This is a genomic window from Pseudomonas sp. 05L36 (assembly GCF_056398125.1).
In genome coordinates, this window is record NZ_JBFTOU010000003.1 from 338,342 (window position 1) to 380,080 (window position 41,739).

At 61.5% G+C, this 41,739-nt stretch carries 37 protein-coding genes, 1 tRNA gene and 1 pseudogene (1 of these 39 running past the window's edge); 24 read left to right on the forward strand and 15 right to left on the reverse strand.

The window, feature by feature from the left end:
• Window positions 1–363, reverse strand: the beginning of a protein-coding gene (locus AC1DKH_RS05355; protein WP_477797653.1) for an ArsR/SmtB family transcription factor. Its footprint begins 408 nt before the window's first position; only the first 363 of its 771 coding nucleotides appear in the window; its start codon is at window positions 361–363; its stop codon lies beyond the left edge, outside the window.
• A gap of 79 nt (window positions 364–442) precedes the next feature.
• Here AC1DKH_RS05355 and AC1DKH_RS05360 point away from each other — a divergent pair, with 79 nt between their 5' ends.
• A complete protein-coding gene (locus AC1DKH_RS05360; protein ID WP_477797654.1) occupies window positions 443–1,594 on the forward strand; it encodes a cytochrome P450 in 1,152 nt (383 codons plus the stop codon).
• A gap of 51 nt (window positions 1,595–1,645) precedes the next feature.
• On the opposite strand, the gene AC1DKH_RS05365 is transcribed toward AC1DKH_RS05360, so the two are convergent.
• Complete coding sequence (locus AC1DKH_RS05365; protein ID WP_477754568.1) at window positions 1,646–1,984, reverse strand: FKBP-type peptidyl-prolyl cis-trans isomerase; 339 nt, start codon at window positions 1,982–1,984, stop codon at window positions 1,646–1,648.
• Between the two features lie 173 nt (window positions 1,985–2,157).
• Here AC1DKH_RS05365 and AC1DKH_RS05370 point away from each other — a divergent pair, with 173 nt between their 5' ends.
• The 3 genes from AC1DKH_RS05370 (at window position 2,158) to AC1DKH_RS05380 (ending at window position 5,518) form a co-directional block, all read left to right on the forward strand.
• Window positions 2,158–3,231, forward strand: coding sequence for a diguanylate cyclase domain-containing protein (locus AC1DKH_RS05370; RefSeq protein WP_477797655.1), 1,074 nt, complete (start codon window positions 2,158–2,160; stop codon window positions 3,229–3,231).
• Between the two features lie 191 nt (window positions 3,232–3,422).
• On the forward strand, window positions 3,423–4,715 hold the full coding sequence (gene tcuC, locus AC1DKH_RS05375; RefSeq protein ID WP_477764083.1) for a tricarballylate/proton symporter TcuC: 1,293 nt from the start codon (window positions 3,423–3,425) through the stop codon (window positions 4,713–4,715).
• 26 nt (window positions 4,716–4,741) lie between these two features.
• Complete coding sequence (locus AC1DKH_RS05380; RefSeq protein WP_477797656.1) at window positions 4,742–5,518, forward strand: substrate-binding domain-containing protein; 777 nt, start codon at window positions 4,742–4,744, stop codon at window positions 5,516–5,518.
• Here the strand turns inward: AC1DKH_RS05380 and AC1DKH_RS05385 are convergent.
• Window positions 5,508–6,422, reverse strand: coding sequence for a LysR family transcriptional regulator (locus tag AC1DKH_RS05385; RefSeq protein ID WP_056727844.1), 915 nt, complete (start codon window positions 6,420–6,422; stop codon window positions 5,508–5,510). The two genes, AC1DKH_RS05380 and AC1DKH_RS05385, sit on opposite strands and share 11 nt — an antisense overlap.
• A gap of 159 nt (window positions 6,423–6,581) precedes the next feature.
• On the opposite strand from AC1DKH_RS05385, the gene AC1DKH_RS05390 reads away from it, so the two are divergent.
• Together AC1DKH_RS05390 and AC1DKH_RS05395 are read left to right on the forward strand one after the other, a co-directional pair.
• Complete coding sequence (locus tag AC1DKH_RS05390) at window positions 6,582–8,390, forward strand: monovalent cation:proton antiporter-2 (CPA2) family protein (protein WP_477797657.1); 1,809 nt, start codon at window positions 6,582–6,584, stop codon at window positions 8,388–8,390.
• 120 nt (window positions 8,391–8,510) lie between these two features.
• Window positions 8,511–9,609: pseudogene (locus AC1DKH_RS05395) on the forward strand (DNA alkylation repair protein).
• A 106-nt stretch (window positions 9,610–9,715) separates the two neighbouring features.
• Here the strand turns inward: AC1DKH_RS05395 and AC1DKH_RS05400 are convergent.
• Entirely contained in the window at window positions 9,716–10,609 is an 894-nt protein-coding gene (locus tag AC1DKH_RS05400) for a LysR family transcriptional regulator (protein WP_477797658.1), read from the reverse strand.
• Between the two features lie 132 nt (window positions 10,610–10,741).
• On the opposite strand from AC1DKH_RS05400, the gene AC1DKH_RS05405 reads away from it, so the two are divergent.
• Together AC1DKH_RS05405 and AC1DKH_RS05410 are read left to right on the forward strand one after the other, a co-directional pair.
• Window positions 10,742–12,388, forward strand: coding sequence for a GMC family oxidoreductase (locus AC1DKH_RS05405; RefSeq protein ID WP_477797659.1), 1,647 nt, complete (start codon window positions 10,742–10,744; stop codon window positions 12,386–12,388).
• Window positions 12,389–12,601: 213 nt separating this feature from the next.
• Complete coding sequence (locus AC1DKH_RS05410; RefSeq protein ID WP_477754560.1) at window positions 12,602–14,224, forward strand: MFS transporter; 1,623 nt, start codon at window positions 12,602–12,604, stop codon at window positions 14,222–14,224.
• 53 nt (window positions 14,225–14,277) lie between these two features.
• On the opposite strand, the gene AC1DKH_RS05415 is transcribed toward AC1DKH_RS05410, so the two are convergent.
• Window positions 14,278–14,646 carry a DUF427 domain-containing protein gene (locus tag AC1DKH_RS05415; protein WP_477764077.1) on the reverse strand — a complete coding sequence of 123 codons (369 nt, stop codon included), beginning with the start codon at window positions 14,644–14,646 and terminating at the stop codon, window positions 14,278–14,280.
• Window positions 14,647–14,901: 255 nt separating this feature from the next.
• Here AC1DKH_RS05415 and AC1DKH_RS05420 point away from each other — a divergent pair, with 255 nt between their 5' ends.
• The 3 genes from AC1DKH_RS05420 to AC1DKH_RS05430 all read left to right on the forward strand — a co-directional run bounded on the left by AC1DKH_RS05420 (window position 14,902) and on the right by AC1DKH_RS05430 (window position 18,274).
• A complete protein-coding gene (locus AC1DKH_RS05420; protein ID WP_477797660.1) occupies window positions 14,902–16,848 on the forward strand; it encodes a DNA topoisomerase III in 1,947 nt (648 codons plus the stop codon).
• 69 nt (window positions 16,849–16,917) lie between these two features.
• Window positions 16,918–17,421, forward strand: a complete 504-nt coding sequence (locus tag AC1DKH_RS05425) for a GNAT family N-acetyltransferase (protein ID WP_477797661.1) — start codon at window positions 16,918–16,920, stop codon at window positions 17,419–17,421.
• Between the two features lie 523 nt (window positions 17,422–17,944).
• On the forward strand, window positions 17,945–18,274 hold the full coding sequence (locus AC1DKH_RS05430) for a hypothetical protein (protein WP_032829393.1): 330 nt from the start codon (window positions 17,945–17,947) through the stop codon (window positions 18,272–18,274).
• A gap of 232 nt (window positions 18,275–18,506) precedes the next feature.
• On the opposite strand, the gene cynR is transcribed toward AC1DKH_RS05430, so the two are convergent.
• Window positions 18,507–19,388 carry a transcriptional regulator CynR gene (gene cynR / locus AC1DKH_RS05435; protein WP_477797662.1) on the reverse strand — a complete coding sequence of 294 codons (882 nt, stop codon included), beginning with the start codon at window positions 19,386–19,388 and terminating at the stop codon, window positions 18,507–18,509.
• Between the two features lie 123 nt (window positions 19,389–19,511).
• On the opposite strand from cynR, the gene cynS reads away from it, so the two are divergent.
• Together cynS and AC1DKH_RS05445 are read left to right on the forward strand one after the other, a co-directional pair.
• Complete coding sequence (gene cynS / locus AC1DKH_RS05440; RefSeq protein ID WP_111287114.1) at window positions 19,512–19,979, forward strand: cyanase; 468 nt, start codon at window positions 19,512–19,514, stop codon at window positions 19,977–19,979.
• Between the two features lie 61 nt (window positions 19,980–20,040).
• Window positions 20,041–20,700 (forward strand): carbonic anhydrase, encoded by a 660-nt coding sequence (locus AC1DKH_RS05445; RefSeq protein WP_477797663.1) that lies wholly within the window; start codon window positions 20,041–20,043, stop codon window positions 20,698–20,700.
• Window positions 20,701–20,761: 61 nt separating this feature from the next.
• Here the strand turns inward: AC1DKH_RS05445 and AC1DKH_RS05450 are convergent, their stop codons facing one another.
• On the reverse strand, window positions 20,762–22,264 hold the full coding sequence (locus AC1DKH_RS05450; protein ID WP_477797664.1) for an aldehyde dehydrogenase family protein: 1,503 nt from the start codon (window positions 22,262–22,264) through the stop codon (window positions 20,762–20,764).
• Window positions 22,265–22,619: 355 nt separating this feature from the next.
• Between AC1DKH_RS05450 and AC1DKH_RS05455 the strand changes: the two genes are divergently transcribed.
• Window positions 22,620–23,126, forward strand: coding sequence for an HvfX family Cu-binding RiPP maturation protein (locus tag AC1DKH_RS05455; protein ID WP_477764072.1), 507 nt, complete (start codon window positions 22,620–22,622; stop codon window positions 23,124–23,126).
• Window positions 23,127–23,194: 68 nt separating this feature from the next.
• On the opposite strand, the gene AC1DKH_RS05460 is transcribed toward AC1DKH_RS05455, so the two are convergent.
• Together AC1DKH_RS05460 and AC1DKH_RS05465 are read right to left on the reverse strand one after the other, a co-directional pair.
• Complete coding sequence (locus tag AC1DKH_RS05460) at window positions 23,195–24,169, reverse strand: nitrilase-related carbon-nitrogen hydrolase (RefSeq protein ID WP_477753968.1); 975 nt, start codon at window positions 24,167–24,169, stop codon at window positions 23,195–23,197.
• 101 nt (window positions 24,170–24,270) lie between these two features.
• Window positions 24,271–25,203 carry a GlxA family transcriptional regulator gene (locus AC1DKH_RS05465; RefSeq protein ID WP_477797665.1) on the reverse strand — a complete coding sequence of 311 codons (933 nt, stop codon included), beginning with the start codon at window positions 25,201–25,203 and terminating at the stop codon, window positions 24,271–24,273.
• A 156-nt stretch (window positions 25,204–25,359) separates the two neighbouring features.
• On the opposite strand from AC1DKH_RS05465, the gene AC1DKH_RS05470 reads away from it, so the two are divergent.
• Window positions 25,360–26,022, forward strand: coding sequence for a glutathione S-transferase family protein (locus AC1DKH_RS05470; RefSeq protein ID WP_477797666.1), 663 nt, complete (start codon window positions 25,360–25,362; stop codon window positions 26,020–26,022).
• Window positions 26,023–26,106: 84 nt separating this feature from the next.
• Here AC1DKH_RS05470 and AC1DKH_RS05475 read toward each other — a convergent pair.
• Window positions 26,107–26,181: transfer RNA gene (locus AC1DKH_RS05475), tRNA-Gln, on the reverse strand.
• Between the two features lie 321 nt (window positions 26,182–26,502).
• Between AC1DKH_RS05475 and AC1DKH_RS05480 the strand changes: the two genes are divergently transcribed.
• Window positions 26,503–26,931, forward strand: coding sequence for a hypothetical protein (locus AC1DKH_RS05480; RefSeq protein WP_477753971.1), 429 nt, complete (start codon window positions 26,503–26,505; stop codon window positions 26,929–26,931).
• Window positions 26,932–27,150: 219 nt separating this feature from the next.
• A complete protein-coding gene (locus tag AC1DKH_RS05485; protein WP_477760690.1) occupies window positions 27,151–27,627 on the forward strand; it encodes a hypothetical protein in 477 nt (158 codons plus the stop codon).
• A 41-nt stretch (window positions 27,628–27,668) separates the two neighbouring features.
• Here the strand turns inward: AC1DKH_RS05485 and AC1DKH_RS05490 are convergent, their stop codons facing one another.
• The 3 genes from AC1DKH_RS05490 to AC1DKH_RS05500 all read right to left on the reverse strand — a co-directional run bounded on the left by AC1DKH_RS05490 (window position 27,669) and on the right by AC1DKH_RS05500 (window position 31,147).
• The gene (locus tag AC1DKH_RS05490) at window positions 27,669–29,657 is read right to left on the reverse strand and encodes a peptidase U32 family protein (RefSeq protein ID WP_477797667.1); all 1,989 of its coding nucleotides are present in this window, start codon (window positions 29,655–29,657) and stop codon (window positions 27,669–27,671) included.
• Between the two features lie 237 nt (window positions 29,658–29,894).
• Entirely contained in the window at window positions 29,895–30,275 is a 381-nt protein-coding gene (locus AC1DKH_RS05495; protein WP_477753974.1) for a RidA family protein, read from the reverse strand.
• 77 nt (window positions 30,276–30,352) lie between these two features.
• Window positions 30,353–31,147, reverse strand: a complete 795-nt coding sequence (locus AC1DKH_RS05500) for a PAS domain-containing protein (protein WP_477797668.1) — start codon at window positions 31,145–31,147, stop codon at window positions 30,353–30,355.
• Between the two features lie 187 nt (window positions 31,148–31,334).
• Between AC1DKH_RS05500 and AC1DKH_RS05505 the strand changes: the two genes are divergently transcribed.
• The 5 genes from AC1DKH_RS05505 to AC1DKH_RS05525 all read left to right on the forward strand — a co-directional run bounded on the left by AC1DKH_RS05505 (window position 31,335) and on the right by AC1DKH_RS05525 (window position 37,915).
• Window positions 31,335–32,969 (forward strand): APC family permease, encoded by a 1,635-nt coding sequence (locus AC1DKH_RS05505; RefSeq protein WP_477797669.1) that lies wholly within the window; start codon window positions 31,335–31,337, stop codon window positions 32,967–32,969.
• Window positions 32,970–33,014: 45 nt separating this feature from the next.
• A complete protein-coding gene (locus tag AC1DKH_RS05510) occupies window positions 33,015–33,941 on the forward strand; it encodes a 4-hydroxyproline epimerase (RefSeq protein ID WP_477797670.1) in 927 nt (308 codons plus the stop codon).
• Between the two features lie 58 nt (window positions 33,942–33,999).
• Window positions 34,000–34,947, forward strand: a complete 948-nt coding sequence (locus tag AC1DKH_RS05515) for a dihydrodipicolinate synthase family protein (protein ID WP_477753978.1) — start codon at window positions 34,000–34,002, stop codon at window positions 34,945–34,947.
• A gap of 106 nt (window positions 34,948–35,053) precedes the next feature.
• Entirely contained in the window at window positions 35,054–36,625 is a 1,572-nt protein-coding gene (locus AC1DKH_RS05520) for an aldehyde dehydrogenase (NADP(+)) (RefSeq protein ID WP_477797671.1), read from the forward strand.
• A 3-nt stretch (window positions 36,626–36,628) separates the two neighbouring features.
• Complete coding sequence (locus AC1DKH_RS05525; RefSeq protein WP_477797672.1) at window positions 36,629–37,915, forward strand: NAD(P)/FAD-dependent oxidoreductase; 1,287 nt, start codon at window positions 36,629–36,631, stop codon at window positions 37,913–37,915.
• 3 nt (window positions 37,916–37,918) lie between these two features.
• Here the strand turns inward: AC1DKH_RS05525 and AC1DKH_RS05530 are convergent, their stop codons facing one another.
• Complete coding sequence (locus AC1DKH_RS05530; RefSeq protein ID WP_477797673.1) at window positions 37,919–38,692, reverse strand: AraC family transcriptional regulator; 774 nt, start codon at window positions 38,690–38,692, stop codon at window positions 37,919–37,921.
• Between the two features lie 134 nt (window positions 38,693–38,826).
• Between AC1DKH_RS05530 and AC1DKH_RS05535 the strand changes: the two genes are divergently transcribed.
• Window positions 38,827–40,047 (forward strand): MFS transporter, encoded by a 1,221-nt coding sequence (locus AC1DKH_RS05535; protein ID WP_477797674.1) that lies wholly within the window; start codon window positions 38,827–38,829, stop codon window positions 40,045–40,047.
• A 171-nt stretch (window positions 40,048–40,218) separates the two neighbouring features.
• Window positions 40,219–41,043 carry a helix-turn-helix transcriptional regulator gene (locus tag AC1DKH_RS05540; RefSeq protein ID WP_477753983.1) on the forward strand — a complete coding sequence of 275 codons (825 nt, stop codon included), beginning with the start codon at window positions 40,219–40,221 and terminating at the stop codon, window positions 41,041–41,043.
• Between the two features lie 140 nt (window positions 41,044–41,183).
• Here the strand turns inward: AC1DKH_RS05540 and AC1DKH_RS05545 are convergent, their stop codons facing one another.
• Window positions 41,184–41,498: a DUF6124 family protein gene (locus AC1DKH_RS05545; RefSeq protein ID WP_477797675.1), complete on the reverse strand. Its 315-nt coding sequence runs from the start codon at window positions 41,496–41,498 to the stop codon at window positions 41,184–41,186.
• Window positions 41,499–41,739: the final 241 nt, after the last annotated feature.

The window sequence follows — 41,739 nt, forward strand, 5'->3', positions numbered from 1 at the left end:
GGTGCCCGCCATGTGGTCGTAGCAGGTGCGGGCAAACTGCAGGCGATCCGGGGTCCGCGACTGGAAGCTCGGCGCAGTGTTCTGGCCGATCACCATCAGCGCTTCCAGGGCCTGGGCCACGCGTTTGTCCGCCAGGCTGTAATAGCGGTGACGTCCCTGAACGTGCAGCCGCACCAGCGCCAGCTCCTTGAGTTTGGCCAAGTGGGCACTGGCGGTCGACGCGCTGACTTCGGCCACCGTCGCCAGTTCGGTGCTGGTGCGGGCGTGGCCGTCCATCAGCGAACAGAGGATTTTCGTCCGTGCAGGCTCGGCGATGGCTGCCGCTACCTGCGAGACACCGATGTCGTGTTGTTCTGCGCTCATATTTCGCTCCCGGACGAATCAACGCCCTTTCGGACTGGAGATAGTAGCAACACTTTCCAACAACAAAAGGCTGCGCCCCATGGACCCGATCATCGCTGCGACCCATACCGATCCCTATCCCTACTACGCACGACTGCGTGCCGAAGGTGGGCTGGCTTTTCATCCAGGGCTGAACCTGTGGGTGGCCAGCAGCGCCCGGGCGGTGGCCGCCGTCCTGGCGCATCCCGATTGCCATGTTCGACCGGCGCAGGAGCCAGTCCCCAAGGCGATCGCCGACGGCATGGCCGGCCAGGTGTTCGGCCAATTGATGCGCATGAATGAGGGTGAACGCCAGCGTTGCCCACGGTCGGCGATTGAGCCGGGGCTGAAGTTGATCGATACGCGGGAAGTCGAGGCCCTGGTCAGCGCCCGATTGATGACCGCGGATGCCGCTGGCCTGTACAACGCCATGTTTCGCGGACCGGTGTGCGTGGTGGCGGCGTTGTTGGGATTCACCCCGGCTCAGGGCCGCGCCATCAGCGAGTTGACGGCGGATTTCGTCGCCTGCCTGTCGCCCTTGAGTGACGCGGCGCAATTGACCGCCGCCCACGCTGCCGCCGAACAAATGAGCAGTTACTGTGTCGAGCTTCTGGCCGACCCGGACAACCACAGCCTTCTGCTTGCAGGCATCCGCCAGCGCTTCGCGTCCGGCGCACCGCAAACGCTGATCGCCAACCTGATCGGCCTGTTCTCCCAGACCTTCGAGGCCACTGCCGGACTGATCGGCAACACCGTGCTGGCATTGATTCAACACCCGTCGTTGCGCAGCGAATCAACCCCTGTCGAAGACCTGCTGGCCGAAGTGCAGCGTTTCGACCCGCCGGTACAGAACACCCGCCGCTTCGTCGCCGCCCCCTGCGAGATTGACGGGGTGCAGCTGAAAGCCGCAGACGTGATCCTGGTGCTGCTGGCCTCGGCCAATCGCGACCCGCAGCTCAACGACAACCCCGACACCTTCCTGCTCGACCACCCGAACTGGCGCAGCTTCACCTTTGGTGCGGGGTGCCATCAATGTCCGGGGCAACGACTGGCGTTATGCATTGCTGGCGCTACCGTCCGGCAAATTCTGGCGATGAAACCGGCACTGGATCGCCTGACCTGGCATTACCGCCCGTCCGTGAATGGACGGATCGCGCTGTTCAGTGAACGACCGAAAACCGCTCAAGCAGTGCGGTATTCGACGGTCAGGTGAGACGACTCATGGACCGGCGCCAGGCGTTCGCGTTGGCTAGCCAGCTTCAAGTCAATCATCCCGCGTCAGCACTTCCAGCAATTCAATTTCGAAGATCAGGTTCGAATTCGGCGTGATCTTGCCCATGGTGCGTTCGCCATAGGCCAGGTGCGCCGGCACCAGCAACTTGCGCTTGCCGCCGACCTGCATGCCCATGATGCCCAAATCCCAGCCCTTGATGACCCGCCCGGTGCCTATCACGCACTGGAAGGGTTTGCCACGGCTGTAGGAAGAGTCGAATTCGCTCCCGTCCTCCAGCCAGCCACGGTACTGGGTGGTGATCAGCGCGCCTTTGATGGCGGCTTTTCCGTCACCCACTTGCAGATCGATTACCTGAAGCTCGTCATTCATTGAATTCACTCGTATGCTCACTCGCCCTCAAGGGCCTGACGGGCGCCGTTTTCCCAGATTTGCTCTCGATTGGCAACCATTGCCGTCTCCGCGCGCGGCGTTTAAAGCTGTTTACTGAACTAAAATAATCAACAATTACCCGTACGGTTCACCGCCCTGAAGGCCACCCCCGAATGATCCTGCTCTGGACCAGCGTCATCCTTGGTTCAATGACGCTTACCCTGATCGTCGCGCTGGTCTGGCGCGAACGCTCGCTGCACAAGCAGCTGGCGGAGTATCGCGCGATCATCAACAGCCTGTCCGAAGGCCAAAGCATCCACCAGGATGACGACGCCGAGCGCTTCAAACGCAGCCAGTATTTCGCTCGTATCGGCACCTGGGATTGGGATGTCGACACCGACCGGTTGTACTGGTCAGATGCAATTTTCGGCATGTTCGGCTTCAAGATCGGCGAAGTGATGCCCTCTTACGCCCTGTTCTGCTCCTGCGTGCATCCGGACGACCGGCACAGGGTTCGGGCCGGCGAACTGCGTTGCCTGGAAACCGGCGAAAACCATGACGAAGAGTACCGCGTGGTCTGGCTCGACGGAACGATCCGCTGGCTGCGGGAAACCGGCAACGTGGTCAAGAATGACCACAACGAAACGATCAAGATGATGGGCGTGGTACGCGACATCACCGAAGAAAAGGCCTCGGCCAACTACCTCAAGCACCTGGCCCATTACGACCGGCTGACCGGCCTGCCCAATCGCCTGGTGCTCGAAGAGCGCCTGTCCGAAGCGCTGGAACAGGCACGCGCCGGTGCCACGCGGGTGGCGCTGGTGTTTGTCGACCTCAATGGTTTCAAGGCCATCAACGACCGCTATGGTCATGCGGCGGGCGACCGGGTGCTGGTCACGACCGCCACACGGCTCAAGCGCATTCTGCGTGGCACCGACACCGTCGCCCGGATCGGCGGCGACGAATTCGTGGTCATCCTCCAGGACCTGCCCCAAGGTAAAAGCCTGCAAGACGAAGCGCGCACCATCTGCCAGAAAATCTTCGTCGAACTCTCCCCGCCCGTCACCATCGGCAACGACCAGCGCCACATCGGCACCAGCCTCGGCGTCGCCGTGTTCCCCGATCATGCGCCGAGCATCGACCGCTTGCTGCACATTGCCGACCTGGCGATGTATGAGGCCAAGCGCAGCGGGAACAATCAGTATCGGCTGGGCACCGAGAGCGTAGTGCGGGTACATAGCGAATAGCGTTTCGTCGACGGGTGCCTGTACCGGTAACTGCACGAGCACGTCCACGAATGCATTGATCCACTTCACACATCAATGCATGCCAACTATGCAATTAACATATCGATCCCCCTGCTCCACTATCCGCCCCAATAAGAACCGTGCGCCGCGTCCAGGCAGCGCACGTCATAAAAGCGGTGGAGTATTTATCGATGACAGCCTCAATCCCGCGCGGACGCTCTCGCGCCAGTGCCATTTTCCGGGTCACCTCGGGCAACTTCCTCGAACAGTTCGACTTCTTCCTTTTTGGTTTCTATGCCACGCAAATCGCTGCCGTATTCTTTCCGGCCAGCAGCGAATTCGCCTCGCTGATGATGACCTTCGCCGTGTTCGGCGCAGGCTTTCTGATGCGTCCGTTGGGCGCGGTGGTGCTGGGTGCCTATATCGATGATGTGGGCCGACGCAAAGGGTTGATCGTGACTCTGTCGATCATGGCCAGCGGCACCATCCTGATTGTGCTGGTGCCCGGCTACGAAACCATCGGCTTGTTCGCCCCGGCCCTGGTGCTGATCGGGCGGCTGCTGCAGGGCTTTTCCGCCGGTGCGGAATTGGGCGGCGTGTCGGTGTATCTCGCCGAGATCGCCACACCCGGCCACAAGGGCTTTTTCACCAGTTGGCAGTCGGGCAGCCAGCAAGTGGCGATCATCGTCGCCGCCGCGCTGGGTTACGCCTTGAACCAGTGGATGGCGCCGAACGTGATTGCCGATTGGGGCTGGCGGATTCCGTTCTTCGTCGGCTGCATGATCGTGCCGTTCATCTTCCTGCTGCGCCGCAACCTGGAAGAAACCGAAGAGTTCGCCACCCGTAAACACCGCCCGAGCATGGGTGAAGTGTTCCGCACCCTGGGGCAAAACTGGCTGACCGTGTTCGCTGGCATGATGATGGTCGCCCTGACCACCACCGCGTTCTACCTGATCACGGTGTACGCGCCGACCTTCGGTAAAACCGTGCTGCACCTGAGCACGTCCGATGCGCTGCTGGTGACATTGCTGGTCGGCGTCTCGAACTTCATCTGGCTGCCGATTGGCGGAGCCCTGTCCGACCGAATCGGTCGCCGCCCGGTGTTGATTGTCATGGCTGTGCTGGCCATCGCCACCACCTATCCGATGCTGACCTTTCTGGTCAACGCGCCCAGCTTCATCCACATGCTGCTGGTGTTGCTGTGGCTGTCGTTCATCTACGGCCTGTACAACGGCGCAATGATCCCGGCGCTGACGGAGATCATGCCAGTGGAAGTCCGGGTGGCCGGTTTCTCCCTCGCCTATAGCCTGGCCACGGCCGTGTTCGGCGGGTTCACCCCGGCGATGTCGACCTTGCTGATCCAGTACACCGGCGACAAGGCGGCGCCAGGTTACTGGATGAGCTTTGCAGCCCTGTGCGCGCTGTGCGCGACGCTCATGCTCTATCGACGCGCCTCGAACCATCTGCAACCGGTGGCCTCGTGAACCGGCCCTTTATCGAGAACTTGACCATGAAAAAAACCTTCAGTTTTGCCGCCCTTGCGTTGGTGGCCAGTCTGGGCTTGAGCGGCATTGCCCAGGCTGAAGAGATCCGTGTGATGACCTCCGGCGGCTTCACGGCGGCCTACAAGATCCTCGGCCCGAAGTTCGCCGCCTCCACTGGCAACACCCTCGACACCGCACTCGGCCCCTCCATGGGCAAGGCCCCGGAAGCGATCCCCAATCGCCTGGCCCGGGGTGAGCAAGCCGACGTGGTGATCATGGTCGGCTACGCACTGGACGATCTGATCAAACAAGGCAAAGTCGATCCCGCTTCAAGAGTCGAACTGGCGGATTCACGCATTGGCCTGGTGGTGCGCGAAGGTGCGCCGAAACCGGATATCAGCAACGTCGAGGGCCTGAAAAAGACCCTGCTCGACGCCAAATCAGTGGCCTACTCAGACAGCGCCAGCGGCGTGTACATCGAGCAGCAGCTGTTCAAGCGCCTGGGGATCGAGGACCAGCTCAAGCCAAAGTCGACCATGGTGCCGAAAATCCCCGTGGGCTCGGTGGTTGCCACCGGTGACTATCAACTGGGTTTCCAGCAGGTCAGCGAACTGTTGCCGGTTCCGGGGGTCAGTTTCGTGGCGAAGATTCCGGAGTCGGTGCAGTCGGTCACCCGGTTTGCCGCCGGTATCCCGGTAGGTGCCCGGCACCCGGCCGAAGCCAAGGTCTTGCTGGAATACATGGCCTCGGCCCAGGCTCAACCGGACGTGAAAGCGACCGGACTGGACTCGGTCAGTCGCTGACCGACGGCTGCAGGACTTTCATCTCCACCACCAGCCGTTCCAGCTCCAATGCCGCCGGGGTCAGGGTTCGACCCCGGCGCTTGATCAGACCGACGCTGCGCATCACCTGCGGATCGGTCAATGGCACCCGCGTCAGGATCGGGTGATCCGCTGCCGGCATCGCCATCAGCGGCACTGCCGCCACGCCCAATCCGGCCTCCACCAGCCCGATCATGGTGGTCACGTGACGGGTTTCGCAGATGCTCGGCCGCTGCGGCACCACGCCGGTCAGCGCCTGGTCCAGCAGAAAACGGTTGCCCGAGGTTTTATCCAGCGAGATGTAATCCTGCTGATAGAACTCGTCCCAGGTGACACTGCTTCGCCCCGCCAGCGGATGATCGCGCCGGCACGCCACGACATACCCCTCTTGCACCAAGGGCTCGAAATCCACTTCGGCTTCCAGGGTGCCCATGAAACTCAGGCCGAAATCCGCTTCGCCATTGACCACCGCGCTCAATACGTCGTGGGCGCTGGAGTCCAGCACCTTGACCTTGATCCGCGGAAACTGCCGGTGATAGTGCGCGATCACTCGCGGCATGAAGTAATACGCCGCCGAGGGTACACAGGCGACCGTGACATGGCCGAGCCGGGTCGAAGCGACTTCGCTGATGCCCAGCAACGCCACGTCCAGATCGTCCAGCAGGCGTTCGACGCTGGGCATGAAACCGCGGCCGGCCTGGGTCAGGCTGACCTTGCGCGTGGTGCGCTCGAACAGCCGCACGCCGAGGGCGTCTTCGAGTTTTTCGATGCGCCGGCTCAAGGCTGGCTGGGAAATACGCACCGTATCGGCGGCCTTGCGAAAGCTGCCCTGCTCGACCACGGCACGGAAGGCTTGCAGATCGTTGAGGTCGAAGTTGATCGCCATGGGGGCTACTCGAGAGGGACAGTTGGATTGATCAGCTAATTCTATAAATGTAACTAATTAATGCAAACTGTAACATCCGGGCCCGAGCGTTTTGCTGACGCCGAAGGGCCCAGCCTTTATTCTTGTCACCCCCGCTGTACCGAGTCCTGGAGTTTTCTCATGCCCCATGAAGGCAACCTGCTACAAGCTGCTGTCGTATTTCTGATGGCGGTCGTGCTCATCGTTCCATTGGCCAAGCGCCTGCAACTGGGGGCGGTGCTGGGCTACCTGTTCGCCGGAGTGATCATCGGCCCGTCGGTGCTGGGCCTGATCGACAACCCGCAAAGCGTGGCGAACATTTCCGAACTCGGCGTGGTGTTGCTGTTGTTCATCATCGGCCTGGAGCTGTCGCCGCGACGCTTGTGGGTGATGCGCAAATCAGTGTTCGGCGTGGGTCTGGCGCAAGTGCTGATGACCGGCTCGGTGATTGGCGTGGTGGCGCTGTGGGGCTTTGGCCAGCCGCTGAACACCGCAATCGTCCTGGGCCTGGGCCTGGCGCTGTCGTCCACGGCCTTCGGCCTGCAAAGCCTGGCTGAACGCAAGGAACTGACCAGCCCCCACGGGCGACTGGCGTTCGCGATTCTGTTATTTCAGGACATCGCCGCAATCCCCTTGATCGCCATGGTGCCGTTGCTGGCCGGCGGCGATCACAGCACCACCCCCAGTGAAGACCTGAACCATGGCCTGCAAGTCTTGGGCAGCATTGCGGTGGTGGTGATCGGCGGGCGCTATCTGCTGCGACCGGTGTTTCGCGTGGTGACCAAAACCGCGTTGCCAGAGGTCTCCACCGCCACGGCGTTGCTGGTGGTGATCGGCACGGCATGGTTGATGGAGCTGGCCGGTATTTCCATGGCCCTGGGTGCATTCCTCGCCGGCCTGCTGCTGGCGGACTCCGAGTATCGCCATGAACTGGAAGCCCAGATCGAACCGTTCAAGGGCCTGTTGCTCGGGCTGTTTTTCATCAGCGTCGGCATGGGTGCGAACCTGAGCCTGTTGCTGAGCACACCGGTCGCAGTGCTGGGCCTGACTCTGCTGCTGATCGCGATCAAACTGCCGCTGCTGTTTATTGTCGGGCGCCTGGCCGGCGGCTTGAACAAGGTCAGCGCGATCCGCCTGGGTATCGTGTTGGCGGCCGGTGGTGAATTTGCCTTTGTGGTGTTCAAGATCGGTCGCGATCACGGGCTGTTCGCGGCGCAACTGTATGACTTGCTGGTGCTGACCATCACCCTGTCCATGGCCGTGACGCCGCTGTTGCTGCTGCTTTGCGCACGCTTGGTCAGCCCGAAAGTGCAACCGGTGGAAGTACCGGAGAAGTTCCGCGAAATCGACACCGACGCGCCACGGGTGGTGATCGCCGGCATGGGCCGCATGGGCCAGATCGTTGCGCGAATTTTGCGCGCACAGAACATCAAATTCGTGGCCCTCGACACCTCGGTGGAAACCATCGAGCTGTCCCGCAGCTTTGGTGGCGTGCCGGTGTTCTACGGCGACCCGATGCGCCCGGAAATCCTCAGCGCGGCCAAGGTCGGGGAAGCCGAGTATTTCGTGATCGCCACCGACGACCCGGACACCAACATCAAGACCGCCGAACTGGTGCGCAAGCTCTACCCGCAGATGAAAATCATCGCCCGTGCCCGTAACCGTCAGCATGTGCACCGGCTGATGGACGTCGGCGCTCACGCCGTGCGCGAAACCTTCCATTCGAGCCTGGAAATGAGCCGGCGAACCCTGATCGGGCTGGGTCTGACCCAGGCCCAGGCGGATGCGCGAATCAAACGCTTCAAGCAGCATGACGAAGAGGTGCTTGAAGCCCAGCACGCGGTGTATGACGACGCAGTGAAAGTGATGCAGACCGCGCAGGAAGCGCGGGTCGAACTGGCCAGGTTATTCGAGTCGGATCAACTGCAAGAGCAAGCGGGCACAAAATGAGGTGAATTTGAGGGCCCCTTCGCGAGCAGGCTGCTCACACGCTCTTCTGTAGGAGCGAGCCTGCTCGCGATGAACGATGACGCGGTGTGATGGATCAACAACAATTGCCAGGGAACCACCATGACTGACCAACCTGCCCCCGCCCTGAAGGAAATCTTCAACACCGAGCGCCTCCAGCACATCGCCAGCGAAATGACCGCGGTCTATCCGCCATTCGAGGCCAGGCGCTTCCTGAAGCTGGCCCAGTCCGGCCTGGCAGACCTCAGCGTCATGCAGCGCATGGCCCGGGTCAGCGAATGCCTGCACGCGGTGTTGCCGCTGGACTATGAAGCGTCGCTGCAAGTGCTGCGCGCCCTCGCCCCGCGCCTGAACAGCGGCTTCGTCAGCATGTGCCTGCCGCACTATGTCGCCAGCTACGGCGCCCATGCGTTCGATCAGTCGATGGACGCGCTGAAGTATTTCACCGCTTTTGGCTCTTCGGAATTCGCGATCCGTCACTTTCTGCGCAGTGACCTCAAGCGCTCGCTCAAGCTGATGCATGCCTGGTCGCTGGACGACAACGAGCATGTGCGGCGCCTGGCCAGCGAAGGATGCCGGCCGCGCCTGCCCTGGTCATTCCGGCTGGAGCCCATCCAGGCCGATCCGACACTCGCCGCGAACATCCTCGACAACCTCAAGGCCGACACCAGCCTGTATGTACGCAAATCCGTGGCCAACCACCTCAACGACATCACCAAGGATCACCCCCGATTGGGTGCTGGACCTGATCGAAGGCTGGGCGCTGGACAACAGGCACACCGCATGGATCGCCAGGCACGCCCTGCGCAGCCTGATCAAACAGGGCAACCCGCGGGCACTGGCGATCATCGGCGCGGGCGGCAAGCCTGAAGTCGAGATCGTCGATGTGAAAGTCGAACCGCCGGTGATTAGCCTGGGAGAAAAAATCACCCTGTCGTTTGCCATCAGATCCACGGTAGAAAGCAGTCAGCGTCTGGTGATCGACTATGCCATTGATTACGTCAAGGCCAACGGCAGCACCTCGGCGAAGGTGTTCAAGCTCAAGGCGCTGACGCTGCCCGGCAAAGCCAGCGAAGCCGTCAGCCGTGGTCAGCAGATCAAGGAACTCACCACCCGCCGGCATTATGCGGGGCGCCATGCGGTGCACATCATGGTTAATGGTGAGCGGCTGGCCAGTACCGCGTTCGAGATTGTGGGTTAAACCGCAAGATCAATTCTGAATGGGCCGCCGCCTTCGCTGGCAAGCCAGCTCCTACATAGGTATGCGTTGCCCCTGTAGGAGCTGGCTTGCCAGCGAAGGCGTCCGTTCAGGCACCGCCCAACAACAACAACCCCTGCTCCCGCTCACACAACTGCACCACATAATCCCACAACACCCGCAACCGCACCGATTTGTGCAGCTCGCGACGCGTGCTGATCCAGTAGCTGCGCTGGATGCTTTCGTCCGGCAACAATGGCACCAGACCGGGATCAGCACAGGCCATGTAGCACGGCAGCACGGCAATCCCCAGGCCTGAGCGCGCCGCCTGTTGCTGGGCGATCACGCTGGTGCTGTGAAACACCACCTGCGGGTTGCGGCAGAAGCTGTTGAGGAACATCAGTTCCTGGCTGAACAGCAGATCGTCGACGTAGCCGATCCACGCATGACGCCCCAGGTCCTCACGACTGCGCAATGGCGGCGAACGATCGAGGTAGTCCTGGCTGGCATACAACGCCAGGCGATAGTCGGTGAGTTTGCGGGTGACCAGCATGTCAGCCGCCGGGCGCTCAAGGTGGATGCTGATTTCCGCCTCGCGGTTGAGGATGCTGACAAAACGTGGCACCGCCACCAGCTCCACTTCCAGCCCCGGATAGCGTTCGAACAAGCCGTTCATGCGACTGGCGAGGAACATGATGCCCAGCCCTTCGGTCACCCCGACGCGGATCTTGCCCAGCGGCGCGGTGGACTGGGTGATTTCCTCCTGGGCCAGCAACGCCACGTTCTCCATCGCCTCGGCGTGTTTAAGCAACGCCTCGCCCGCCGGGGTCATCTCATATCCCTGGGCATGTTGAACGAACAACGCCGTGCCGAGGCTCTTTTCGATGGCCTCGATGTGCCGCGCCACGGTGGCATGGGTGGTGTTCAGGCGGCGGGCGGCCGTGAGCAAACGCCCGCTGCGCTGCAACTCGAGAAAAAACCGCAGGTCATTCCAGTCGAACATGAATCGTCCTTGTTCTTTGCTGTTCGGGATGCTGTTTAAAAACGCACAGCGGCTGCGCAAAAACTAACATTCTTTTGACGAAAGCTAACAACTAGGATGACAGACAACAAGAACAACAAAACGAGGTCAGGGATGCAGACTCCCCTGGATGAATACGATTACATCGTGGTCGGGGCCGGGCCGGCCGGGTGTCTGCTGGCCAATCGACTGTCGGCCAACCCGCAACATCGTGTGTTGTTGCTCGAAGCCGGTGGCCGCGACAACTACGCGTGGATTCACATCCCCGTGGGCTACCTGTTCTGCATCGGCAACCCGCGCACCGACTGGTGCTTCAAGACCGAAGCGCAACCGGGCCTGCAAGGCCGCGCCCTGAGCTACCCGCGCGGCAAGGTGCTGGGTGGCTGCTCATCGATCAACGGCATGATCTACATGCGTGGCCAGGCCGCTGACTACGACCGCTGGGCCGCCGACGGCAACCCTGGCTGGAGCTGGCAGGACGTGTTGCCGCTGTTCAAGCAGAGTGAAAACCACTTTGCCGGCGCCGCCGAATTTCACGGTGCCGCGGGCGAATGGCGAGTCGAGCGCCAGCGCCTGTCGTGGCCGATTCTCGACGCCTTCCGCAGCGCCGCCGAACAAAGCGGCATCGCCAGCATCGATGACTTCAACCAGGGCGACAACGAAGGTTGCGGCTATTTCCAGGTCAATCAGAAGGCCGGCATCCGCTGGAACGCGTCCAAGGCCTTTCTAAAACCCATTCGCCAGCGTCCGAATCTCACCGTACTGACCGGTGTCGAAGTCGATCGCGTGCTGCTGGACAATGGCCGCGCCTCGGCGGTCAGCGCCCGCTGGCAAGGCCAGTCGAAGACCTTCAAGGCGCGCAAGGAAATCGTCCTGTGTGCCGGCTCGGTCGGTTCGCCGAGCATCCTGCAACGCTCCGGCATCGGCCCGCGTCCGCTGCTGGAACGGCTGGGCATCGGTGTCGCCCATGAACTGCCCGGTGTCGGCGGTAACTTGCAGGATCACCTGCAACTGCGGCTGATCTACAAGCTGGAAAATGCCCGCACCCTGAACCAGATTGCCGGCAGCCTGTGGGGCAAGATGGGCATGGGCCTGCACTACCTGTATGACCGCAGCGGTCCGCTATCCATGGCGCCGAGCCAGTTGGGCGCCTTTGCCCGCTCGGGGCCGGAGCAGACTTCAGCCAACCTCGAATATCACGTACAACCGCTGTCGCTGGAGCGCTTTGGCGAACCGCTGCATGCGTTCCCGGCGTTCACCGCTTCGGTCTGCGATTTGCGTCCGCAAAGCCGTGGCCGAGTCGATATCCGCTCGGCCAACCCGCAAGAAGCACCGCTGATTCAACCCAATTACCTGAGCCACCCGGAAGACCTGAGGGTCGCCGCCGATGCCATTCGCCTGACCCGGCGCATCGTCGCCGCGCCGGCCCTGCGACCCTTCAATCCCGTGGAATATCTGCCCGGTGACAGCCTGCAAAGCGAAGAACAGCTGCACGAAGCCGCCGCGCGGATCGGCACCACGATTTTCCATCCGGTGGGCACCTGCCGCATGGGCAACGACGCCGACGCCGTGGTCGATGCGCAGCTCATGGTCCATGGCATCCCCGGCCTGCGCATCGCCGACGCCTCGATCATGCCGCGCATCACCTCGGGCAACACCTGCTCGCCGACACTGATGATTGCCGAGAAGGCGGCAGACATGATCCTCAACTCCACTACAAGGAACATCACCGCGCAAAAGGAACTGGCCACACACCCGTGAACTCTACACGGACACTGTAGGAGCGAGCTTGCTCGCGATGGTCGTCAACGATAACGCTACAAACCTGACACCCACGTGCGCTCTCAGGTTCATCGCGAGCAAGCTCGCTCCTACAGAAACGCGTACACCCGATGCATCGAAGTAGCGGCACCAGCCCACAAGGCCGGCGCCGACAGTGGAACAACAAAAACAATCACTGTGAGGGATACCGGTATGTCAGAACACGTTCAGTCCCTGGAAGCCGTGCGCAGCGCGGGCACCAGTCAGGAAACCCAGAAAGTCATCTTTGCCTCGTCCCTCGGGACGGTCTTCGAGTGGTACGATTTTTTCCTCTATGGCGCCCTCGCGGCGGTGATCAGCAAGCAGTTTTTCGCCGGGGTAAACGACACTACCGCGTTCATCTTCGCGCTGATGGCCTTCGCCGCCGGCTTCATCGTCAGGCCGTTCGGTGCGCTGGTATTCGGTCGGTTGGGGGACATGATCGGACGCAAGTACACCTTCCTCGCCACCATCATTCTCATGGGCCTGGCAACGTTCTGCGTCGGATTGCTGCCGACCTACGCCAGTATCGGCATCGCTGCGCCGATCATCCTGGTGGTGTTGCGCATGCTCCAGGGCTTGGCCCTGGGCGGTGAGTACGGCGGCGCCGCGACCTATGTCGCCGAACACGCGCCCGTCGGCAAGCGGGGCTTCCACACCAGCTGGATTCAGTCCACCGCGACCCTGGGCCTGCTGCTGTCGCTGCTGGTGGTACTGGGCTGCCGCTACTTCACCGGCGATCAGTTCGAAGTCTGGGGCTGGCGTATTCCGTTCCTGTTTTCCATCGTGCTGCTGGGCATCTCGACCTGGATTCGCATGAGCCTGCACGAGTCGCCGGCCTTCGTGAAAATGAAAGAAGAAGGCAAGTTGTGCAAACAGCCGATTCGCGACTCCTTCGGTAAATGGGAAAACCTCAAGGTGGTGCTGATCGCGCTGTTCAGCATCAATGCCGGGCAAGCGGTGACCTTCTACGCCGCGCAATTCTATGTGCTGTTCTTCCTCACCCAGTTCCTGAAAATGGACCCGGCGGTGGCCAACGGTCTGCTGATTGTCAGCGTGACCATCGGCGCCCCTTTCTTCATCTTCTTTGGCTGGCTGTCGGACAAGGTCGGGCGTAAACCGGTGCTGATGCTCGGCCTGCTGCTGGCCACCGCGCTGTACTTCCCGATCTTCAAGACCCTGGCCCACTACGCCAACCCGGCCATCGACCAGGCCAGTCGCCAGGCACCGATCACCGTGATGGCCGACCCGGCCACCTGCACCTTCCAGTTCGACCCGGTGGGCAAGGCGAAATTCGACAGCCCGTGCGACAAGGTCAAGACCTTCCTGGTCAAGCAGGGCCTGCCGTACCAGAGCACAGCGGCCCCGGCCGGCAGCGGCGTGCAGGTGAGCGTCGGTGACGTGAAGATCGATGGTTTCGACGAAGCCGCCTTGCGCGGTGCCGTGACCCTCGCCGGTTACCCGCAACAGGCGGACATGCAGCAAATCAACAAACCGATGATCGTGGCGCTGATTGTCGCGCTGATCATTATTTCCGCGATGTGCTACGGCCCGCTGGCGGCGTTGATGGTCGAACTGTTCCCGACCCGCATCCGCTACACCTCGATGTCCCTGCCCTACCACATCGGCAACGGCTGGTTCGGTGGCTTCCTGCCAACCGTGTCGTTCGCGCTGGTGGTGTACACCGGGGACATCTTCTACGGGCTGTGGTATCCGGTGGTGATTACCGGGGTGAGCCTGGTGGTGGGGATGATCTGCCTGCGTGAGACACGCAACGTGGATCTCGACAAGAACTGAGGTCATTGCTCGCGGCGAGGGAGCGGGTCCCTCGTCGCGGCTATCAGCCACAATCAAACTTCGGCATCGAGCAGTTCGAACTTCACCTGATCCGGATAGAACGCCATGTACCCGCGGATTTGTTCTACCGACACCTTGGGGTCCTCGTAACTCCACACCGCATTGGCACCTTCATGCCCTGGCACCTGCAAACTGAAATAGCTGGCATCGCCCTTGTACGGGCAATAACTGGTGTGGTCGGTGCGGGCGAAATACTTCTCGTCGATATCCTCACGCGGCACGTAGTACACCGGCGGGTAGTTGGCCTCCAGCAACACCAGGGCCCGCGCCGAGGCGGCTACTTGAATACCGTGAAACCTTACCAGCAGGCAGCCAGGCTGCTCGGCGATGGTGATGACAGGGCTAGGACCGGAGCTTTTCATGGAATGCGTTCCTCATGACGGTGATGGACCTGCAAATCGTTGTAGGAGCGTGGCTTGCCCGCGATGGGCTGCGCAGCAGCCCCAAAACCTGAGACCACGATTTATCAGGTATAACCCAAGTTTCACCCTCGCGACGGCTTCGCAGCCGAACGGGAGCGACACACCAAGCTGTACATCCATACAGATAAAGATTGCTCCATCGTCCATCAACCGCCATTCTGTGCACCTCTCGCACATTGATCGACGATGGTGGTTATGCGGCTGTACCTCTGTGAAAAACCTTCCCAGGCCAAAGACATCGCGGCAGTCCTCGGCGCCCGGCGCCGGGGCGATGGCTGCTGGCTGGGAACGGATGTCACGGTGACCTGGTGCATCGGCCACCTGCTGGAAACCGCACCGCCGGACGCCTACGACGCACGCTACAAGCGCTGGGTGCTGGCGGACCTGCCGATCATTCCCGAAAAGTGGAAAATGACCGTCAAGCCGCGCACCGCCAGCCAATACAAGGCGGTCAAGCGTCTGCTCGGTGAAGCGTCCGAACTGATCATTGCGACGGACGCCGACCGCGAGGGCGAGATGATCGCCCGGGAACTGGTGGAGCATTGCCGCTATCGCGGGCCGATCCGCCGCCTCTGGTTGTCGGCGCTGGACGATGCGTCCATTCGCAAGGCCCTGGCGGCACTTAAACCGGGGAACGAGACCTTCAGCCTCTATCACTCGGCCCTGGGGCGTTCCCGGGCCGACTGGCTGATCGGCATGAACATGAGTCGGCTGTTCACCCTGCTGGGGCGCCAATCCGGTTACCAAGGCGTGTTGCCGGTCGGCCGGGTGCAAACGCCGACCTTGCGCCTGGTGGTGGATCGCGATCGCAGCATCGCCGACTTTGTGCCCGTCGCCTATTGGGCCATCGATGTGCAACTGCTGCACAACGGCACTGCGTTCACCGCTCAATGGCGCGCGGCATCGGACCTTTGCGACGATCAGGACCGCTGCCTGAATCAGGCGCTGGCGCAACAAGCGGCGGCCGCCATGAGCGGCGCGGCCAGTGCGCGGGTGATCAAACTGCGCACCGAGCGGATGCGCGAAGTGGCCCCGCTGCCGTTCGATCTCGGCACCCTGCAGGAGGTCTGCTCGAAGAAGCTCGGCCTCGGCGCCCAGGAAACCCTCGACATCGCCCAGGCGCTGTACGAAACCTACAAAGTCATTACCTATCCGCGCAGTGATTGCGGCTACTTACCCCTCAGCCAGCACAGCGAGGCGCCGGCCATTCTGGCGGCGTTGCGCCAGGCCGATCCGGCGTTGAGCGCCTTGCACGATCACCTTGATCCGCAACGGCGCTCACGGGCCTGGAACGATGCCAAGGTCAGCGCACACCACGGCATCATCCCCACCGCTGCGGCGAAAAATCTCGACAAGCTGGCGGGCAAACAGCGCGCGGTCTACACCCTGATCCGCGCGCGATACCTGGCGCAGTTCCTGCCCAATCACGAATACGACCGCACCCAGGCCGACTTCGACTGCGCCGGCGAGGCCTTGCGCGCTGTCGGCAAGCAGATCATCGAGCCAGGCTGGAAACGCGCCCTGCCCGAAGCGCTGGCACAGGCAAAGGGGCGCGAAGCTCCCGCGCCGCAGACCCTGCCCAACCTGGCCGAAGGCATCGATTGCGCAGTGGCCGGCGTGCAACTCAAAGACCTCTGGACGCAACCGCCAAAGCCGTTCACGGAAGGCGATCTGATCAAGGCCATGAAGAACGTCGCCAAACTGGTGGAAGACCCGCTGCTCAAGCAAAAGCTCAAGGACACCACCGGCATCGGCACCGAAGCGACTCGCGCGTCGATCATCCAGGGCCTGCTCGACCGTGGTTACCTGGTCAAGAACGGCAAGGCCCTGGCCGCGACGCCAGCCGCGTTCAGCCTGATCGACGCCGTACCGCGGGCCATCGCCGATCCGGGCACCACGGCGATCTGGGAACAGGCCCTGGACATGGTGCAAAGCGGGGAAATGAGCCTGGAAGAATTCGTCACCAAACAGGCGGCGTGGATGAGCAAGCAGGTCAGCCGTTGCGCCGGGCTGAGCATGACCATCAGCGGCCCGCCGCCCACCGGCTCCGCCGCAGCCCCTTGGAAGAAAAAACGTAAAGGCGCCCCGCGTAAACCAGCGAGCGGCACCAGGCGCAGGGCAAAACCGGCAAGCAATACCTGAACCCGCCACGGATCGTGCGACGCCGGCCATAATCAACTGTGTCCCTTGGCCTGTCAGGAGCCACGTCGAATGTCTTCGATAGAACTGCACGCCGCCCAACGCGATGAGCTGGAAACCATCGAGAACCTGATGCAGTTCTACACCTACGACTTCAGCGAATGGTTGCCGCTGAAACTGGGCGAATACGGTTTGTTCAACATCCTGCCCATGCCGGACTACTGGCGAAACCCGGCCACCCGCCCCTTCCTGATCAAGGTCGACGGAGAACTGGCCGGTTTCGCGACCGTGGATAACCAGACCCACCTACCCGGTGCCGAGTACAACATCGGCTATCTGTTTATCAGTCGACGCTTGCGTGGCCGGGGTGTCGCGCGATTTGTCGTTGCCACCCTCTTGAGCCGATTCCCCGGTCAATGGCAGGTTTTCCACATCGAGGCGAACCAGCCGGCACGCCTGTTCTGGGCCGCCGTGATGCCGGGGCTCAGCGTTGTCGGACTCACCGTGCATCAGCAGGTCGTTGACCGCCATCCCTGCACTTTTTACCGCTTTGAGTGTCCGCCTTTGTCGTCCTGACCGACACGTCCTCGACTCCGCCCGCTAATTCCGAACAGCTTTGTCCGACAATATGTAGTGACTAAAAATATTCACTACAAAACCGTTGACGCCTTCGATCTGCCCTTGCATGATGCAGACGTCTCCCCGATCGGGAGTACAGGCAACACGTTTGAGCAAGCTCGTCTGACCGCCGAGCTGTTTTTCCCGGATACACGCTGCCCACAAGGCAGATTGAAGAAGCTGACCTGGCCTGAACGTCCAGTACAAGGGCGAGAAGACTTGGCGAGCAATCCTCATGACGCTTGTGGCCGACCCTGAAAACGTCGGCAGTGGCCTTAAGGTTTTCGCCGCTTCTCTTCGTTGTGACGCTATTGCGTAGCAGTTATTCAACACGACTACATGCAGCAGACGCAGGACCCCGCCCGATAAGGCGGTCGAACGCTGACGTCCTGGTTTCGGTGCCAGGGATCAACTAACCGATGGGCTACCTGTATTAGCGAATCAACTTTGAAAGATCACCAATTGGTCAAGGGACTTTATGATGAATCTGAACAATCAACCAACTATCGATGAACTGGCTCGTATCTTCGCTGCAAAGAAAGACAGCCACGACAACCATATTCTCTGGATCAGCAAGTGTGGCCAGGTTCATATCGACTGCCTGTCGCCGCACGCCCATGAAGCAGAGTTCGACCAGAACAACCAGAACCTGCTGGCCCGACTGAAGATGTACCGTCGCGGCCAGGGCTATGTCGGCAAGAAGGCCGCGGCCGACAAGGACTTCATCGGTAATGTTCTGCAAACCCTGAAACAGGCCTGGGCCTCGATGCAGAATCAGAACGAAGTTCGGGTGATTGACCGGTTCTACTGATTGAAATGAGTCACTACTGACTTATTGATAAACAAGGCCTGCTCCCAATAAGGAGCAGGCTTTTTTTTCGGGCTTTCACTGGTTTGAAGATCACGCGGTCTCTTGTAGGAGCTGGCTTGTCGGGTCGCCGCATCGCAGCGATGGTCGTTAACGATAACGCGTGTAAACCGGATAAACGCGGCGCACTTGAGTCCATCGCCGGCAAGCCGGCTCCTACAGGGTTTTGTAGTGCTTATGAAAAATCAGCCCCCAACACCAGCTCCACAAACGCCAATGACGCCGCGCTGTGGTAGTTGTTATTGCGCCGCAGCAACGCCGCCCCGCGTTCCGGTGCTGCACCAAGCATGGAAAGTCTGCGCAATGCCCGATCCTGGGTTGCGATGGGTTCCGGCAGGATGGTGGCAATCGCCGTGTGCCGAACGACTTCCAGCAACGTGTTGACCGAGTTCACTTCAATCACCACCTTGGGTGTGATCTGCGCCTGGGCAAAATGCTCATCGATGCGCGTGCGCGTGATGTAGTCCGGGGTTAACAGCGCAAACTTCAGCTGTGCCACCGCCTCGGCGGACAGCACATCCTGGCTTTCGTACAAAGGATGCTCACGCCCAACCATCAACCCCAGGGTTTCGGTAAAGGCCGGGATCGATTCGATGTCGGTGCTTCTCACCTGATCAAACGCAATCGCGATATCCAGCGAATCATCCGCCAGCCCGACCTCGATTTCGTCCATCGACAACTCGAAAATCTCCAGGTGGATGTTCGGGTAACGCGCCAGGTAGTCGCGCACCAGCGGCCCTACCAGATAGGCCATGAACGTCGGCGTCATGGCCAGGCGCAGGTTCCCGCGGGACAAATCCTTCACGTCGTGCAACGCACGCTTGCCCGCCTCCAGCTCCACCAGTACCCGCCGCGCGCATTCAATGTAAGCCTCGCCGGCATCGGTGGGCTTGACCGTGCGCGAGGTGCGGTCGAACAGGCTCACACCGAGGGATTCTTCCAACTGCCGGATCTGCTGCGACAAGGTCGGCTGGGACACGTGCAGCATTTCGGCGGCGCGGGTGAAACCACCATGGTCGGCCACCGCCAGCAGGTAACGCAAATGTCGAAGCAACATGGGATTCTCAATCTATAGGCGGTACTTATGGATTGCATTGTATATCGGTCTTGGACGCTATGGATGGATCGGCAGAAGATGGCCCCACACCCAAGCGACACCCCTTCCGATAGGAGAATCACCATGCAACAGTCCCATGCCTACAACGACCCAAGCCTGGCCCTGACCACTTCTGTCCTGGACGCCAAGGCGCGCAAAAACCTGTCGTGGCAGGACCTGGCCGACGGCACAGGTTTGAGCCTGGCCTATGTCACCGCCGCCCTGCTCGGTCAACACCCGCTGCCTGAAAGCGCTGCCAAAGTGGTCGGCGACAAGCTGGAACTGAACGCCGACGCCGTGGCCCGGCTGCAGATCATCCCGCTGCGCGGTAGTCTCTCGGGCGTGCCGACCGACCCGACCATCTACCGCTTCTACGAAATGATCCAGATCTACGGCACCACCCTCAAAGCCCTGGTTCATGAGCAGTTCGGCGACGGCATCATCAGCGCGATCAACTTCAAGCTCGACATGAAGAAAGTCGAAGATCCGGAAGGCGGCTCCCGCGCCGTCATCACCCTCGACGGCAAGTTCCTGCCCCTGCGTCCCTTCTAAGTTGCTAGCGGCCCGCACGCCTCGTGCGGGCCACACCCTGCTCCCCCTTGAGGACAAGAACATGAAAGCGCTCATCGACGGTTTTTTGAAGTTCCAGAAAGAAGCCTTTCCACAACGCACCGATCTGTTCAAGCACCTGGCCACGACCCAGCATCCGGGCACGCTGTTCATCACCTGTTCCGACAGCCGTGTCGTGCCGGAGCTGCTGACCCAACAAGAACCCGGTGAACTGTTCGTGATCCGTAACGCCGGCAACATCGTGCCGTCCTACAGCCCGCATCCGGGAGGTGTCTCGGCCACGGTCGAATACGCCGTCGCCGTGCTCGGCGTGACTGACATCGTGATTTGCGGCCATTCGGACTGCGGCGCCATGACGGCCGTGGCCAAGTGCACATGCATGGATCACCTGCCCGCCGTCAGCGGCTGGCTGCAACATGCCGAGTCGGCGAAAGTGATCAACGAAGCCCGGCCACACACCAGTGAGGCGGCCAAGGTCAGTTCGATGGTTCGGGAGAATGTCATCGCCCAACTGGCCAACATCCAGACACACCCGAGTGTGCGACTGGCCCAGGAAAAGGGCCTGCTGAACCTGCATGGCTGGGTGTACGACATCGAGACCGGTTCGATCGATGCGCTGGATGCCGACAGCCGAAGCTTTGTGTCGCTGGTCGAGCATCCGCGCACTTGTGCGGTATCGGCCAAGGCGATCAAAGCCGCTTGATCAGAACTGTCGTTTGGGTAAAAAAGTGACCGCCCTTGCAGCGGTCACTGGTTCCGCCATCTCAGCGTTTGACGCCCAGATCGATCTGGGTCATGCGGCTGCGAATGGTGAACACGCCATCACCCGAGAGAATCGCACTGCGCGCAAACAGGCGCCCGCTCTCCCAGTTCGAAAGCCCCAGTTCCGGCTTGCTCAGCGCATACTGGCCGTCGACCCAACGGGTGATGCCATTGCCGACAAAAGGCGCGTTGACCGCGTTGTAGAAACGCTCCTGGGCCTCGGCACTTTCACTGATCAAGGACACGGTGAATTGCGGACTGTAGCGATTGAACAAGGCAATGGCGCTGTCCAGGTCGTCGACGATTTTCAGGCTGGCTTCCGGGGTTTCTTCCCACTCCCATTCACGGCCCAATTGATCTTCCGCCAACGGCTCGGCCTGCGCTTCGGTCTGATAGCCTTCGGCGCGGTACACCTCGACCGTTGCAGCCAGCCAGTCTTGCGGCAAATGCGACTCGCTGCCTTCGACGATGTGCAGCTTGCAGCCCTGCCCACGTGCAGTGCCGGCCCGCTTGAGTGCGTCGAGGAACAGCGGCACCAGTTCAGCGGCACGGTCGCGGTGAATCAGGCAGACGTTCAGGGTGTTGCAGACCTTGCGGTCCAGGGAGTTGCGCACCACGGCGGCAAAACGCGGGGCGTCGGCATCGGCGTTGGCGATCAGCCACGCACCACCGGTGCCATGCAGGCTGACCGCCGTGCCGGCCTGCTGCGCGATGCTGCCCAACTGGCTGACGGCGCGCCCCGAACCACGGGCCACCGCCAACGACAGGCGTCGGTCCGCGAACATCGCCCAACCGGCGGCGTGGTTGACACTTTCCACCAGCGACACTGCACCGGCCGGCAAGCCGGCGTCGCTCAGCGCAGGGTTCAGTGCATGGGTGACGATCGCCTGGGCCGTGCCCAACGCATCACTGCCAATGCGCAGCACGGCGGTGTTGCCGGTGCGCAATACACCGGCCGCATCGGCAAACACATTCGGCCGACCTTCGAAGACGAACGCGACGATGCCCAGCGGCGAGACCACTTGTTCGACTTTCCAGCCATCATGCTCGACGCAACTGATCACCTTGCCACGGCTGGCCGCTGCATCACGCCAGGCGCGCAGGCCGGCGATCATGTCGCGACGCATGCGCTCATCGGCCAGCAACCGGGTGGTCGAGCGACCGCGCGCCTTGGCCCGTTCGATGTCGGCCAGGTTGGCGGCCTCGATAAAGGCCCAGCACTCCGGGTTTTCAAGGCGCTGGGCAAACAGATCGAAGAAGGCGCTGATCGCTTGATCGGACACCGCCGACAGCGCGGTAAACGCCGCTTCGGCGCGCTCGATCGCGACGCTGGCCGCTTGCTGGTCCGCCACGGGGATCAGCAGCAACTCGCCGCTGACCTGCTCCACCAGCAGGTGGTCACCGGGCTGGAAGCGTTGCGCCAGTTCGGGGCTGACAACAGTGACACGATTACCGGCGAAAGGGATGGGCGTGCCAGCGACTAGACGTTCGAGCGCAAGAGACATGAAGCGGTATCACCATGCTGTGGGCGGTTGGAAAATGTATAGCAATTTCCCTGTAGGAGCGAGCTTGCTCGCGATGGACTCCGGAACACCGCGTTTATCCAGCAGGCACGCGTTTTCGTTAACGACCATCGCGAGCCAGCTCGCTCCTACAGGAGTAAGTGGTGGCCGCTTACGTATCTCAATGTGTACAGCCCCGCCCCCGACACACCCCGCACTCAAAACCCCGCCACAACGACACACCACAGATACACCCCATTGATGAAATACGCCTGTCGATTGGCCAGGCCGATCAAAGCGCTCAACTCACCGGGCACGCCGTTGCCCCGCCTCCCCGACCTGAAAGAGATCAACATCCATGAGCACCTCCATTTCTTCGGCCGTCAAAGGCCTGTACCTGAACCTCGACCGTGCCGGCGACTGGGTTGCGCCTTTGGCGCTGCGGGTGTTCCTCGCCTGGGAGTTCCTGGAGTCCGGCCTGGAAAAATTCAACGGCCAGAACTGGTTCACCGATATCCAGGAGCGCTTCCCGTTTCCGTTCGACCACCTTCCAGCGACGCTGAACTGGGAACTGTCGATGTGGGCCGAACTGGTCTTTTCCATGACCTTGCTGCTGGGCCTGGGCACACGTTTTTCGGCGTTGAGCCTGATGGTGGTGACCCTCGTCGCAACCGCCGCCATCCATTGGCCCGCCGACTGGCATACCCTGAGTGAACTTGCCCAAGGCTATGCCATCAGCAACAAGGGTTACGGCAACTTCAAACTGCCATTGATCTACCTGGTGGCCTTCACGCCGCTGTTGCTGATGGGTGGCGGCAAGCTCAGCATCGATGCACTGCTGGCTCGTTGCTTCTGGCGTCGCTGAAACGAAACCTGCAACGCGGACAAACAAAAGGGGACTTCCATGAAGTCCCCTGTTTTTTTTGCCCGGAACTAACCCATCACTTCTTCCAGCCCGGTCTGCTCGGCCAGCTTCGGATGCGCGCTGCGTTCATGCACATGGGATTGCGGGGTGCGGTCGATCAGCAGGCTCAGCAATTCCGGGCGGCTGTAGTGGCCACGGGAATCCATCATGCGTTTGCGCTTGTCGATCTGGCTCATGTCGAGATCAACAATCACCTCGCCCTCACCTTCCTGCAACGAACCCAGCACCACACCGTCCGGGCCGACGATCGCCGTGTAGCAGCCACCCGAGATCGGACCGATGGCGCAACCGGTGTCGGCCATGATCTGCGCCTGTTGCTCGGGGTACAACCACGCCGTGGAATTGACCACAAAGCACGCGGCCTCCAGGGCATGCTGGCGAATGCTGACTTCCATTTGCGAGGCGAACAGCGGACCTGCAAACGACCCCGGGTACATGGCCGCATGGATCTGTTCGCCATCGGCCATCAAGGCATAACGGGCCAGCGGGTTGAAATGCTCCCAGCAGGCCAGTTGCCCGATGCGCCCTGCCGCGCTGTCGACGGCCCGCAGGCCGGAGCCGTCGCCCATGCCCCAGATCATGCGTTCGTGGTAGGTCGGGGAAATCTTGCGGCGACGCTGGATCAGCGAGCCGTCGGCATCGAACAGCAACTGCGTGTTGTACAGCGTGCCGCCATCGCGCTCGTTGACGCCGATGGACACGACCATGCCCGCTTGCCTGGCCGCAGCGCCGATGGCATCGGTGGCGTCCGAAGGCACGGTGACAGCCTGGTCCAGCAGCTTGAGGTGTTCGGCGGCCATTTCGAACGGCGACTGCACGTAGGAAAAGTACGGGTAGTAGGGCACAACGGTTTCCGGGAACACGGCAAATTGCACGCCCTGCTCGCCGAGGTCGAGAATCTTCTGCACCACTTTGTCGACGGTGCCTTCACGGCTGTAAAGAACGGGACTGATTTGTACGGCAGCGGCTTTGACGAGGGTCATGGCGGTGATCTCATTGAGGGAAAAGTTTCAACGAGATAAATATTACAATAATAATATAGCGGCATGAATGTCGTATACACCACCTTTCAGGACATCATGATTCAGCCCCGACTGGCACGCTGAATCACCTGTGGCGGCTGCCCGAACGCCCGAATAAAAGCGCGACGCATACGTTCCCGGTCACCAAAGCCCGTGTCCGTCGCCACCACATCGATGGAGTACCGCCCGCTTTCCATCATCAACCGGGCCGACTCGACCCGCAGGTTTTCGATGGCCTTGGCCGGAGACTGGCCGGTTTCGGCATGAAACACCCGGCTGAATTGCCGAGGGCTGAGATTGGCCGCGCTGGCCAGTTCCTCGACTGACAGCGCGGACTTGAGATTCTGTTTGGCGTAGTTCAGCGCGGCCTGTATGCGATCGGTCTTGGGGGCCAGTTCCAGCATCACCGAAAACTGCGACTGCCCACCGGAACGCCGGTGGTACACCACCAATTGCCGCGCCACCTTGCGTGCAACGTCGGCCCCCAGATCCATCTCCACCAGTGCCAACGCCAGGTCCACGCATGCGCTCATCCCCGCCGCGGTCCACAGGTGGCCATCGTTGATGAAGATCCGGTCTTCCTCGACCTTCACGTTCGGGTACGCCTTGCGAAAGGACGGCACATGCGCCCAATGGGTGGTCGCCCGCCGACCGTCGAGCAAACCGGCCTCCGCCAACGCATTCGCCCCCGTGCAAATCGAGCCCAGACGCCGGGTGCCGTGACTGGCGCGGCGCAAAAACTCCAGCATGCCCGGCGTGGTCGGGCGGATCAGGTTGTCGCCCATGACCAGTAGCGTATCGAACGCGCGCTGGTCGAACGCCTCGGTCTGCACAGCAAAACCGGCGGACGTCTGCACCATGCCACCCGGTTCGGACAGTAATGCAATGCTGTACAACGGCTCATCTGCGGCGCTGTTGGCCAACTCGAAGGCGGCACACATGGCCAGGCCCAGAACCTGGAAACCAGGGTAAACAATGAGTCCGATCTGGTGCATGGTTATATGACCTTAAACGCGTCATACCTGATATTCAGGCCAGGATCTGCACTCTAACCCGAATAGCCCGCACCGGACATCGGGATGGAGCACCTCGCGCATTGGCCGATGGCGACGGATAATCAAGTGGTTTCCATCTCACCGAGGATTTGAAGGATGTCACTGACTCTTTATTTCCACCCGCTCTCGTCGTTCTGCCACAAAGCGCTGATCGCGCTCTATGAACTGAACATCGAGTTTGAAAAAAGAGTTATCGATCTGGGCAACGATGCCGACCGGGCCGAACTTCAAGGGCTGTGGCCGATCGGCAAGTTCCCGGTGCTTCGCGATCACGCCAGGCAAAAGGTTGTGCCGGAGTCGAGCGTGATCATTGAGTACCTGGACCGGATTCATCCCGGCCAGGCGCAGCTGATTCCCGAAGATCGGGAAACCGCCCTGGAAGTACGTCTGTGGGATCGTTTTTTCGACCTGCACGTTCAGGTGCCGATGCAGAAGATCGTCGCTGACCGAATGAACGCCGCCAACGGTGACCTGACCCGGGAACGCGCCGCGCTGACAACGGCGTACGGCATGCTTGAACGTCAACTGGCGGCAAGAACCTGGGTGGCCAGCCCGGCGTTCAGCATGGCCGATTGCGCCGCCGCCCCGGCGCTGTTCTACGCCAGCACCCTCGTGCCGTTTCCCGACGATTACCAGCACTTGAGTGCTTATTTCGACAGGTTGGTCCAAAGGCCCTCGGTCAAGCGCGTGATCGGCGAGGCAAGACCCTGGTTTTCCTGGTATCCGTTTGCCGAGGCCATCCCGGAGCGCTTTCGGTAGAGGTGGACAACGGGCACAAAAACGGAAAAACCGACGAATAATAACCGTCGGTCGAGTGTTATCTGATTACGCAGGAATAAAAAATGGCAGGGGCGGCTGGATTCGAACCAACGCATGGCAGGATCAAAACCTGCTGCCTTACCGCTTGGCGACGCCCCTGTATCTGTTGCGATGAGTGCCTGGCACTCGCTTTCTTGAGTGGCAACAAGAGCTGTTGCCTGCTTGCGCGAGAGGCTCCCTGAGGGCCTGTGCAAGAGTGGGCGCAAATTTACCAACCTTTGTCTCGTTTGGGAAGCCCCAACAAAACAATTTGTTTTTTAAAACAGACGCTTAGTGTTGAACCGCATCTTGGCGAGTGGTCGACACACGTTCAGCCCGACCAGGTCTGCTACGCTTTTCCTTACTCGAATGGAATCGGGAATCGTGTGCGCAACACCCTTCCCCTTGTCATCTGAGGGCGCCAATGTGAAAGGCAAATTAATGGCTACCGCTGCAACCCTACTGGTGGTCGGGGCCGCGATCTATGGGTTGCACACCTGGGAACACATCCAGAGCCAGCGACAGGAAACGGTCTGCAAGGCCGCCCGGGAACATCTCAATCGGCTGGAAACCCAGACGAGAGCCTTGGCCTCCGGGTTGACGGTCGAAGCCTATGCCGAAGCCGAAAAAGCCGAGGCCGGCCAGTTGGTTCTAGCGCTCGATACCGCCAAAAATGCAGCCGAGGTCGATGCCGTCATCGACAAGCATGCTGCGGCCATCGAAGCGCAGATAACGGCCGAGGACGCAGAGGTCCAGTCCAGGGGCGAGCAACCCTTCCTCGGTCAGGAACTGAAAAAGCAGCGCATCCCCACCGACGTCAAACAGGAATACAAACGAGCTGAAAAAGCCGTCGCCGAAACCTGCGAATAGTTTCAACCGCCAGCCCCAGGTTTGTCGCCAGCGTCTAGACTTCAGCAAAAGCAGGTTGCAACCAGACCCCGCGTTTATCACAAAGAACCTACAAAAAACGAGGGGGTCTCGACTTTGAAAATATCAACCCTCTGCGTCATCGCGAGCCTGCTGGTGTCGGTCGCGGTGTCTGCCAACGGCGTCATTCCCATTCTCGAAATGGACTTCACACGGTCTGCGATGGAAACCCTGAAAAAAATCGGAATTGACGATGCCTGCATCATCGGCGCCTCGAGCCCCGCTTCGTTCACCTACTGCCGGGAAGGATCGATGACGCTCTGGAAGTATCAGGCACTGGACCTGGAACAAATGGCGGCGATACACAGTGATGTGCAGCGGCCCTTGACGGTTTACCAACCCATTTCTGTCCTGGAGTTCGAGAGCGCGGCCTGTGAAGACGAGATGCGCGTATCCGCCGCTGGAAAACCGGCAACGATACGTTGGCTGACCCTTGGCCTGATGGCTATTTTTCTGCTGGTCGGCTTGGGTTACACCTATCGGGCCATTCTGCAGCGCCGCCATGACGCCACCGCGTACTCGCAACCCCATGAGCAAGGGTCGAGCGAATTTCAGGCAACCGCACAAACAAAAGCCCTGGCAGCGTTTGGTCTGGCTGTTGCCGTGGCATTCGTTTACTTCAACTACACAGGGTATTGAACAACAGGTGAGCGCGCCGTTGCGGCGCACTCACCGGTCACTCAGTGCGGCGCGCGCGGGATGGTCTTGAGCAGGTCTTCGGGGCTGATGTGCCCTACCACGCTGCCCGGTTGCGGCAGGTTGAGGATGTGGCCCTTCATCTTGCCGATGATGTGCATTTCACAAGGCTTGCAGTCGAACTTCAGCGTCAGTACTTCATCGCCGTGGATCAGTTGCATCGGCGCGACCTTGGTGCGCACGCCGGTGACGCCCTTGGCCTGTTTCGGGCACAGGTTGAAGGAGAAACGCAGGCAGTGCTTGGTGATCATCACCGGCACCTCGCCGGTTTCCTCGTGGGCCTCGTAGGCCGCGTCGATCAGCTTGACGCCATGGCGGTGATAGAAGTCGCGGGCCTTCTGGTTGTAGACGTTGGCCAGGAACGACAGGTGCGACTCCGGGTACACCGGCGGCGGGCTGGTTTCAGCTTTACGGCTGCCACGCGGGTGGGCGGCGATCCGCGCTTCGGTCAAGGCTTCGATCACTTCACGGCGCAAGGCCTTGAGCTGCGAGTTCGGGATGAAGTACGCCTGCGGCGCGTCCAGCTTGATGTCGATGGCGTGGTACTGCGTGGTGCCCAGTTGACCGAGCAGATCCTGCAATTGCTCCAGCGCCTGTTCCGGCTTGTTGGCGGCGCCGAACGGGCCGTTCAGGGTGACGCTGGCGCTGATGCCTTCTTCGCTGGTAGCGCTCAGTTCCAGCTGTTCTTCACGCAGGCGAGCGACCCAGCTCAGGGCGATACGACGCTCGGCAGAGGTCTTTTGCAGCGCCTGTTGCCAGTTGTGATCGAGATTGCGATTCAGCGGATGGTTGGGGCGCAGCTTGTACATCCCCTCCGGCATCTCGTTGGGCTCGACGCGATAGCGATAGCGCTTCTCGCCGTCTTCCTCGAACTCGCCTTTGGGCTCGGCGATGTTGGCACGGAAACCCACCACTTCACGCTTGACCAGCACGTTGAGGCCGTCGCCGTTTGACAGCGGCTCGTGCGTCACGACCTGCATGTCACGCTTGGCGACTTTCTCCACCACACCCACCGGCAGACCGGTGAAGGTCGGCGAGTCAAAGGCGCCGATATCGATCTTGCGGTCAGTGACGAAGTAATCGGTGCTGCCACGGTGGAAGGTTTTTTCCGGGTCGGGCAGGAAGAAGTGCGCGGTGCGGCCGCTGGAAGCGCGGGCCAGGTCAGGACGATCTTCGAGAACATCGTCGAGGCGCTGGCGGTAGTAGGCCGTGATGTTCTTCACATAGCCCATGTCCTTGTAGCGGCCCTCGATCTTGAACGAACGCACGCCGGCCTCGACCAGGGCGCGGATGTTAGCGCTCTGGTTGTTGTCCTTCATCGACAGCAGGTGCTTTTCGTAAGCGATCACGCCGCCCTTTTCGTCCTTGAGGGTGTACGGCAGACGGCAGGCTTGCGAGCAGTCGCCACGGTTGGCGCTGCGCCCGGTCTGGGCGTGGGAAATATTGCACTGGCCGGAAAACGCCACGCACAACGCGCCATGGATAAAGAACTCGATGGCCGCATCGGTTTCGTCGGCAATGGCGCGGATCTCCTGGAGATTCAACTCACGGGCCAGCACCAGTTGCGAGAAACCGGCCTGATCGAGGAACTTCGCCCGCTCCAGGGTACGGATGTCAGTCTGGGTACTGGCGTGCAGTTCGATCGGCGGAATATCCAGCTCCATCACCCCCAGGTCCTGGACGATCAGCGCATCGACGCCGGCGTCGTACAACTGGTGGATCAGCTTGCGGGCCGGCTCCAGTTCGTTGTCGTGCAGGATGGTATTGATGGTGGTGAACACCCGGGCATGGTAACGACGGGCGAATTCCACCAACTGGGCGATATCGCTCACTTCGTTGCAGGCATTGTGGCGGGCGCCGAAGCTCGGGCCACCGATGTAGATGGCATCGGCGCCATGCAGGATGGCCTCGCGGGCGATGCTCACATCGCGGGCAGGGCTGAGCAATTCCAGGTGATGTTTGGGCAAAGACATAGTTTTTTTAGTCAGGCTTGTCACGGTCGAGGCGTGCATTGTAGCGGCGAAACGCCTGACCGGCACTCGTATGCTGCCGGGTGGTGTATTGCGTAGGCCCGGCCTGCCTGAATCCTTGTAGGAGCGAGCTTGCTCGCGATGAACATAAGGACGACGCGTGCATACAGAATGCCCGCGTCATCGTTAACGTCCATCGCGAGCAAGCTCGCTCCTACAGTATTGAGTGTGTTGCTTCGATCAGGCCTTGGCGGCCATCGCGGTCACTTCCACGCGCATGCCTTGCACTGCCAACGAGGCAACCCCGACAGCAGCGCGTACCGGCCATGGCTTGGCGAAGTAGCGCTTGTAGACTTCGTTGAACGCGGCGCGGTCGGCCATGTCGGTGAGGTAGATGGTCAGGTGCATCACGCGGTCCATGGAGCTGCCGGCACGCTCCAGCGCAACCTTCAGCGCTTGCAGGGTGCATTCGCTTTGCAAGGTGATGTCGCCCAATTCGAGGCTGCCGTCGGCGCGGGTGGGGATCTGGGTGGAGACCAGCACACCGCCGAAACCGACGACGTCGGAGGAAATCGAATCGGCATCAGGATCGGGGGTAAAGGTCAGGTCGTGGTTTGCCATTGCAGGTTCTCTTGCTTGAAAGGATAAGGCAGGCGCCTTTTGCGCGGCCAGTTTACAGGGCGATCCCTGGCGCGTCGCTAATCCAGACCGGACGGCTGCTCGTGTCCCGTGGCCTGGCGGTACTGGCGCGGGGTGAAGCCGGTCAAGGCCTTGAACTGCCGGGTGAACGCGCTGTGGTCGGTATAGCCGCACTGCAGGGCAACCTCGGTGATCGGCATATCGGTGTGGAGCAACCGATGCGCATGCTCCAGGCGAACCTTCTGGATCATCTGCCGGGGCGTCAGGTGGAACACGCGCTTGCAGTAACGTTCCAGCTGCGCCACTGAAATGCCGGCGATCCGCGTCAACTCGCCGAGGGTGACGCGACGGTTGAAATGCGCGCGAATGTGCTCGTCCACCGCCGCCAGGCGCTGGTACGCCGGGTGCGTGTCGCTGGCCGATTGCAGGTCGACCGAGATGCCCGCCAAGCCGATGATTTCATTGTGGCGGTTATACAAGGGTCGTTTATGGGTCAGGCACCAGCCCGGCTCCCGGCTGCCGTACAGATGCAACTCCAGCTGGTCTTCCAGCACCAGACCTTGCTCCAGCACCCGCCGGTCCTGTTCGGTGTAACCAGGCCCCAATTGTTCGGGAAACACCTCGGCGCTGGTTTTCCCCAGCAGAGGTTTTAGCTGCTTCAAGCCACAGCGTTGCACCAGCGTGCGATTGGCCATGACATAGCGCGCCTGCACATCCTTGATGAAGATCGCCGCATTGGGAATGACATCGAGCATGGGCAGCAGCAGCGCCACGCCGGCCAGCAGTTGTTCGATGGTTTCGGGGCGGTTCGAGTCGTCGCCCTGGCACAACAGCGCAAACGCATCCTGAGTCATCAACCGGTCCCTCGCAAAAATCAGACATTGCCCATTGTGCTGATTTCGTCATCGACACCCAAGGAAAACATCAATCGCGAGTAAGCCGCCGAGTTCACTCTATGGCCACCGCCCTCCTCGGCAAAACCGAAAAGGGCGATTTGAAGTGCACACCTGCCTATCCAATAACTCACAAGAAGGCGATGCCATGTCAGGCCAAGGCAAGTTCAAAAAACAACTTTCGTTGATAGACCTTACGTTTATCGGACTGGGGGCGATCTTCGGCTCCGGCTGGCTGTTCGCAGCCAGTCACGTGTCCGCCATCGCGGGGCCGGCGGGGATCTTTTCCTGGCTGCTGGGCGGTTTTGCGGTGCTGCTGTTGGGCATCGTCTACTGTGAACTCGGCGCGGCGCTGCCCCGTGCCGGCGGTGTGATTCGCTACCCGGTTTACTCCCACGGCCCGCTGCTGGGTTACCTGATGGGCTTCATCACGCTGATCGCGTTTTCCAGCCTGGTGGCCATCGAGGTGGTCGCCGCGCGCCAGTATGCCGCTGCGTGGTTTCCCGCATTGACCCAGGCCGGTTCCAGCAATCCAACGGCGCTAGGCTGGCTGGTGCAGTTCGGCCTGCTGTGCCTGTTCTTCATGCTCAACTACTACAGCGTGAAAACCTTCGCCAAGGCCAACAACCTGATCAGCCTGTTCAAGTTCATCGTGCCGTTGCTGGTGATCGGCGTGCTGTTCACTTTCTTCAAACCGGAGAACTTCCAGTCCCAGGGCTTCATGCCGTTCGGGCTGTCAGGTGTCGAGATGGCGGTGTCCGCCGGCGGCATTATCTTCGCCTACCTGGGGCTGACGCCGATCATCTCGGTGGCCAGCGAAGTGAAGAATCCGCAACGTACCATTCCGATTGCATTGATCCTCTCCGTACTGCTCTCCACCGCCATCTATGTGTTGTTGCAAGTGGCGTTCCTCGGCGGCGTGCCCACCGAAATGCTCGCCAACGGTTGGGCCGGCGTCGCCAAGGAACTGGCCCTGCCCTACCGCGACATCGCCCTGGCATTGGGTGTGGGCTGGCTGGCTTATCTGGTGGTGGCCGACGCGGTGATCTCCCCCAGCGGTTGCGGCAACATCTACATGAACGCGACACCGCGGGTGATCTACGGCTGGGCGCAAACCGGCACCTTCTTCAAGGTCTTCACCCGTATCGATGAAAAGTCCGGCATCCCGCGTCCGGCGCTGTGGCTGACCTTTGCCCTGTCGGTGTTCTGGACCCTGCCCTTCCCCTCCTGGGAAGCCCTGATCAACGTGGTCTCCGCCGCGCTGGTGTTGAGCTACGCCGTGGCCCCGGTGTCGGTGGCCGCCCTGCGCCGCAATGCGCCGGACATGCCGCGTCCGTTCAAGGTCAAGCGCATGGGTGTCCTCGGCCCGGTGTCGTTCATCATCGCCGCGCTGATCGTCTACTGGTCCGGCTGGAGCACCGTGTCCTGGCTGCTCGGCCTGCAGATCCTGATGTTCGTGGTGTACCTGCTGTGCGGACGTTTCGTGCCGACCCAACACCTGAGCCTGGCCCAGCAAGTGCGCTCTTCGGCATGGCTGATCGGCTTCTACGCCGTGACCATCGTGCTGTCCTGGCTCGGCAGTTTCGGCGGCATGGGCGTACTCACCCATCCCTTCGACACCCTGGTCGTGGCGGCTTGTGCGATGGGCATCTACTACTGGGGCGCGGCCACCGGCGTACCGGCGCATCTGGTTCGCCTGGAAGACGAGGACGGTGAAGCCGAAGCCGATCCCGTTTACAGCGGCCAGCGTCCGATTGGCGCGTCCATCCAGACTTCCCGCTGAGATTCAGGCCAGCAAAACCTCTGAGTTTTTCCAATGGAAAGGTTTATGAAAAAAGTACATGTCATTGATTCCCACACCGGCGGCGAACCGACTCGCCTGGTGATGTCGGGCCTGCCCCAACTGCCTGGCCGGACCATGGCTGAGAAGCGCGATGCCCTGCGCGAGCAGCATGACCAATGGCGTCGCGCCTGCCTGCTGGAGCCCCGTGGCAACGATGTGCTGGTGGGTGCGCTGTATTGCGAACCGGTGTCGCCGGATGCCACCTGCGGCGTGATCTTCTTCAACAACGCCGGCTACCTCGGCATGTGCGGCCACGGCACTATCGGCCTGGTCAACTCGCTGCATTACCTGGGGCATATCCAGCCCGGCGAGCACAAGATCGATACGCCGGTCGGCCCGGTCAGCGCCACGTTGCATGAGGACGGCAACGTCACCCTGCGCAACGTGCCCGCCTACCGCTACCGCCAACAGGTGCCGGTCGAAGTGCCGGGGCATGGCCGCGTGTACGGCGACATCGCCTGGGGCGGCAACTGGTTTTTCCTGGTGTCCGATCACGGTCAGGCGTTGCAGATGGACAACGTCGAGTTCCTCACCGAGTACACCTGGGCAATGCTCAAGGCCCTGGAAGCTCAAGGCATCCACGGCGAAGACGGCGCGCTGATCGACCACATCGAACTGTTCGCCGACGACGACCACGCCGACAGCCGCAACTTTGTCATGTGCCCCGGCAAGGCCTACGACCGCTCGCCCTGCGGGACCGGCACCAGCGCGAAACTGGCATGCCTGGCAGCCGACGGAAAACTGGCCGCCGGTGAACGCTGGGTCCAGGCCAGCATCACCGCCAGCCAATTCGTCGGCAGCTACGAATGGGAGGGCGAACGCATCATCCCTTTCATCACTGGCCGCGCCTGCATGACCGCCGACAGCACCTTGCTGATCGACGAACAGGACCCCTTTGCCTGGGGCATTTGAGCCGCCACGCCTTTTCCCTAACCCGATCTGAATGAACGCTTCAAGGAGTGACAACAAAATGAGCGATAACATCTTCACTGGCTGCATCCCTGCACTGATGACCCCATGCACCGCCGAGCGCAAGCCGGACTTCGACGCACTGGTGGCCAAGGGTCGCGAGCTGATCGACATCGGCATGAGCGCCGTGGTGTATTGCGGTTCCATGGGCGACTGGCCGCTGCTGACCGAAGCCGAGCGTCAGGAAGGCGTGGCGCGCCTGGTGGCCGCCGGCGTTCCGACCATCGTCGGCACCGGTGCCGTCAACAGCCGTGAAGCGGTGTCCCATGCGGCACACGCGGCCAAAGTCGGCGCCCATGGCTTGATGGTCATCCCTCGTGTGCTGTCTCGCGGCGCTTCGGCCACCGCGCAAAAAGCCCACTTCGCCGCGATCCTCCAGGCCGCTCCTGGCCTGCCGGCGGTGATCTACAACAGCCCTTACTACGGCTTCGCCACCCGCGCCGACCTGTTCTTCGAACTGCGCCGCGAGTACCCGAACCTCATCGGTTTCAAGGAATTCGGCGGTGCCGCCGACCTGCGCTACGCGGCTGAACACATCACCTCCAAGGACGATGACGTGACCTTGATGGTCGGTGTCGACACCCAGGTGGTGCATGGCTTCGTCAACTGCAATGCCACCGGTGCCATCACCGGCATCGGCAACGCACTGCCGCGCGAAGTGTTGCGCCTGGTGGCCTTGAGCAAACAAGCGGCCAAGGGCGATGCCAAGGCGCGTCGTCAGGCGCGGGAGCTGGAATCCGCACTCGCCGTGCTGTCGTCCTTCGATGAGGGTTGCGACCTGGTGCTCTACTACAAGCACCTGATGGTGCTCAATGGCGACAAGGAATACGCCCTGCACTTCAACGAGACCGATGTGCTCAGCGATGCCCAGCGTCGTTATGCCGAGAACCAGTACGCACTGTTCCGTCAGTGGTACGAGCAGTGGTCGGCCGAGCAGAACTTCGCCTGACATCCAGCCTGTACAGCGGCGTGCCAATGCGCGCCGCTTTTATTTTCGCCCACGGCGGTACGGCGTTTTTTCGCAAACGCCTCCCCTCTTTTTTTCAGGAACGACCATGACTCTGACAGGCAACATGTTGATCGGCCAGCAGGCCATCCCCGGCAGTCGCGAAGCGATCCGCGGCATTGATCCCGCCACTGATCTGCCCCTTGAACCGGCCTATCACGGTGGCAGCGGCGAGCACGTCGAACAGGCCTGCGCCCTGGCCTGGAGTGCCCTGGACAGCTATCGCGCGACGTCCCTGGACGCCCGCGCCGAATTCCTCGAAACCATCGCCAGCGAAATCGAAGCCCTGGGCGATGAATTGATCGACCGCGCCGTGGCCGAGACCGGCCTGCCGCGCCCGCGTATCCAGGGTGAACGAGGCCGCACTTGCCATCAGTTGCGTACCTTTGCCCGCACCGTACGCGCAGGCGAGTGGCTGGATGTGCGGGTCGACTCCGCGCAACCGGAGCGTCAACCCCTGCCCCGCCCGGACCTGCGTCAGCGTCAGGTGCCGCTCGGCCCGGTGGCGGTGTTCGGCGCCAGCAACTTTCCCCTGGCCTTCTCCGTCGCCGGCGGTGACACCGCTTCGGCGCTGGCCGCCGGTTGCCCGGTGATCGTCAAGGCCCATGGCGCGCACCCCGGCACCAGCGAACTGGTAGGCCGAGCGCTGGCCCGTGCGGTCAAACTGTGCGGGCTGCACGAAGGCGTGTTCTCGCTGTTGTACGGCTCCGGCCGCGATGTGGGCATCGCCCTGGTCACCGACCCGCGCATCAAGGCGGTAGGGTTCACCGGCTCGCGCAGCGGTGGCATGGCCTTGTACAACGCGGCCCAGGCACGGCTCGAGCCGATCCCGGTGTATGCGGAGATGAGTTCGATCAACCCGGTACTGCTATTCCCCGCGGCACTGCAATCGCGTGCCGAAGCGCTGGCGCAAGGCTTCGTTTCATCCCTCACCCAAGGCGCCGGCCAGTTCTGCACCAACCCCGGCCTGGTGATTGCCCGCCAAGGCGCGGACCTTGAGCGCTTCATCAATGCGGCGGCAGATCAGGTACGACGCAGTCCGGCGCAGACCATGCTCACACCCGGTATTTTCAACGCCTACGAGGCCGGAGTCGACGCACTGCTCAAACATGCACACGCGGTGGCCATCGGCTTGCGGGGCGAAACCCCGAACCAGTGCCAGGCTCACCTGTTCGTCACCCAGGCCAGTGAGTTTCTCGCCGACCCGGCGCTGCAGGCAGAAATGTTCGGCGCCGCGTCGCTGATCGTGCAATGCGCCAGCGACGAGCAAATCCGCGAGGTCATCGAACACCTGGAAGGCCAGTTGACCGCCACCCTGCACCTGGACGATGCCGACGTGGAGAGCGCCAGGGCCTTGCTGCCAACCCTGGAGCGCAAGGCCGGGCGCCTGTTGGTCAATGGCTGGCCGACCGGGGTCGAGGTGTGCGACGCCATGGTCCATGGCGGCCCGTTCCCGGCGACGTCCGATGCACGCACCACTTCGGTCGGCACCGCCGCCATCCTGCGTTTCCTGCGCCCGGTCTGCTATCAGGACTTCCCCGACGCCCTGTTGCCGGCCGCGCTCAAGCACGGCAATCCGTTGCAGTTGCGTCGCCTGCTCGACGGCCAGAGAGAAGCCTAGGCCATGTCCAACGACTCCCTTTTCAACAGCCCGCACACAGCGGCGGACGTTGCCGTGATCGGCGCCGGAATCATCGGCGTCGCCTGCGCCCTGCGTCTGGCCCGCCAGGGCCGGCGGGTGGTGGTCATCGATCAACAGGAGCCCGGCCGTGGCGCCTCGTTCGGCAATGCCGGGCACCTGGCCACCGAGCAGGTCTTCCCCATCGCCGACCTGTCGATCCTCAAACGCCTGCCCGCCATGCTCATGGACCCGATGGGCCCGCTGCGCCTGGACTGGAAATACATGCCCCGGGCCCTGCCCTGGTTCGCACGCCTGTTGTTGAACCTGCGCCCGGCGCCGTTCCAGCGCACTGTTGCCGGTATCCGCGCGCTCAATGAAAGCAGCCTGGGCGCCTGGCACCGGTTGCTGGAGACCATCGAGCGTCCCGGGTTGCTCAAGGAAGACGGCTCGCTGCTGGTGTTCGAACGCCCCGACTCGCAACAGGCCATCGAAGCGCTGCAGGCGCGCATGCGCCAGCAGCAAGTGCCGGTGGATTTCTGGCAGGCCCAGGCGGTCCGCGATGCCGCGCCGCAACTCAGCGAGCAGATCCGCGGCGGCTTGTTCTTCCCGCGCACCGGGCACTTTCTCGATCCCTTCCGGGTGGTCGGCGAACTGGTCCACGCCGCCAAAAGCAGCGGCGTACAGTTCCTCAAGCAACGGGTCGAGGGCGGGCAGTTGCATGAAAACGGCGTGTCGTTGATCACCGATCAAGGCCGTTTCAACAGTCGCCAGGTATTGATTGCCTGTGGCGCCCATTCAGCGAAGCTCACCGCCGCGCTGACCGGCAAGAAGGTGCCGCTGGACACCGAGCGCGGCTATCACCTGATGCTGCCCCACGAACACGGGCGCTTGCCGTTCGCCGTCACTTCGCTGGAGCGCAAGTTCATCATGACGCCGATGACCGAGGGCCTGCGGTTGGCCGGCACCGTTGAATTCGCCGGTCTGCAATGCCCGCCGACCATGGAGCGCGCCTGGCAGTTGCACCGCCTGAGCAAAGGCCTGTTCAAACACGACCTGAGTGCCGAAGCTGCCACGCCGTGGATGGGTTTCCGCCCCTCCCTGCCCGACTCCCTGCCGATCATCGACCGGGTGTGCCACGGCAAGGTCCTGCTCGCCTTCGGTCATCAGCATCTGGGGCTGACCCAGGCGGCGGTCACGGCGGAAATGATTGCGCAAATGGCCTCGCCTTTGATCGAAGCCCAGCCTCACGGCCTGCCGGCGACTGCGCCGTACCGGCTCGATCGTTTCTGAGGATCACTTGAAAAAATCACTCGGCGTCTTGCCGAACTGCTTCTTGAACATGGTCGTGAACGCGCTCGGGCTGTCGTATCCCAGCTCCCCGGCGATGTCGATGATCTTCTCGCCGACGGCGATTCGTTCCAGCGCCAGCAGCAGTCGCGCTTGCTGGCGCCATTGGCCGAAGGTCATACCGGTTTCCTTGCGCAACCTGCGCTGGATGGTTTTTGCGTCGAGGCTCAATCGCGCACTCCAGTCCGACAACGTCGAGCCATCCCCGGGATTACGCTGCAACGCGGTGCAGATCAGGTTGATCCGTGGATCGGTGGGCTGTGGCAGGTTCAACGGCAAGGTCGGCAGGATCGTCAGTTCATCCAGAATCAGCCGCAGCACCCGGGCTTCCCGCGAGTCCGGATTGCAGTTGAAATCGAAATCGACCGAGACCTTGATCAGCTCACTCAACAATGCGGACACACTCACTGCCCGGGTTTCGGTGGGCAGATCCAGGCTCGCGTCGGGGTGCACGAACACGCTGCGCATCTTGATCGGCCCCACACAGCGAATCGAGTGCACCTCTCCACTCGGCATCCAGATGCCACGGCTCGGCGGCACCGTCCATTGGCTCGTTGCCGTGTGCACCACCATCACGCCTTCGATGGCATAGATCAGTTGGTGCTTCTCATGGGAATGCGGCGCGATATTCCAGTTTTCCGGGTAGTCGGTCGCACTGCTGCGAACGCTCCAGCCGCCCTGGTCGATTTCCGCAAGAAATGTCTGCAATGGCTTGATCATGTCGCCCTTTTTGCGATGGTCAGCGCCCGAGTTGCGCGAGACGGGCGTCTTCAGGGCCCATAGGATAACGTCGAACCCTGAAAATGGCTGCGTCTTGCGCTCGCAGTTCGCGTTTTTTATCCGGAAACTCGCCTATGTCGACCACTACCCTCAGCTCACCCTCACCCACCGTCTCCGTTGCAAGCCAGGCCAGCCCCCTGGTCATGCGCGTCATCGGCGCCTGTGCTGTGGCACACCTGATCAACGACTTGATCCAGGCCGTGCTGCCGTCGATCTACCCGATGCTCAAGGCCAGCTATGGCCTGAGCTTCACCCAGGTCGGCCTGATCACCCTGACCTTCCAGCTAACCGCCTCACTGCTGCAACCGTGGATCGGTTTCTACACCGACCGCCATCCCAAACCGTGGCTGCTGCCGGCCGGTATGGTCTGCACCCTGATCGGTATTCTCATGCTGTCGATGGTCGGCAGCTTCCCGGCAATTCTCGTGGCCTCGGCGCTGGTGGGGGTTGGCTCGTCGACCTTTCACCCCGAGACCTCACGGGTGGCGCGACTGGCCTCGGGCGGTCGCTACGGCCTGGCGCAGTCGACCTTTCAGGTCGGTGGCAACGCTGGTAGCGCCTTCGGCCCCTTGCTGGCCGCCGCGATCATCATTCCCTACGGCCAGGGCAACGTCGCCTGGTTCGGCCTGTTCGCGGTGTTCGCCATTCTCGTGCAGTACGGGTTGAGCCGCTGGTACCGCAACCACCTGAACCTGTTCAAGCTCAAGCAAGGCAGCAAGGCCACCCACGGCCTCTCCAAGCGGCGAGTGACCTTCGCCCTGGTGGTGCTGGCGTTGCTGGTGTTCTCCAAATACTTCTACATGGCCAGCTTCACCAGTTACTTCACCTTCTACCTGATCGAGAAATTCGACCTGTCGGTGGCCAGTTCGCAGTTGTACCTGTTCCTGTTTCTTGGTGCCGTCGCGGCGGGCACCTTCTTTGGTGGCCCGATCGGCGACCGGATCGGCCGCAAGCAGGTGATCTGGTTTTCCATTCTCGGCGCCGCCCCCTTCACCCTCGCCCTGCCCTACGTCGACCTGTTCTGGACGGGCGTGTTGAGCATGATCATCGGCTTCATCCTCGCCTCGGCATTCTCGGCGATCGTGGTCTTCGCCCAGGAACTGGTGCCCGGCAACGTCGGCATGATCGCCGGGGTGTTCTTCGGCCTGATGTTCGGATTCGGCGGCATTGGCGCCGCGCTGCTGGGGCATCTGGCGGATATCCATGGCATCGAGTACGTGTACATGCTGTGTTCGTACCTGCCGTTGCTGGGGATTTTGACGATCCTGTTGCCTTCGACCCGGAGTGCTCGCTGAAGGATTCAGCCGATCATTTTTGATACCCGCCCTGTAGCACTCGGTAACACCTGGCCCTGTTGCGGTGCGTCTTTGCCACGACGCACCGCCACCCGCCCCGCGCCACACGGGCAAAACCGCCATGGCGTACTTTGTGCATCCAAAGGCCATCCTCTTCTGCCTGTAGCCGCCATGCGCCCCAAGGAACTGAAACTCTGGACCACCGGAGTCGCCCACCTGCTCGACCTGCCTGCCGGGCATGCGCGGCTGTCGGGGTTGAGCCATTGGCTTCGGCAAATCTGCCCGGTCGATCATTTCGTGTTGTTTGTCTACGAAGGCAATCACCGGCCACTGGCGTTGTTCGATACGTTCTCGGCGGACAAGCGGGCGGTGTATGTCGATGACTATCAGTGCGGCCCCTATCTGCTCGATCCGTTCTACCTGGCCTGCACCCGCGGGCAGGCGCCGGGGCTGTGGCGTTTGCGCCAGTTCGCCCCCGACCACTTCTACCTCGGCGAGTACTTCCTGACCTATTACCAGCAGACGGGTCTGGCCGAGGAAGTGGCGTTTTTCGTCGACCTCGGCGGTGGTGCCACGGCGGTGTTGTCGTTGATGCGATCGAGCGCCAGCTGTGCGTTCAGCCGGGATGAAATGCAACTGGTCGAGTGCGCGCAAGCGGTGGTCGAACAAGTCATCAATGAGGCCTGGCGCTTGCGTCAGGCCCAGCAACCGCGACCGGCACAGGACCTGGACTTCAAGATCCGCGCAGCCTTCGACCAGTTCGGCGCGCACATCCTCACCGGGCGCGAGCAGGAAATCGTTCAACTGTTGTTGCGCGGCCACTCCAGCGCCTCGGTCGCCGAACAACTGAACATCAGCCCCGGGACGGTGAAGATTCACCGCAAGAACATCTACGCCAAGCTGGGCATTGGCAGCCAGTCGGAGTTGCTGGGGTTGTTTATTCGGGAATTGACGGAGGATCCGTTGCAGGCTCCCGGCCTCAAGCTGCAAGCCTGATGTTCATTGGTATACGCATATCCCTGTGGGAGCGAGCTTGCTCGCGGTGRCGGCCATACATTCAACATCCATGTGTCTGACACAYCGCCATCGCGAGCAAGCTCGCTCCCACAGGTCTAYYGGTGATCCGGAGATTGTGGTCAGGGCGGATCAAGCYGATCCAGCGCCCGGTTCACTGCCAGTTCACCGAGCATGATCACCTGCGCAATGCCCAACAGCGCATTGCGGCTCGTCCCCTCCAGATGATCCACCAGATCGTTGGCCATTACATTGGCCGAGGCCAGCGACTCGCAGGCATGCACCAGTAAGGTCTCGACATTGAGTTCGGGATTGACGATGAACATGGTGCTGGGCTTGCGCGGCGTCGCCATGATGTTGGGGCCGAGGTTGAGATCGAGGCTTTCGTACGGAGATGCCGGATCAGTGTCCGGGGGATTGGGTGTGACTTTGAACATAGTGAAACTCCTTGTACCGTAAAAAGGAGCCATCACTCTCACGCTACCAAACGTTGGGTGGTGGCCATACGCAGGTTGGTAGACCGGGTACAAGATCGGCATAGGGGACGGCCTTGCCGTTCCCCTGCCACACCACCCGGCATGCGGGTCCGCACCGGGCGGTTCGAGAGATTGAGGTCAGGAGAGACGCGGCAATCCCAGGCGATCAAACCAAGCCAGATTCAGCACCCGATTCAACCAA

Bases quoted from the DNA above. Each gene is read 5' to 3' on its own strand.
- AC1DKH_RS05360 (WP_477797654.1), top strand. From the start codon at position 443: ATGGACCCGATCATCGCTGCGACCCATACCGATCCCTATCCCTACTAC.
- AC1DKH_RS05365 (WP_477754568.1), bottom strand. From the start codon at position 1,984: ATGAATGACGAGCTTCAGGTAATCGATCTGCAAGTGGGTGACGGAAAA.
- AC1DKH_RS05370 (WP_477797655.1), top strand. From the start codon at position 2,158: ATGATCCTGCTCTGGACCAGCGTCATCCTTGGTTCAATGACGCTTACC.
- tcuC (WP_477764083.1), top strand. From the start codon at position 3,423: ATGACAGCCTCAATCCCGCGCGGACGCTCTCGCGCCAGTGCCATTTTC.
- AC1DKH_RS05380 (WP_477797656.1), top strand. From the start codon at position 4,742: ATGAAAAAAACCTTCAGTTTTGCCGCCCTTGCGTTGGTGGCCAGTCTG.
- AC1DKH_RS05385 (WP_056727844.1), bottom strand. From the start codon at position 6,422: ATGGCGATCAACTTCGACCTCAACGATCTGCAAGCCTTCCGTGCCGTG.
- AC1DKH_RS05390 (WP_477797657.1), top strand. From the start codon at position 6,582: ATGCCCCATGAAGGCAACCTGCTACAAGCTGCTGTCGTATTTCTGATG.
- AC1DKH_RS05400 (WP_477797658.1), bottom strand. From the start codon at position 10,609: ATGTTCGACTGGAATGACCTGCGGTTTTTTCTCGAGTTGCAGCGCAGC.
- AC1DKH_RS05405 (WP_477797659.1), top strand. From the start codon at position 10,742: ATGCAGACTCCCCTGGATGAATACGATTACATCGTGGTCGGGGCCGGG.
- AC1DKH_RS05410 (WP_477754560.1), top strand. From the start codon at position 12,602: ATGTCAGAACACGTTCAGTCCCTGGAAGCCGTGCGCAGCGCGGGCACC.
- AC1DKH_RS05415 (WP_477764077.1), bottom strand. From the start codon at position 14,646: ATGAAAAGCTCCGGTCCTAGCCCTGTCATCACCATCGCCGAGCAGCCT.
- AC1DKH_RS05420 (WP_477797660.1), top strand. From the start codon at position 14,902: ATGCGGCTGTACCTCTGTGAAAAACCTTCCCAGGCCAAAGACATCGCG.
- AC1DKH_RS05425 (WP_477797661.1), top strand. From the start codon at position 16,918: ATGTCTTCGATAGAACTGCACGCCGCCCAACGCGATGAGCTGGAAACC.
- AC1DKH_RS05430 (WP_032829393.1), top strand. From the start codon at position 17,945: ATGAATCTGAACAATCAACCAACTATCGATGAACTGGCTCGTATCTTC.
- cynR (WP_477797662.1), bottom strand. From the start codon at position 19,388: ATGTTGCTTCGACATTTGCGTTACCTGCTGGCGGTGGCCGACCATGGT.
- cynS (WP_111287114.1), top strand. From the start codon at position 19,512: ATGCAACAGTCCCATGCCTACAACGACCCAAGCCTGGCCCTGACCACT.
- AC1DKH_RS05445 (WP_477797663.1), top strand. From the start codon at position 20,041: ATGAAAGCGCTCATCGACGGTTTTTTGAAGTTCCAGAAAGAAGCCTTT.
- AC1DKH_RS05450 (WP_477797664.1), bottom strand. From the start codon at position 22,264: ATGTCTCTTGCGCTCGAACGTCTAGTCGCTGGCACGCCCATCCCTTTC.
- AC1DKH_RS05455 (WP_477764072.1), top strand. From the start codon at position 22,620: ATGAGCACCTCCATTTCTTCGGCCGTCAAAGGCCTGTACCTGAACCTC.
- AC1DKH_RS05460 (WP_477753968.1), bottom strand. From the start codon at position 24,169: ATGACCCTCGTCAAAGCCGCTGCCGTACAAATCAGTCCCGTTCTTTAC.
- AC1DKH_RS05465 (WP_477797665.1), bottom strand. From the start codon at position 25,203: ATGCACCAGATCGGACTCATTGTTTACCCTGGTTTCCAGGTTCTGGGC.
- AC1DKH_RS05470 (WP_477797666.1), top strand. From the start codon at position 25,360: ATGTCACTGACTCTTTATTTCCACCCGCTCTCGTCGTTCTGCCACAAA.
- AC1DKH_RS05480 (WP_477753971.1), top strand. From the start codon at position 26,503: ATGGCTACCGCTGCAACCCTACTGGTGGTCGGGGCCGCGATCTATGGG.
- AC1DKH_RS05485 (WP_477760690.1), top strand. From the start codon at position 27,151: ATGGAAACCCTGAAAAAAATCGGAATTGACGATGCCTGCATCATCGGC.
- AC1DKH_RS05490 (WP_477797667.1), bottom strand. From the start codon at position 29,657: ATGTCTTTGCCCAAACATCACCTGGAATTGCTCAGCCCTGCCCGCGAT.
- AC1DKH_RS05495 (WP_477753974.1), bottom strand. From the start codon at position 30,275: ATGGCAAACCACGACCTGACCTTTACCCCCGATCCTGATGCCGATTCG.
- AC1DKH_RS05500 (WP_477797668.1), bottom strand. From the start codon at position 31,147: ATGACTCAGGATGCGTTTGCGCTGTTGTGCCAGGGCGACGACTCGAAC.
- AC1DKH_RS05505 (WP_477797669.1), top strand. From the start codon at position 31,335: ATGTCAGGCCAAGGCAAGTTCAAAAAACAACTTTCGTTGATAGACCTT.
- AC1DKH_RS05510 (WP_477797670.1), top strand. From the start codon at position 33,015: ATGAAAAAAGTACATGTCATTGATTCCCACACCGGCGGCGAACCGACT.
- AC1DKH_RS05515 (WP_477753978.1), top strand. From the start codon at position 34,000: ATGAGCGATAACATCTTCACTGGCTGCATCCCTGCACTGATGACCCCA.
- AC1DKH_RS05520 (WP_477797671.1), top strand. From the start codon at position 35,054: ATGACTCTGACAGGCAACATGTTGATCGGCCAGCAGGCCATCCCCGGC.
- AC1DKH_RS05525 (WP_477797672.1), top strand. From the start codon at position 36,629: ATGTCCAACGACTCCCTTTTCAACAGCCCGCACACAGCGGCGGACGTT.
- AC1DKH_RS05530 (WP_477797673.1), bottom strand. From the start codon at position 38,692: ATGATCAAGCCATTGCAGACATTTCTTGCGGAAATCGACCAGGGCGGC.
- AC1DKH_RS05535 (WP_477797674.1), top strand. From the start codon at position 38,827: ATGTCGACCACTACCCTCAGCTCACCCTCACCCACCGTCTCCGTTGCA.
- AC1DKH_RS05540 (WP_477753983.1), top strand. From the start codon at position 40,219: ATGCGCCCCAAGGAACTGAAACTCTGGACCACCGGAGTCGCCCACCTG.